General features: G+C 71.4%; 51 protein-coding genes and 1 pseudogene (1 of these 52 cut by a window edge). 24 read left to right on the top strand and 28 right to left on the bottom strand.

Going from position 1 to position 56,410, the window contains the following annotated elements; all coding sequences use genetic code 11:
• A protein-coding gene (gene glgX / locus ACFWBB_RS28530; RefSeq protein ID WP_385278022.1) for a glycogen debranching protein GlgX crosses the window boundary here: on the bottom strand, positions 1-517 show its beginning. The gene continues 1,592 nt to the left of window position 1, outside the view; the window shows 517 of its 2,109 coding nt (coding positions 1-517); it begins with the start codon at positions 515-517; its stop codon lies beyond the left edge, outside the window.
• Between the two features lie 197 nt (positions 518-714).
• Between glgX and ACFWBB_RS28525 the strand changes: the two genes are divergently transcribed.
• The 4 genes from ACFWBB_RS28525 to ACFWBB_RS28510 all read left to right on the top strand — a co-directional run bounded on the left by ACFWBB_RS28525 (position 715) and on the right by ACFWBB_RS28510 (position 5,140).
• Positions 715-1,545 (top strand): Tat pathway signal sequence domain protein, encoded by an 831-nt coding sequence (locus ACFWBB_RS28525; RefSeq protein WP_385278020.1) that lies wholly within the window; start codon positions 715-717, stop codon positions 1,543-1,545.
• 76 nt (positions 1,546-1,621) lie between these two features.
• Entirely contained in the window at positions 1,622-2,968 is a 1,347-nt protein-coding gene (locus ACFWBB_RS28520) for a copper amine oxidase (protein ID WP_385278018.1), read from the top strand.
• Positions 2,969-3,070: 102 nt separating this feature from the next.
• Positions 3,071-4,309 carry an SAV2148 family HEPN domain-containing protein gene (locus ACFWBB_RS28515; protein WP_385278016.1) on the top strand — a complete coding sequence of 413 codons (1,239 nt, stop codon included), beginning with the start codon at positions 3,071-3,073 and terminating at the stop codon, positions 4,307-4,309.
• A gap of 108 nt (positions 4,310-4,417) precedes the next feature.
• Positions 4,418-5,140, top strand: coding sequence for a 3'-5' exonuclease (locus tag ACFWBB_RS28510; protein ID WP_385278014.1), 723 nt, complete (start codon positions 4,418-4,420; stop codon positions 5,138-5,140).
• A gap of 127 nt (positions 5,141-5,267) precedes the next feature.
• Here the strand turns inward: ACFWBB_RS28510 and ACFWBB_RS28505 are convergent, their stop codons facing one another.
• Positions 5,268-5,393, bottom strand: coding sequence for a hypothetical protein (locus ACFWBB_RS28505; RefSeq protein WP_385278012.1), 126 nt, complete (start codon positions 5,391-5,393; stop codon positions 5,268-5,270).
• Positions 5,378-6,241, bottom strand: a complete 864-nt coding sequence (locus tag ACFWBB_RS28500) for a phosphotransferase enzyme family protein (protein WP_385278010.1) — start codon at positions 6,239-6,241, stop codon at positions 5,378-5,380. The genes ACFWBB_RS28505 and ACFWBB_RS28500 overlap by 16 nt, the downstream gene beginning before the upstream one ends.
• A 177-nt stretch (positions 6,242-6,418) precedes the next feature.
• Here ACFWBB_RS28500 and ACFWBB_RS28495 point away from each other — a divergent pair, with 177 nt between their 5' ends.
• From ACFWBB_RS28495 to ACFWBB_RS28485, 3 genes are read left to right on the top strand one after another with little or no spacing between them, the layout of a single operon-like run.
• Positions 6,419-7,354 carry a carbohydrate ABC transporter permease gene (locus ACFWBB_RS28495; protein ID WP_385278008.1) on the top strand — a complete coding sequence of 312 codons (936 nt, stop codon included), beginning with the start codon at positions 6,419-6,421 and terminating at the stop codon, positions 7,352-7,354.
• Entirely contained in the window at positions 7,351-8,184 is an 834-nt protein-coding gene (locus tag ACFWBB_RS28490; protein ID WP_385278006.1) for a carbohydrate ABC transporter permease, read from the top strand. Before ACFWBB_RS28495 ends, ACFWBB_RS28490 begins: the two co-directional genes overlap by 4 nt.
• Positions 8,184-9,458: an ABC transporter substrate-binding protein gene (locus tag ACFWBB_RS28485; protein ID WP_385278004.1), complete on the top strand. Its 1,275-nt coding sequence runs from the start codon at positions 8,184-8,186 to the stop codon at positions 9,456-9,458. Before ACFWBB_RS28490 ends, ACFWBB_RS28485 begins: the two co-directional genes overlap by 1 nt.
• Before the next feature lie 10 nt (positions 9,459-9,468).
• Here the strand turns inward: ACFWBB_RS28485 and ACFWBB_RS28480 are convergent, their stop codons facing one another.
• Positions 9,469-10,446, bottom strand: a complete 978-nt coding sequence (locus ACFWBB_RS28480; protein ID WP_385278002.1) for a DUF3152 domain-containing protein — start codon at positions 10,444-10,446, stop codon at positions 9,469-9,471.
• 140 nt (positions 10,447-10,586) lie between these two features.
• On the opposite strand from ACFWBB_RS28480, the gene ACFWBB_RS28475 reads away from it, so the two are divergent.
• The 4 genes and pseudogenes from ACFWBB_RS28475 (at position 10,587) to mgt (ending at position 14,616) form a co-directional block, all read left to right on the top strand.
• Entirely contained in the window at positions 10,587-11,279 is a 693-nt protein-coding gene (locus ACFWBB_RS28475; RefSeq protein WP_385278000.1) for a response regulator transcription factor, read from the top strand.
• 5 nt (positions 11,280-11,284) lie between these two features.
• Entirely contained in the window at positions 11,285-12,775 is a 1,491-nt protein-coding gene (locus tag ACFWBB_RS28470; protein WP_385278033.1) for a sensor histidine kinase, read from the top strand.
• Positions 12,772-13,344 (top strand): hypothetical protein, encoded by a 573-nt coding sequence (locus ACFWBB_RS28465; RefSeq protein ID WP_385278035.1) that lies wholly within the window; start codon positions 12,772-12,774, stop codon positions 13,342-13,344. The genes ACFWBB_RS28470 and ACFWBB_RS28465 overlap by 4 nt, the downstream gene beginning before the upstream one ends.
• Positions 13,341-14,616, top strand: a pseudogene (mgt, locus tag ACFWBB_RS28460) (macrolide-inactivating glycosyltransferase). The gene ACFWBB_RS28465 and the pseudogene mgt overlap by 4 nt, the downstream one beginning before the upstream one ends.
• 120 nt (positions 14,617-14,736) lie before the next feature.
• On the opposite strand, the gene ACFWBB_RS28455 reads toward mgt, so the two are convergent.
• Positions 14,737-17,004, bottom strand: coding sequence for an MMPL family transporter (locus ACFWBB_RS28455; RefSeq protein WP_385277998.1), 2,268 nt, complete (start codon positions 17,002-17,004; stop codon positions 14,737-14,739).
• A gap of 372 nt (positions 17,005-17,376) precedes the next feature.
• On the opposite strand from ACFWBB_RS28455, the gene ACFWBB_RS28450 reads away from it, so the two are divergent.
• The 3 genes from ACFWBB_RS28450 (at position 17,377) to ACFWBB_RS28440 (ending at position 19,633) form a co-directional block, all read left to right on the top strand.
• Positions 17,377-17,922 (top strand): DUF1697 domain-containing protein, encoded by a 546-nt coding sequence (locus ACFWBB_RS28450; RefSeq protein ID WP_385277996.1) that lies wholly within the window; start codon positions 17,377-17,379, stop codon positions 17,920-17,922.
• A gap of 63 nt (positions 17,923-17,985) precedes the next feature.
• Positions 17,986-19,023, top strand: coding sequence for a ketopantoate reductase family protein (locus ACFWBB_RS28445; RefSeq protein ID WP_385277994.1), 1,038 nt, complete (start codon positions 17,986-17,988; stop codon positions 19,021-19,023).
• A gap of 10 nt (positions 19,024-19,033) precedes the next feature.
• Positions 19,034-19,633 (top strand): TIGR03086 family metal-binding protein, encoded by a 600-nt coding sequence (locus ACFWBB_RS28440; RefSeq protein WP_385277992.1) that lies wholly within the window; start codon positions 19,034-19,036, stop codon positions 19,631-19,633.
• 56 nt (positions 19,634-19,689) lie between these two features.
• Here the strand turns inward: ACFWBB_RS28440 and ACFWBB_RS28435 are convergent, their stop codons facing one another.
• From ACFWBB_RS28435 to ACFWBB_RS28365, 15 genes are all read right to left on the bottom strand, one after another.
• Positions 19,690-20,451: a sirohydrochlorin chelatase gene (locus ACFWBB_RS28435; protein ID WP_385277990.1), complete on the bottom strand. Its 762-nt coding sequence runs from the start codon at positions 20,449-20,451 to the stop codon at positions 19,690-19,692.
• 6 nt (positions 20,452-20,457) lie between these two features.
• Positions 20,458-21,357: an ABC transporter permease gene (locus ACFWBB_RS28430; protein ID WP_385277988.1), complete on the bottom strand. Its 900-nt coding sequence runs from the start codon at positions 21,355-21,357 to the stop codon at positions 20,458-20,460.
• A complete protein-coding gene (locus ACFWBB_RS28425; protein ID WP_385278032.1) occupies positions 21,344-22,132 on the bottom strand; it encodes an ABC transporter ATP-binding protein in 789 nt (262 codons plus the stop codon). Before ACFWBB_RS28425 ends, ACFWBB_RS28430 begins: the two co-directional genes overlap by 14 nt.
• Positions 22,133-22,166: 34 nt before the next feature.
• Positions 22,167-23,279 (bottom strand): aliphatic sulfonate ABC transporter substrate-binding protein, encoded by a 1,113-nt coding sequence (locus ACFWBB_RS28420; protein WP_385277985.1) that lies wholly within the window; start codon positions 23,277-23,279, stop codon positions 22,167-22,169.
• Positions 23,280-23,512: 233 nt separating this feature from the next.
• Positions 23,513-24,847, bottom strand: coding sequence for a sulfate adenylyltransferase subunit 1 (locus ACFWBB_RS28415; RefSeq protein ID WP_385277983.1), 1,335 nt, complete (start codon positions 24,845-24,847; stop codon positions 23,513-23,515).
• A 2-nt stretch (positions 24,848-24,849) separates the two neighbouring features.
• Positions 24,850-25,788, bottom strand: a complete 939-nt coding sequence (gene cysD, locus ACFWBB_RS28410; protein WP_385277981.1) for a sulfate adenylyltransferase subunit CysD — start codon at positions 25,786-25,788, stop codon at positions 24,850-24,852.
• Positions 25,785-26,384, bottom strand: coding sequence for an adenylyl-sulfate kinase (gene cysC / locus ACFWBB_RS28405; RefSeq protein ID WP_385277979.1), 600 nt, complete (start codon positions 26,382-26,384; stop codon positions 25,785-25,787). The genes cysD and cysC overlap by 4 nt, the downstream gene beginning before the upstream one ends.
• A gap of 5 nt (positions 26,385-26,389) precedes the next feature.
• Positions 26,390-27,100 carry a phosphoadenylyl-sulfate reductase gene (locus ACFWBB_RS28400; protein WP_385277977.1) on the bottom strand — a complete coding sequence of 237 codons (711 nt, stop codon included), beginning with the start codon at positions 27,098-27,100 and terminating at the stop codon, positions 26,390-26,392.
• Positions 27,097-27,285: a hypothetical protein gene (locus ACFWBB_RS28395; RefSeq protein WP_385277975.1), complete on the bottom strand. Its 189-nt coding sequence runs from the start codon at positions 27,283-27,285 to the stop codon at positions 27,097-27,099. Before ACFWBB_RS28395 ends, ACFWBB_RS28400 begins: the two co-directional genes overlap by 4 nt.
• Positions 27,282-28,979, bottom strand: coding sequence for a nitrite/sulfite reductase (locus ACFWBB_RS28390; protein WP_385277973.1), 1,698 nt, complete (start codon positions 28,977-28,979; stop codon positions 27,282-27,284). Before ACFWBB_RS28390 ends, ACFWBB_RS28395 begins: the two co-directional genes overlap by 4 nt.
• 127 nt (positions 28,980-29,106) lie before the next feature.
• Entirely contained in the window at positions 29,107-29,190 is an 84-nt protein-coding gene (locus tag ACFWBB_RS28385) for a putative leader peptide (protein WP_316944184.1), read from the bottom strand.
• A gap of 150 nt (positions 29,191-29,340) precedes the next feature.
• Positions 29,341-29,913 carry a GNAT family N-acetyltransferase gene (locus ACFWBB_RS28380; RefSeq protein ID WP_385277971.1) on the bottom strand — a complete coding sequence of 191 codons (573 nt, stop codon included), beginning with the start codon at positions 29,911-29,913 and terminating at the stop codon, positions 29,341-29,343.
• A 17-nt stretch (positions 29,914-29,930) separates the two neighbouring features.
• The gene (locus tag ACFWBB_RS28375) at positions 29,931-31,259 is read right to left on the bottom strand and encodes a hypothetical protein (RefSeq protein ID WP_385277969.1); all 1,329 of its coding nucleotides are present in this window, start codon (positions 31,257-31,259) and stop codon (positions 29,931-29,933) included.
• A gap of 163 nt (positions 31,260-31,422) precedes the next feature.
• Entirely contained in the window at positions 31,423-32,703 is a 1,281-nt protein-coding gene (locus ACFWBB_RS28370; protein WP_385277967.1) for a GAF domain-containing protein, read from the bottom strand.
• A 310-nt stretch (positions 32,704-33,013) separates the two neighbouring features.
• A complete protein-coding gene (locus ACFWBB_RS28365) occupies positions 33,014-34,663 on the bottom strand; it encodes an acyl-CoA dehydrogenase family protein (protein ID WP_385277965.1) in 1,650 nt (549 codons plus the stop codon).
• A 124-nt stretch (positions 34,664-34,787) separates the two neighbouring features.
• On the opposite strand from ACFWBB_RS28365, the gene ACFWBB_RS28360 reads away from it, so the two are divergent.
• Positions 34,788-36,032, top strand: coding sequence for a YihY/virulence factor BrkB family protein (locus ACFWBB_RS28360; protein ID WP_385277963.1), 1,245 nt, complete (start codon positions 34,788-34,790; stop codon positions 36,030-36,032).
• A 123-nt stretch (positions 36,033-36,155) separates the two neighbouring features.
• The gene (locus ACFWBB_RS28355; protein WP_385277961.1) at positions 36,156-36,908 is read left to right on the top strand and encodes a helix-turn-helix domain-containing protein; all 753 of its coding nucleotides are present in this window, start codon (positions 36,156-36,158) and stop codon (positions 36,906-36,908) included.
• Here the strand turns inward: ACFWBB_RS28355 and ACFWBB_RS28350 are convergent.
• Positions 36,839-37,234, bottom strand: a complete 396-nt coding sequence (locus ACFWBB_RS28350) for a VOC family protein (RefSeq protein ID WP_385277959.1) — start codon at positions 37,232-37,234, stop codon at positions 36,839-36,841. The genes ACFWBB_RS28355 and ACFWBB_RS28350 overlap by 70 nt on opposite strands.
• Before the next feature lie 97 nt (positions 37,235-37,331).
• Positions 37,332-37,964 carry a VOC family protein gene (locus ACFWBB_RS28345; RefSeq protein ID WP_385277957.1) on the bottom strand — a complete coding sequence of 211 codons (633 nt, stop codon included), beginning with the start codon at positions 37,962-37,964 and terminating at the stop codon, positions 37,332-37,334.
• An 89-nt stretch (positions 37,965-38,053) separates the two neighbouring features.
• Here ACFWBB_RS28345 and ACFWBB_RS28340 point away from each other — a divergent pair, with 89 nt between their 5' ends.
• From ACFWBB_RS28340 to ACFWBB_RS28330, 3 genes are all read left to right on the top strand, one after another.
• The gene (locus tag ACFWBB_RS28340) at positions 38,054-38,707 is read left to right on the top strand and encodes a ThuA domain-containing protein (RefSeq protein WP_385277955.1); all 654 of its coding nucleotides are present in this window, start codon (positions 38,054-38,056) and stop codon (positions 38,705-38,707) included.
• 168 nt (positions 38,708-38,875) lie between these two features.
• Positions 38,876-39,739, top strand: coding sequence for an oxaloacetate decarboxylase (locus tag ACFWBB_RS28335; protein ID WP_385277953.1), 864 nt, complete (start codon positions 38,876-38,878; stop codon positions 39,737-39,739).
• The gene (locus ACFWBB_RS28330; RefSeq protein WP_385277951.1) at positions 39,736-39,993 is read left to right on the top strand and encodes a hypothetical protein; all 258 of its coding nucleotides are present in this window, start codon (positions 39,736-39,738) and stop codon (positions 39,991-39,993) included. Before ACFWBB_RS28335 ends, ACFWBB_RS28330 begins: the two co-directional genes overlap by 4 nt.
• 485 nt (positions 39,994-40,478) lie before the next feature.
• Here ACFWBB_RS28330 and ACFWBB_RS28325 read toward each other — a convergent pair whose 3' ends face one another.
• Positions 40,479-41,540, bottom strand: a complete 1,062-nt coding sequence (locus ACFWBB_RS28325; protein ID WP_385277949.1) for a LacI family DNA-binding transcriptional regulator — start codon at positions 41,538-41,540, stop codon at positions 40,479-40,481.
• 304 nt (positions 41,541-41,844) lie between these two features.
• Here ACFWBB_RS28325 and ACFWBB_RS28320 point away from each other — a divergent pair, with 304 nt between their 5' ends.
• Positions 41,845-43,590 (top strand): carboxylesterase/lipase family protein, encoded by a 1,746-nt coding sequence (locus tag ACFWBB_RS28320; RefSeq protein WP_385277947.1) that lies wholly within the window; start codon positions 41,845-41,847, stop codon positions 43,588-43,590.
• A 291-nt stretch (positions 43,591-43,881) separates the two neighbouring features.
• On the opposite strand, the gene mmuM is transcribed toward ACFWBB_RS28320, so the two are convergent.
• Positions 43,882-44,823, bottom strand: a complete 942-nt coding sequence (mmuM, locus tag ACFWBB_RS28315; RefSeq protein ID WP_385277945.1) for a homocysteine S-methyltransferase — start codon at positions 44,821-44,823, stop codon at positions 43,882-43,884.
• A gap of 93 nt (positions 44,824-44,916) precedes the next feature.
• Entirely contained in the window at positions 44,917-47,118 is a 2,202-nt protein-coding gene (locus ACFWBB_RS28310; RefSeq protein ID WP_385277943.1) for an autotransporter, read from the bottom strand.
• A 391-nt stretch (positions 47,119-47,509) separates the two neighbouring features.
• Here ACFWBB_RS28310 and ACFWBB_RS28305 point away from each other — a divergent pair, with 391 nt between their 5' ends.
• Positions 47,510-48,922 (top strand): RICIN domain-containing protein, encoded by a 1,413-nt coding sequence (locus tag ACFWBB_RS28305; protein ID WP_385277941.1) that lies wholly within the window; start codon positions 47,510-47,512, stop codon positions 48,920-48,922.
• Between the two features lie 7 nt (positions 48,923-48,929).
• Here the strand turns inward: ACFWBB_RS28305 and ACFWBB_RS28300 are convergent, their stop codons facing one another.
• Positions 48,930-50,612 (bottom strand): rhamnogalacturonan lyase B N-terminal domain-containing protein, encoded by a 1,683-nt coding sequence (locus tag ACFWBB_RS28300; protein ID WP_385277939.1) that lies wholly within the window; start codon positions 50,610-50,612, stop codon positions 48,930-48,932.
• Positions 50,613-50,802: 190 nt separating this feature from the next.
• Between ACFWBB_RS28300 and ACFWBB_RS28295 the strand changes: the two genes are divergently transcribed.
• Both ACFWBB_RS28295 and ACFWBB_RS28290 read left to right on the top strand, forming a co-directional pair.
• On the top strand, positions 50,803-51,849 hold the full coding sequence (locus ACFWBB_RS28295; protein WP_385277937.1) for a rhamnogalacturonan acetylesterase: 1,047 nt from the start codon (positions 50,803-50,805) through the stop codon (positions 51,847-51,849).
• A 90-nt stretch (positions 51,850-51,939) separates the two neighbouring features.
• Entirely contained in the window at positions 51,940-53,691 is a 1,752-nt protein-coding gene (locus ACFWBB_RS28290) for a DUF2264 domain-containing protein (RefSeq protein WP_385277935.1), read from the top strand.
• On the opposite strand, the gene ACFWBB_RS28285 is transcribed toward ACFWBB_RS28290, so the two are convergent.
• Positions 53,636-55,021 carry a hypothetical protein gene (locus tag ACFWBB_RS28285; RefSeq protein WP_385277933.1) on the bottom strand — a complete coding sequence of 462 codons (1,386 nt, stop codon included), beginning with the start codon at positions 55,019-55,021 and terminating at the stop codon, positions 53,636-53,638. The genes ACFWBB_RS28290 and ACFWBB_RS28285 overlap by 56 nt on opposite strands.
• Before the next feature lie 103 nt (positions 55,022-55,124).
• On the opposite strand from ACFWBB_RS28285, the gene ACFWBB_RS28280 reads away from it, so the two are divergent.
• Positions 55,125-55,496, top strand: coding sequence for a VOC family protein (locus ACFWBB_RS28280; protein ID WP_385277931.1), 372 nt, complete (start codon positions 55,125-55,127; stop codon positions 55,494-55,496).
• A gap of 48 nt (positions 55,497-55,544) precedes the next feature.
• Here ACFWBB_RS28280 and ACFWBB_RS28275 read toward each other — a convergent pair whose 3' ends face one another.
• On the bottom strand, positions 55,545-56,159 hold the full coding sequence (locus ACFWBB_RS28275; RefSeq protein WP_385277929.1) for a TetR/AcrR family transcriptional regulator: 615 nt from the start codon (positions 56,157-56,159) through the stop codon (positions 55,545-55,547).
• Between the last annotated feature and the right edge of the window lie 251 nt (positions 56,160-56,410).

Raw genomic sequence — 56,410 nt, 5'->3', positions numbered from 1 at the left:
CCGGCAGCCCCGGGTGGCGCATCGTCAGGCCCTTCACATGGGCCTCGTAGATCACCGTGTGGTGGTACTCGGTACGCGGCCTGCGGTCGTCGCCCCAGTCGAAATAGGGGTTGACCACGACCGAGGTCATCGTGTGGGGCGCCGAATCGAGGTCGTTGCGCCGTTCGGGGGCGTCGAAGTGGTAGCCGTACACCTCCTCGCCCCACCGGACCGAACCGCTGATCGCCTTCGCGTACGGGTCGAGCAGCAGCTTCGCCGAGTTGCAGCGCTGCCCGCGCGCGGGTTCGTAGGGACCGTGCATCCGGAATCCGTAACGCTGTCCGGGCATGACGCCCGGCAGATACGCATGCCGGACGAACGCGTCGCTCTCGCGCAGTTCCACCGCCGTCTCCGAGCCGTCGTCGTGCAGCAGACACAGCTCTACTCGGTCCGCGGCCTCCGTGAAGACCGCGAAGTTGGTGCCGGCGCCGTCGTACGTGGCACCGAGGGGATACGCCTCTCCAGGCCAGACCTGCATGGACTCGACTCTTTCAGGTGTCTCGCCCCTGCGGGGGCGCCTTGAGTCCGAGTCTCCAGGAAAGTGAGGGAACCACCTGTGACTTACGCCCCTCTTACCCGACGACCAGTGCACGGGACGACAGGCGACACACGCCCCGTGCCGAACCAGTGGGGCAGAAACGTACTCCCGGGCAATAGGGGGAGTAGGGGGAATTTGTGCGCACGACAGTGCGCCGCCACCTGGGCAAGGTGGTGGCGGGTACGGCCATCGCGGTGGCCGCGACGGCCGTGATGGTGGGGATCACCCTGCCGGGCACGGCGGGGGCGGACGACACGGGAGGCGGCAGGAGCGGGCAGGCCACCGGACAGGTGGCCGGACAGGTGACCGGACAGCAGCAGGGGGACCCGGCGGCGGTACGGCCCGGTGTCGTCGAGGAGGCGCCCGCCGAGGGCACGAAGGGCAAGGGCCGCGACCCGCTCACCGACGACGAGATCACCCGCGTCGAGAAGATCGCGCTCGACCGGCAGCAGTTCAACGCGAGCGAGGACGTGGACGGCGACCGCGGCCCGCAGCGCCTCGGCGTGGACCTCGCCGAGCCCGCGGCCGACGAGGTGGACGACCCCGACGCGCCCCGGCGCGCGGTGGTGTCGTTCTACGACTACAAGGACGACTCGCTCCTCACCAGGACCGTCAACCTCGACACCGGCAAGGTCGAGGACACCGGCACCCAGCACGGCGTCCAGCCGCCGCTCAGCGCCGCCGAGCAGAGCGAGGCCGCGAGCCTGCTCATCGCCGACCCGCTCGGCGCGGGCCTGAAGGCCGACTTCAAGGACGCCACCGGCAAGGAGCTCAGCTCCCCGGACCAGCTGCAGATCGCCGCCATGGTCTACCGGGCGGTGCCGGGCGCCGAGCCCGCCGTCCTCGACCAGTGCGGGCAACACCGCTGCGTACGGCTGCTGCCGAAGGTCAAGAACGGCCCGTGGATCGACGCCCGGTCCCTGGTGATCGACCTCAGCACCCGCAAGGTCGCCCGGCTCACCGGCTGAATCCGTAGCAGGCCCACCCCCACGTCCGTTTTCCGACTTGCTTCCCGGAGCGGGAGGCAAAGGGAGTCATGTCCTCATGCGTGTTCCGAATCTGATCGGCGGCCTCCGGCCGCGGGGCATCAGCCGTGCCCGCAAGGGGGCGGCCGCCGGGCTCTGTGTGGCCGCGCTGGCCGCCGGCGCGACCGCCGGGGCCGGCCCGGCCGCCGCCCAGCCGAAGGCGGCCCCCGCGGCCGCCGCCGACTGCAGCGCCGCCTACCGCATCGAACAGAAGCTCTCCACCGGTACCACCTGGCGCATGTGCTGGCGCTTCGAGGCCAAGTCCGGCCTGGTCCTGGAGAAGATCTCCTACCAGCCTCCCGGCGAGGCCAAGCCGATCAGGGTCCTCAACAGCGCCAAGATCGCGCAGATCCACGTGCCGTACGACGACGGCAAGAACGAGTACAACGACATCACCGACTACAACTTCGGCTCGGGGCTGGTCAACATGGCCCCCGCCGAGTGCCCCGGCGGCACCATCCGGACGGTGAAGGTGCCCGAGTCCTTCTCCGACAACCCGAACGTCAAGGGTCTGTGCACCACGACCCGCACGCGTGGTCACGCCTACCGGATGCAGGCCGACACGGGCAACAAGGTCTTCCAGACTCAGGGCAAGGACCTGCTGATCTACACCGTCAACAAGGTCGGCTGGTACGAGTACATCACCGAGTGGCGCTTCTCCGACGACGGCGCCATCAACATGAACGTCGGTGCCACCGGGAGTCTGTCGCCCTTCGACTACGACGCCGGTGACGGCCGCGGCTGGCCGATAGGCAAGGGCGCCAAGTCCTACGCCACCAGCCACAGCCACAACGTCTTCTGGCGGCTCGACTTCGGCCTCGACGGTTCCTCGGCCACCAAGGTGGAGCAGTACGACTCGGTGGTCAGCCCGCCCGCGGGCGGACAGCAGGGCCCGACGAGCAAGACCACCCGCACGCCCGTCACCAAGGAACTCGCGGGCGACGCCAAGAACATGCGCTGGTGGCGCATGGTCAGCGCGACCGGCAAGAACAAGGACGGCCACGCCCGCTCCTACGAGCTCGTCCCCGGCGCCACCACCAAGTACTCGGGGCGCCACTTCACCCAGCACGACGTCTACTTCACCCAGTACAACCGGTGCGAGCAGTACGCCAGCAACAACGTCCGCGACTGCGGCAGCCCCCTGCACGGCACCTCCGTCGACAAATGGGTGAACGGACAGACCCTCACCCACCCCGTGACCTGGGTGAACGTGGGCTTCCACCACATCGCCCGGGACGAGGACCAGCAGCCCATGCCGGTCCACTGGCAGGGCTTCTCGCTGGTCCCCAGGGACGTCACCGCTATGAATCCGCTCACTCCGTCCGCGCTCGCCGGACAGAACGGTCAGACGATCAACGGTAGTTGAGAAACGACCTGTCCATCCGGCTGCACCGCCGACCGCTCCCGGAGTACCCTTCCTTGATCGTTGGGACGGGGAGTGCTCGGGGGAGCGGAAGGCGGTGCGCGGGTGGGCTCGGGAGGGCTGGAGCTGCCCCCTGGTGACGAGGGTCACGAGGGGGGCTCCGCAGACGTCCCGCCCGGCACGGTGTCCCTGGCCCGGCCGATGGAGACGAACGCCATCGGACCGGAACTGGACTGGGACGCCGAGGCCTGGCGCGAGGTACGCACCCGCGCCCAGCGGGCCGGCCGGGCCTACATCTGGCTGAACCTCGTCGAACAGCGACTGCGCGCCGTCGTGGCCGCCGTGCTGCGGCCCATCTACGAACCCGTCCACGGCGACGAGTGGGTGGTCGCCGCGGCCGGACCCGCCGGACAGGAGTGGGTGCAGCGCGCGGTCGCCGTACGCGAAGTCAGCCGCCGCAAGGGCTACTTGCTCGACCCGGCCGACGACAACGTCATCTCCTTCCTCACGCTGCCGCAGCTGCGCGAGCTGATGGTGCAGCACTGGCCGTGCTTCGAGCCGTACTTCGACGACCGCCGGGACGTCGAACTCGCCCTGGACGAGCTGGAGGTGACCCGCAACGTCGTCTCCCGCAACCGGGCGCTGTCCGAGGCCGTCCTGAACCAGGCCGAACGGGCCTCCGCGCGCCTGCTGGAGATGCTCGGCACGAGTGGCGACGTGCCCTCGGCGCGCCGGCTGCCCGTCGACGCCGTCGAGGACCTCGTCGGTGACCGGTACGCGGACGTGGTCGCCGTCCACACCGACCGGGTGCGGCTGCTGCGCCAGTTCCCCGCCGAGGACATCTTCGACGGCGCCCGCCGGCTCGACGCCATCGGCATCGGCCTGAACCTGCTCGTGCAGAACTTCTCCGGCCGCCGCCTGGTGCGCCTCGCCGAGGCCGGCGCCCGCGTCCGGCTGCTGTTCCTCAACCCCGCCTCCAGCGCGGTCAAGCGCCGCGAGCGCGAACTCGGCATGAAACGCGGCGAGCTGAGCCGGGCCGTGGAGATGAACATCCTGCACATGCGCCGGGTCCGCGCCCGGCTGCGCGACCCGGGAGCCTTCCAGATCCAGGTGTACGACGAGACGCCCCGCTTCACCGCCTACCTCGTCGACGGCGACGGCACCGACGGCATCGCGGTGATCCAGTCCTATCTGCGTCGTATGCGCGGGATGGAGGCGCCGGTGCTGGTACTGCGCAACGGCAACCGGGTGGTCAAGCCGGGCGAGGTGGACGACGGCGGACTTTTCTCCGCATACCGCGAGGAGTTCGAGCTGGCCTGGGTGGACTCGCGGCCGGTGTCCTGAATCGTCCGCTTCCGTCCGAGGGGAAGCGGAACGCGGTCCTCTGATTGTCAGTGGCGCATGCGAGGGTGGAGACCACTGGGGGAAGCACCACCAAGAAGGGGGGCCACCATGGCCTGGTACCGGGAGCTGCTTGTCGGCTTCGACCTGGAGACGACCGGGACGGACCCGCGCGAGGCGCGCATCGTCACGGCAGCCGTGATCGAGGTCAGGGACGGGCAGGTCCTGGGACACCGCGAGTGGCTGGCGGACCCGGGCGTGGAGATCCCGCCGGAAGCGGTGGCGGTGCACGGGATCAGCAACGAGCGGGCCGCGGGCGAGGGCGCCCCCGCCGACCGGGTCGCGGACGCGATAGCCGACGTCCTCGTGGGCTACTGGCGCACCGGCGTCCCGGTCGCCGCCTACAACGCGGCCTTCGACCTGACCCTCCTCTCCGCCGAACTGCGACGCCACGGCCTGCCCTCCCTGAGCGACCGCCTGGGTGGCCTGGACCCGGCGCCGGTCGTCGACCCGTACACCATCGACCGCTCGGTGGACCGCTACCGGCGCGGCAAGCGCAACCTCGAGGCGGTCTGCGGCGAGTACGGCGTCCTGCTCGACTCCGCGCACGACGCCTCCGCCGACGCCCTCGCGGCGGCCCGTCTCGCCTGTGCGATAGCCGTCCGCCACCCCAAGGTCGCGGCCCTCGGCCCGGCGGAGCTGCACCGCCGTCAGATCGAGTGGTACGCCGAGTGGGCGGCGGACTTCCAGAGCTTCCTGCGCCGCAAGGGCGACACGGACGCGGTGGTGGACGGCGCCTGGCCGATGCGGGCGCCGGCGGAGAAGACCGTCTGAGGCTTTCGCCTGCGAGCGCGCCGGGGCGGGTGGGCGGCCGGCCCGCTCCGTGCCCGCGGCCGACCTCGTCGGCCTCCCGGCCGCCGTCACCGTCGGCCGACCACCGCTCCCGCGTCCCCGACCGCCATCACCCGCCGTACGACCGCCCGCGCCGGTCGGTGGACGAGGTGGACTCGGTGGACCCGCCGGTGTCCTTCCCGAGCCGGGCGGCGGCCCGCCACGCACGCAACAGCTGGGTCAGAACGGATACCACCGCACCGCCTCGTCCCCGTCCCGCAGCGAGGCCACCCGGCGCCGGAACTCCGTGAGGGCCTTGGGGCTGGTGGGCGCGTGCTGGGCTACCCAGGCACAGCTCGCCGTCTCGCGGGCGCCCCGCAGGACCGTGCAGCCCGCCCACTCCCGCACGTCCCAGCCGTAGGTCTCCGTGAAGGAGCCGTACGCCTCGGCGGGCAGCCCGTACCGGTCGCGGGACAGCGCCATCACCACCAGGTCGTGCTCGCGCAGATCGGCGGAGACGGTCTCCAGGTCGACCAGGACCGGTCCTTCGGGGCCGATGTGCACATTGCGGGGCAGCGCGTCGCCGTGGATCGGGCCGGGCGGCAACTCCGGGGTGAGCGCGGCGGCGGCCGTGGCGAAGCCGTCGCGGCGCTCGCGCAGATACGCCGCGTCCGCCGGGTCGACGGCGTCGCCCGCGAGCCGCAGCCAGCGTTCGACTCCCGACAGCAGATCACGCGCGGGCAGGCCGAAGGAGGGGGTGGGCAAGGCGTGCACGAGGCGCAGCAGTTCGGCCAGATCCCGTGGCCCGGCGGGCCGCACCGGGTCGGGCAGCCGGTGCCACAGGGTCACCGGATGCCCGTCGACGAGCAGCGGCTTCGGCTCGGCCGCCCGCACCGCCGGGACGCCCGCCCCGGCCAGCCAGGCCGCGACGTCCAGTTCGCGCCGGGCCCGGTCGAGGAGCTCGGCGTCGCGGCCCACCTTGACCACCAGGTCCCCGGCGGCGAACACCGCGTTCTCGCCCAGAGCGAGGAGCCGTGCGTCCGCCGCCGCGCCGGGCAGCACGTCCGCCGCGGCGAGTACGTCCCGCGCCCGTGCCTCGTCCATCGTCCGCCTCCGTGTGGTTCTCCAGCCCGGTCCTGCCGGACGGCGTCGGGTTCCGGCCATCCGACGGCCAGTGTCGCATTCGCACAGATCGGGGTGTGCGCACGGTGTCTTGACGGGGTACAGCACCTTCACGACCATGGCGGGGCCCGTCGGAGCCGCGGGAAGGGGGCCGGTCCGGTGTCGTTGGCGACCGAGAAGAGACGGACCGTGCGCCGCGCGCCCGGCACGGGCCCGCCGAACGCCACCACGGCCCACGGCGCGTGGTTTCTCGTCCTGCCCGCCCTGATCCCCGTCCTCGTGCTGAGCGTCGGTCCACTGCTGTACGGGATCCTGCTGGCGTTCACCGATGCCCAGTCGGGCCGCACCGCGCCCACCCGGTGGATCGGCGCCCTCAACTTCTCCGACCTGCTGCACGACACGCTCTTCTGGGAGTCGTTCCGGATCGGCCTGGTCTGGGCGGTCGGCGTGACCGTCCCGCAGTTCCTGCTCGCCCTCGGCCTCGCCCTGCTGCTCGACCAGGATCTGCGGCTGCGCCGGCTGGCCCGCGCCCTCGCGATCATCCCCTGGGCGATGCCCGAGGTCGTGGTGGGTGTCATGTGGCGGCTCGTCTACAACCCGGACGCCGGCATCCTCAACGAGACCCTGCGCGACTTGGGCCTGGGTGACGGGCGGGACTGGCTCAGCGGGCTGGCGACGGCCCTGCCCGCGGTGATCGTCGTGGGCGTGTGGGCGGGCATGCCGCAGACGACGGTCGCCCTGCTCGCCGGCCTCCAGAACACCCCGCGGGAACTGCACGAGGCGGCCGCGGTGGACGGCGCGGGCGCCTGGCGCCGCTTCCGGACGGTCACCTGGCCCGCCCTGCGGCCCATCGCCCTGGCCATCACGGCCCTCAACTTCGTCTGGAACTTCAACTCCTTCGCCCTGGTCTATGTGCTGACCAACGGCGGACCCGGCGGCCGCACCCGGCTGCCCATGCTCTTCGCCTACGAAGAGGCCTTCCGCTACGGCCAGTTCGGGTACGCGGCGGCGATGGGCTGTGTGATGGTCGCGGTGATCTCGGTGTGTCTGGCCCTGTTCCTGGTCGGCCGGATCAGGGGAGGCGACGACGCGTGAGGACCCGTCCCGCGGCCCGCGCAGGCCAGTACGCGGCCCTGCTCGCCTACCTCGTCTTCCTCGCCTTTCCCTTCCTCTGGCTCGTTTCCGTCGCGTTCAAGCCCGCGCGCGAACTGGGCAGCCTGCACCCCACCTGGATCCCGAAGAACCCGACCCTCGCCAACTTCCGCCAGGCGTTCGACGAACAGCCCCTGCTGCACGCCGCGTTCAACTCGCTGCTCGCCGCGGTGAGCGCCGCCGTGATCGCCGTCGTCCTCGCCACGCCGATGGCGTACGTCATGGCACGGCAGCGCACCCGGCTCGCGCGGGCCGCGTCCGGGTGGGTGGTGGTCAGCCAGGCGTTCCCGTTCGTGCTGGTCATCATCCCGCTGTTCCTGGTGCTGAAGAACCTGCGGCTGATCGACTCCGTGCCGGGGCTGGTGATGGTGTACGTGGTCTGGGCGCTGCCGTTCGCGCTGTGGATGCTCGTCGGATACGTCCGGGCCGTCCCCGTGGAACTGGAGGAGGCGGCGGCGATCGACGGGGCCGGGCGGCTGCGGACGCTGGTCTCGGTGACGGCGCCGCTGCTCGCTCCGGGCATCGTCGCGACCGGGCTGTTCGCGTTCGTCACGGCGTGGAACGAGTTCTTCTTCGCGCTGGTGCTGCTGAAGACCCCGGAGAAACAGACCCTGCCGGTCGTGCTGACCCACTTCATCGGCACGGAGGGCGTCGCCGACCTCGGGCCGCTGGCCGCCGCCGCCTCCCTGGCCACCCTCCCCTCGCTGGTCGTCTTCGCCCTCATCCAGCGACGGATCACGGGTGGCATGCTCGCCGGGGCGGTGAAGAGCTGATGCGGACCAGAGCGCTGATCGTGGTCGTCCTGCTGCTCCTCGCGGGCTGCTCCGGCGGGGGCGGGGGCGACGGCGGCCCCGTCACCCTGCGCTTCCAGTCCCTGGCCTGGCAGGAGGAGTCCGTCCGGGCCGGCAAGGAACTGGTGAAGGAGTGGAACGCCACTCATCCGGACGTCAAGGTCGACTACATTCAGGGGAGTTGGTCCAGCGTCCACGACCAGCTCCTCACCTCCTTCGAGGGCGGCGAGGCCCCCGACATCATCCATGACGCCTCCGACGACCTCGCCGACTTCGCCTACGGCGGCTACCTCGCCGATCTGAGCGACCTGCTGCCAGCGCGCCTCAAGTCGGACATCCGGCGGCGCAGTTGGGAGACGACGACCTTCGGCGACGGCGTCTACGGCGTGCCGTTCCTCCAGGAGCCGCGCGTTCTCGTCGCGAACGCGACCTGGCTGAAGCGCTCCGGCGTACGCATCCCGACCCCCGAACTGCCCTGGAGCTGGGCGGAGTTCCGCAAGATCACCGAGCAGCTCAGCGGTGACGGCAGGTACGGCGTGGCCTGGCCGCTGAAGGAGCCCGTCTCCGCCACTCTCAACCTCTCCCTGTCGGCGGGCGGGCAGCTGTTCCACCGGGCGGCGGACGGCGAGGTCACCGTCCGCTTCGAGGTCGGCGACGAGGTCGTGCCGCGCACCATCCACGACCAGGCCGGTACCGACCACAGTGCCTCGCCCACGACGCTGGGCAGCGGCGGCTCGGACACCCTGCCGGGGTTCTTCGGCGGCAGATACGCGATGGTCCCGCTCGGGTTCTCCTACCGTCAGCAGATCGTGCAGCAGGCACCCAAGGGGTTCGACTGGCAGGTGCTGCCCGCCCCGGCGGGCGCCGACGGACTCGCCCAGGGCGTCAGCCCGCAGACGCTGTCGGTCGCCGAGGACAGCCGTCACAAGAAGGAGGCCGCGGCCTTCATCGACTTCCTGCTCCGGCCGGAGAACATGGTGCGCCTCGCACTCGGCGACTGGATGCTGCCGACCGGCACGCAGGCGCTGGCCGACCCCGCCCTGCACACGACGAAGGACGACTGGGCGACCGGCACCGCCCTCGCCGCGCACCTGCGCCCGGCGCCCGCCCAGTCCGTCCGGGGCTACCCCGAGTGGAAGGACAAGGTCGCGACCCCCGCGTTCCAGGAGTACTACAGCGGGGCGATCGGGCTCGGTGAACTGCGCGAGCGGCTCGAGAAGGACGGCAATCTGGTGCTGGCGCGCTACCAGCGCTGAACGGCCGGGTTCAGGGCACGGCGGGGCCGGTGACGAGTTGCCCCCGGTCGTCGTACGGCCAGACATTGGGGACACAGCCGTTCATGCCCTTGATCTGCTGCATCATCGCCGGGGCGGGTTTGCCCGGGCCGGGACAGCCGACATGGTTGTGGCCGAGGAAGTGGCCGACCTCGTGGTTGACGATCAGCGCGCGGTAGGCCGTGACGTCCTTGGCGTAGACGGGGGTGGCCAGCAGCCAGCGCTTGAGGTTGACCATGACGCTGTCGGCCACGTTGCAGTTGACCTCGCCGCCCGTCTCCAGCCCGTACTCCCCGCAGATCTTGTCCACGGTGCCGGGCGTCGCGACCCGTACGACGAAGTCGACGGAGCCGTCGGCGACCCGTCGGAACGCCGAGTGACCGTCCGCCGTCCAGCCGCGCCGGTCGGCCAGGATGATCTCCACCTGCCGGGCGACGGTCGCGGCGGACAGACCGGTGCCGTCCTCGATGTCGACCCGGTAGCGCAGTGCCGTGCCCTTGCCCACCTTGGCGCTCGAGCCGGCCGCGGTGGTGAAGGTGCCGGGACCGGAGGCGGGGATGTCCGACTCGGACGTACCGCCGGACGTTCCGGCCGACGTACCGCCGGATGTTCCGGCCGACGTACCGCCGGATGTTCCGGCCGACGTACCGCCGGACGTCCCGGCCGACGGGCTGCCAGAGGTGCGCGCGGCGGAGCCGGCCGCCGGCCCGGTGGGTGCCGGGCCGGCGGGTGCGGAGCCGGACGCCCCGGATCCGCTCGGCTCGGCGGACGCGGTGGAGCCGGCTTCGGCCGTGGTCCCGCCCGAGTCGGCGGACGTCCAGCCCACGGCCGCCAGACCGGCGGCGCCCAGGAGGGCCAGCGCGGCCGTCCCACCCCACACGGAACCCCTGCGGACGCGTCGGCCGGCGGCGTGCGTGGGGCCGCTCCGACGACGACCGGTGGGGGAAGGAGTTTCTTTGTGCGCGGTCATGGTTGTTCAGATTGTGATCGCTATATGATCGGATCTGGCCCGAGCCATAACAAAATGGTAACGACCCGATCGGTTCCGTTTCATGTGATCATCCGGTAACAGAGTCCCGAACAGGCCGACCGCCTACGGATACTGAGCGCATGCCACGAGTTCTGCTGATCGAGGACGACCGAGCCGTGCGGGACGGCGTCGCCCTCGCGCTGCGCCGTCAGGGTCACGAGGTCGCCGCCGCCGGGACGGGCGAGGAGGGACTGACCCGGCTGCGGTCCTTCCGGCCCGACGTCGTGGTGCTGGACCTGATGCTGCCCGGCCTGCCCGGTCTGGACGTCTGCCGCAGGATGCGCGACCTGGACCAGACGCTGCCGATCATCATGGCGACCGCGCGGGGCGACGACGAGGACATCGTTGTCGGTCTCGAGGCGGGGGCCGACGACTACGTGGTCAAGCCCGTACCGGCGCGGGTTCTCCAGGCCCGGATCCGTGCCGTTCTGCGCCGGGCGGCCGGCGTGCCCGCCGACGGCGGCATACCGAAGATCGACACCTACGGCGACCTGGCCGTCGACCGGGCCGGACTGTCGGTCACCTGGCAGGGATCGCCGGTCCCCCTCGCCCCGTCCGAACTGCGGCTGCTGCTGACCCTGTCCGCCTCGCCCGGCCAGGTGTTCAGCCGGCAGCAACTCCTCGAGGCGGTCTGGCAGCACAGTTACCACGGCGACGCGCGCCTGGTGGACGCCTGCGTCAAACGACTGCGCGCCAAATTGGGCGAGCCCCCGCGCGAGCCGCGCCACATCCAGACCGTACGCGGCTTCGGCTACCGGTTCGCCGCCCGGTGAGGCCCCTGCGGACCCGGGTCGGGGCACATCGGCTGCGCGGTCTGCGCGTACGCCTGGTGGTGGCGTTCGCGCTGGTCGCCGCGCTCACCGCCACGACCACCGGCGCGCTCACCTTCCGGGAGGCGCGCACCGGGGTGCTCCAGCAGAGCCAGGACACGGTGATCGAGCGGCTGCGCACCCAGGTCACCCGGCTCGCCCCCGAACTCGTCCTGCCGCCCGGCCCGGTTGAACTGCGGGAATTCGCGGCCGAGGTGGCCGGCGCCGAGCCGTCGGGCGCCTGGCGTGTGCTGGTCGTCTACCGCGGGCTGAAGGCCACCTCCGCCCCCGACGACCCGTTCGGGGAACTGACGCCCGCCCTGCGCGAGGCCGTGAACTCCAGGTCGGCCACCGTCTTCCAGCGGGTGAACCACGCGGACCACACCGCGCTCGTCGTCGGCATGTCGGTCGCCTTCACCACCTCCGTGTCGGGCGGTTGGCCCCCCTCCGGCCTCCGAGTGTTCCTGACGGTGCCGCAGACCACCGAACAGGCCTATGTGGACGCCCTGGTCACTGCCGTGGAACGGGCCGCCGTGCCCGCCCTGGCCCTCGCCGTACTGCTCGCGCTGCTCGCCGCCCGCGGGGTGCTGCGGCCGGTACGCGCGCTGCGGGACGCCACCCGCAGCATCGCCGAGGGCCGGCTGGACACCCGTCTCGCCGTCGACGGCTCCGACGAACTCGCCGAACTGTCACACACGTTCAACGAGACAGCCGCCGCCCTGGAGGAGTCGGTGGCCGAGCTGCGCGGCATGGAGGCGCGGGCCCGGCGGTTCGCCGCCGACGTCTCGCACGAGCTGCGCACCCCGCTGGCCGCCATGTCGGCCGTCACCGACGTCCTCGACGAGGACGCGGCGGGTCTCGACCCCGACACCGCCATCGCGGTCCGGCTGATCAGCGAGGAGACCGTGAAACTGGCCCGGCTCGTGGACGACCTGATGGAGATCTCCCGCTTCGACGCGGGCGCGGTGGTGCTGCACCTGGACGAGATCGACCTCGCCGAGTCCCTCCGGCGCACCCTCGCCTCCCGCGGCTGGACCGACCTGGTGGACGCCCGTCTGCCGGAGCCGGACGCGCTGCGCGGACGCGTCGACCCGCGCCGCCTCGACGTCGTGGTCGCCAACCTGGTCGGCAACGCCCTGCGGCACGGCGCCCGTCCGGTGGGGCTGCGCCTGCACGAGGCCGTGGGGCCCGGCGCCGGGCGGCGGGCGGTCATCGAGGTGCTGGACAGCGGGCCCGGCATCCCCGAGGGCGTGCTGCCGCATGTCTTCGAACGCTTCTACAAGTCGGACGCCGCCCGGTCCCGGACCGAGGGCAGCGGTCTGGGGTTGGCGATCACCGAGGAGAACGTGCGGATGCACGGCGGGACCGTCCGGGCGGCGAACCGGCCGGAGGGCGGCGCCGTCTTCACCGTGGAACTCCCGCTGCGCCGGGACGAGCCGGCGGGGGAGGAGCGAGCGTGAGGGCCGTACGGAGAGCTGTGCTGCTGTGCGTTCCGGCGTGGTGCGCGCTGGTCTCCTGCGGCATCCCGGCGACCGGTGTGGTGGAGGCGGGCGGCCCGGCGCACGGGATCGTGCCGATGGTGCGGGTCTACCTCGTAAGGGCGGGCTCCCTGGTCGCCGTCCCCCGCAGACCGGTCACGGCGATCGACGCCGAGTCGGCCGTGTGGAGCCTCCTGGAGGGTCCGACGGAGGCGGAGCGGGCGAAGCGGCTGACCACGCTGCTGCCGCCGCTGACGCCCGTTCCGACTCTCGACCCGAGCGTTCCTCCCAGCAAGGGAGCCGACGTCGGTCCCACAGCCGTGGCTCCGACCTCGGCACCTATGTCGGTGGACAGACGCGACGATGGGGTGTCGATCCAACTGCACTACGCGACCGACGGGTTGGCCGACCTCGCGATGGCGCAGCTGATCTGTACGGCAGCCGAGGCGCAGCGCACCGCCGACTTCACCGCCGAGAGCGTGACGGTGACGGTGACGGACGGGCTCGGCCGGAGCGTGCGGGGAACCGACGAGCACTGCCCCGACGCCTGACCCGCGTTGTCCCGGTCGCGCGAACCCGATTGCACGAGACGTATCGTCTCGCTTACGGTCGACGCCATGACCAGTCGCCCCGCCCACATCGCCATGTTCTCCATCGCCGCCCACGGCCACGTGAACCCGAGCCTCGAGGTGATCCGCGAGCTCGTGGCGCGCGGGCACCGGGTGACGTACGCGGTTCCGCCCGTCTTCGCCGAGAAGGTCGCCGCCACCGGAGCCGAGGTCAGGCCGTGGCACTCGACGCTGCCTTCGCCCGACGACGACCCCTCCGCCTGGGGGAGCACCCCTCTCGACAACGTGGAGCCCTTCCTGGCCAACGCGATCCAGGCGCTGCCCCAGCTGATCGAGGCGTACGACGGGGACGAGCCGGACCTGGTGCTGCACGACATCACCGCCTACCCGGCCCGCGTCCTCGCCCACCGCTGGGGCGTCCCGGCGATCTCCCTCTCGCCCAACCTCGTGGCCTGGGAGGGTTACGAGGAGGAGATCGCCGAACCGATGTGGGCGGAGCCGAAGAAGACGGAACGCGGAAAGGCCTACTACGCGCGTTTCCACGCCTGGCTGGAGGAGAACGGGATCGGTGAGCACCCCGACTCCTTCGTCGGCCGCCCGGCCCGCTCCCTCGTGCTGATCCCCAGGGTGCTGCAACCCCACGCCGACCGGGTCGACGAGAGCGTGTACACGTTCGTCGGCGCCTGTCAGGGCGACCGCGTCGCCGAGGGCGGGTGGACCCGGCCCGCGCACGCCGAGAAGGTCGTCCTCGTCTCGCTGGGCTCGACCTTCACCGGCCGGCCGGACTTCTACCGGGAGTGCGTGCGCGCCTTCGGCGGGCTGCCCGGCTGGCACCTCGTGCTCCAGATCGGCAGGCATGTCGGCCCCGCCGAGCTGGGCACCGTACCGGACAACGTCGAAGTGGTCTCCTGGGTACCGCAGTTGGAAGTCCTGAAGCAGGCCGACCTGTTCGTCACGCACGCCGGCGCGGGCGGCAGCCAGGAGGGGCTGGCCACGGCCACGCCGATGATCGCCGTACCGCAGGCCGTCGACCAGTTCGGCAACGCGGACATGCTCCAGGGGCTCGGTGTGGCCCGGCGGATCCCCACCCGTGGGGCGACGGCCGAGACCCTGCGCGAGGCCGCCCTCGCGCTCGTCGACGATCCGGAGGTGGCCGGCCGGCTCGAGGGGATCCGGGCGGAGATGGCGCACGAGGGCGGCACCCACCGGGCGGCGGACCTCGTCGAGGCCGAGCTGGCCGGTGACCGGGGCTGAGCCCGGACCGGGTCGTGAGGCGGGCGCGCGTGAACCCGGCACGGGTGAGGGCCCGTTGACTCCCCCGGGAGGTCAACGGGCCCTCGGTTCAACCTGCTTCAGGGCGGACTCGCAGCGGTGTCAGACCTTCAGCGGCTCGCCCTCGTCGTCCCGGGTCACCGGCGCGACCGCCTCCGGCGACTCGTCGTGCGTGAGGTCGGGCAGCCAGCCCAGCCACTTCGGCAGATACCAGTTGCGCTCGCCGAGCAGCGCCATCACGGCCGGGAGCAGCACGCCCCGGATGATCGTCGCGTCGATCAGCACCGCGGCCGCCAGGCCCACGCCCATCTGCTTCATGGACTGCATGGACAGCGTGCCGAAGATCGCGAACACGGCGACCATGATGACGGCGGCACTGGTGACCACGCCGGCCGTGGTGACCACACCGTGTTTGATGGCCTCGTTCGTCGTACGGCCCCGCAGCCGGGCCTCGCGGATTCGCGAGACGACGAACACGTGGTAGTCCATCGACAGGCCGAACAGGATCACGAAGAGGAACAGCGGCAGCCAGGTGATGATGGCGCCGACGCCCTCGGCACCCACCAGTGAGGCGCCCCAGCCGTGCTGGAAGACGGCGACCAGGATGCCGTAGGCGGCGCCCACCGACAGCAGGTTGAGCACGATCGAGGTGATCGCGACGGTCAGCGAGCGGAACGACAGCAGCATCAGCAGGAAGGCGAAGACCACGACGAACGCGAAGACGGGAGCGACGGCTCCGGCGAGCTGGTCGTTGAAGTCCTTCGAACCGGCAACCTGTCCGGTGATCGGCGCCTGGACGCCGTCGATCCTGCCGAGCGTGGCGGGCCGCACCTCGTCGCGCAGTGTGTCCAGGCTGGCACCCGCCTTGTCCAGGTCGGAGCCGCCGACCAGCGGAACGTACACGTACGCGATGTTCTGCGCGTCGTGCAGCTTGATCTCGACCGGGCCGCGCGAGGCGCCCGAGCTGACCGCCTGCTCCTTGAACGCCGCGAGCGCCGTCTTCACCTCGGCGGCGTTGATGTCGTCCGCCTTGACGACCACCTCGGCCGGTTCGGAGCCGCCCGGGAAGGCGTCGTTGACCCGGTTGTAGGTCTGCACGATGGGCAGCGAGTCGCCGAACTCCTGGTCCAGGGTGAGGTTCTGGGTGTGCATGCCGACCGCCGGTGCGGCGATCGCGAGCAGTGCGCCGGCCGCCACGACCAGCGAGACGGCGGGCTTGGCGAGGACGACCTTCAGGACGGCGCTCCAGAACCGGCTGCCCTCGACGGCGCGGTCGCCCTTGCCGTTCCTGCGGCGCTTGTCGGGGTGCAGGAACGGGATCCGGCCCTTCTCCACCCGATGGCCGAGCAGCGAGAGCAGCGCGGGCAGCACGGTCACCGAACCGACCATGGCGACCGCGACCACCATCAGGGAGGCCAGGCCCATCGCCTGGAACGTGGCGAGCCCGGTGAACAGCATGCCCGCCATCGCCACGCACACGGTGACACCGGAGACGATCACGGCACGGCCACTGGTCGCCGCGGCGATCCGCAGAGCGGTTTCCGGATCGCGCCCGGCGGCCCGCTCCTCGCGCTCCCGGCGCAGATAGAACAGGCAGTAGTCGACGCCCACGGCCAGACCGACCAGCAGCATCACGGAGCTCGAGGAGTCGTCCATCGGCTGGAAGTGGCTGACGATGCCCATCAGGCCCATCGTCGCCATGATCGCCGTGACCGCGAGGGCCACCGGCAGCAGCGCCGCCACCAGCGCGCCGAACGCGATCAGCAGGATGCCCAGGGCCACCGGCACGGCGGAGTACTCCGCCTGCTGGAAGTCGTCACCGAAGGCGTCGTCGAACGTCTTCCGCATGCTGGCGCCGCCGATCTCCTCGATCCGCAGCGAGGAGTGGTCCTTCTGCACGCCCGCGACGGCATCGAGAACCGGCTCGACCCGCTCGCCCGCGGTGTCGGAGTCGCCGCGCATGTCGAACTGCACGAGCGCGCTGCGACCGTCCTTGGAGATCGTCTTCGTGTCGTACGGCGAGGTCACGTCGGTGACCTTGCCGGTCTTGTCGACGGCCGCGACGACCGCGGTGACGGCGGCCCTGAACTCCGCGTCCGTGGCCTTGACGGAGCCGTCCTTCGACTGGACGAGGACGGTCTCGCTGGCCGGCTCACTGATGCCGGCGTCCTCGACGATCTTGGCCGCCGTGTGGGTCTCGCCCCCGAGCTGGTCGCTGTCCTTGAGCTTGACCGTGCCCGCCGCCGAACCGATCCCCATGGCCAGGACGACGAACAGCACCCAGATGCCCACGGCGGCCCATCGGTGCCGGGCGCTCCAGCCGCCGGCCCGCGCGGCGATGCCCCGCACCCGTATATGTCCGTTCCCCATGACGGGCCTGCCCTCTTGTGATGCGGTGGAAGCCCCCTGCCGCCACCTTCCGATTCGAAGGTATGGGCTGGATAAGGCCATCTCCTCGTGCTGGCCGGTGAGGTGTGCGGCACGCGAGTCCTCCCGTCGGACCCCGCTCTCTCACCTCTGGGGAGGACAGAGGCCCCTTACATCTAGTCGGGGATCTCGGGGGCGGCGATCAGGGTGCCGGTCATTACGAAAGTTTGTTGAACAAGTCACGGGCCTGTGGAGATGTCCGGCAGCTGTTGCTCCACACCCCGCCGATCGGCCAGAGTTTCCACGGGACCTCCAGCCCGGCCGCGGCCGTCGTGCCCACCCCCACGGGGCACGACGGCCGCCTAAGGTGAGCGGATGACGACGACGTACGCGGCACTGCTGCGCGGCATCAACGTGGGCGGCAGCAGGAAGGTCCCCATGGCCCAACTGCGCACCCTGCTGGAGGAACTCGGCCTCGGGGACGTCCGCACCCACCTCCAGAGCGGCCAGGCCGTCTTCTCCTGCGGACACGGGGACGAGGAGAGCCTCGCCGCCGAGCTCGCGGCGGCGATCGAGAAGCACTTCGGCTTCGCCGTCGGCGTGATCGTGCGCGACCACGCCTATCTGAAGGCGGTCGCCGACGCCTGCCCCTTCCCGGCCGCCGAGCTGGAGGCCAAGCAGCTCCACGCCACGTACTTCTCCACCCCCGTCGAGGCGGAGCGCTACGCCGAAATCGACCGGGCCGCCCACCTGCCCGAGGAGTTCCGCCTCGGCGACCGCGTCCTGTACCTGTACGCCCCCGAGGGCCTCGGCCGGTCCAAGCTCGCCGAGCAACTGTCCAGGCCCCGCCTGAACAAGGGGCTGATCGCCACGACCCGGAACTGGAACACCGTCGTCAAACTGGTGGAGATGACGGAATGACAGGGGCGGATCTCTTCCCGCGCTTTTGACGACGCGAACACACGACTGTGCGAGGCTCGTCCCATGCGCTACGTCATCATCGGGGCAGGGGCAGTCGGCGCCACGGTCGGCGGACGACTGACGGAGGCCGGGCAGGAGGTCGTTCTGGTCGCGCGCGGCGCGCACCGGACGGCGCTCGCCGAGGACGGACTGCGGCTCAGGGTTCCGCAGGGCGAGCTGACGTACCGGCTGCCGGTCGTCGACGGGCCGGACGGGCTCGGCACCCTGCGCGCCGACGACGTCCTCCTCCTCGCCGTGAAGACGCAGGACACCGAGGCGGCGCTGCGGGTATGGGGCCCGGCCCCGGTCGAGGGCGGCGGCACGGCCGCCGAGAGGCTGCCCCTGGTCTGCGCGCAGAACGGGGTGGAGAGCCCGCGACTCGCCCTGCGCCGCTTCCGGCACGTCTACGGCGTGTGCGTCTGGCTCCCCGCCACCCATGTCGAACCCGGCGTCGTCTCCGCCGCCGGCACCCCGCTCACCGGGATCCTCCACCTCGGCCGGTACCCGCACGGCACCGACGACACGGTCCGCCGGATCGCCGCCGACCTGGAGAAGGCGTACTTCGAGGCACCGGTCGTACCCGACGTCTCCCGCTGGCAGTACGCGAAGCTGCTGGCCAACCTGGGGAACGCCCTGGAGGCGGTGAGCGGCCCGGTCGGCGACCCCGGGGCCGAGGCGCTGTACGCGAGGGTGCGGGCCGAGGGCGAGGCCGTGCTGCGGGCCGCCGGGATCGTGTGGACGAGCACCGAGGAACAGCGGGCCCTGCGCGGGGACAAGGTCACCCTCGTCCCGCTGGACGGCGTCCCCCGTGGCGGCGGTTCCTCCTGGCAGTCCCTCAGCCGTGGCGCCGGAACGATCGAGGCCGACCACCTCAACGGGGAGATCGCGCTCCTCGGGCGTCTGCACGGCGTACCGACCCCGCTGAACGAGCTGCTGCAACGGCTCGCCAACGAGTTCGCCAGGGAACACAGGGCCCCCGGATCCCTGCCGCTGCCGGAGCTGATCCGGCTGGCCGACGAAGCTGTCGCGTTTGTTCAAGAGCCCCGGGGCCCCGCTGCCTAGCGTGGGACCCATGAAGTACGACGAGACGCACCAGTACATGTCCGAATGCGCCGCCGAGGCGTCGCGGGTCGCCCGCGGTGTCCCGGCGGCCCGGTTGAGCGACCCGACGCACTGCCCCGGCTGGGACGTCCGGGCCCTGGTCGACCACTGGGTTCTCTACACCTCCCACGGCCTCGAGCACCGCGCCCTGCGCAAGCAGCTCCCCGACGAGCTGATCAGCCGTGACTTCGCCGCCGACCCGCAGTGGGCGAAGGCGTACGCCGACCAGCTGGAGCGCGCGGTCGCGGCGTGGGCGGACCCGGCCGTGTGGGAGGGCGAGGTCGACCTGGGCCCGGCCGCGATGCCCGCCGCCGAGCTGGCCTCGATGATCGTCAAGGAGATGGCGGTGCACGGCTGGGACGTGGCCGTCGCCACCGGCCAGGAGTTCCGCGTCTCGGACGACGCGGCCCGGTTCGTCCTCGACGTCGTCGAACGGCACGGCGACCTCTACCGCCGGTACGAGGGCTTCGCGGCGGCGGTACCGGTGCCGCAGGACGCGCCGCTCTTCGAGCGCGCGCTGGGAGCGAGTGGCCGGGACCCACGCCAGGGCGCGGCCCGCGCGGACCACTGAGGGGTCACCCCGTCGGTGGAGGGGCGGTCCCGCGTGGCCGGAGGCGTCCGTGACGGTCAGGCGCCGACCGCCGCCAGCGCCGGGGTTCGCGCCGCGTCGTACCGTTCCAGCAGCACCCGCGCCACCTCCGGGGCCGGGCCCAGCACGTCGGCCAGGACGTCCGCCCCGGCCGCGCCGCGCGCGATGCGGTCCGGCAGGAAGCCGGGGGCCAGGACGTACGGTGCGACGGCGACCCGGGAGCACCCCCGCGCCCGCAGTTCGCGGACGACGTCCTCGGTACGCGGGAACCCCGAGGGGGAACCGGCGGAGGCGAACGCAGGCCGCACGGCACACCAACCGGTGCGCCGCCACTCCCGCGCGATCTCTGCGATCACTGCGATCGCCTCCGGGTCGGTGGACCCCGCCGAGGCCAGTACGACCCCGGTCGATGACTTGTCGGCAGGCGTCAACCCCGCCTCGTACAACCGCCGTTCGAGGACGGCGAGCAGCAGCGGCGACGGGCCGAGCACCTCGGCCTGTCTGATCCGCAGCCGCGACGGAGCATCCCGCAGCACCGCCGGGATGTCCGCCTTGGCGTGGAACGCCCGGGTCAGCAGCAGCGGCAGCGCCACGACGTCACGGACGCCCTCCGCCGCCAGTGACTCCAGCACCCCGTGCACGGACGGGATGTTGAAGTCCAGGAAACCGGTCTCCACCCGCAGCCCCGGCCGCAGCGACCGCACCCGGCGCACCAGCGCGTGGACGGTCGCGGCGTGCCGCGGGTCGCGGCTGCCGTGGGCGATCACCGCGAGAACGGGAGGAACCAATTTCCTGTACATGGGACTTCAGCTCTTCACCAGCAGACCGCGGCTGCGCAGCACCCACCGCTCCAGCGGACTGAAGATCAGCAGGTCGATGGCGATACCGACGAACAGGATGAGCAGGATCGCCTCGAACACCATCGACATGTCACTGGCGTTGCGCCCGTTCTCCAGCAACTGGCCGAGCCCGACGCCGAGATCGGGGAAGGACGCGATGATCTCCGCCGCCATCAGCGAACGCCACGAGAACGCCCAGCCCTGCTTCAGCCCCGCCACATAGCCCGGCAACGCGGCCGGCAGCGTGATGTACACGGTCCCCTTCAGACCCGTCGCGCCCATCGTGCGACCCGCCCGCAGGAACAACGGCGGCACCTGGTCGACGCCGGACACCAGCCCGTTGGCGATGGACGGCACCGCGCCGAGCAGGATCACCGCGTACATCATCGAGTTGTTCAGACCCAGCCACAGCACGGCCGGCGGCACCCACGCCACCGACGGCAGCGACTGCAGACCGGACAGGATCGGGCCGATCGCCGCCCGCACGAACTTCACCCGCGCCACCAGCAGACCCAGCGGGGTGCCGATCGCCAGGGCGAAGAGGAAGCCGAGCAGACCGCGCGAGACACTGGTCCAGATGTAACCGAGCAGCTTGCCCTCGAGCCAGGCGTCCTGGAGGGTCCGCCAGACGTCCACCGGAGAGACCAGCTTGGTCGGGTCGTCGACGGCCTTGAAGGTGATCTGCCAGACGACCAGCAGCAGCACCGTCGCGATGACCGGCGGCAGGATCTTGTCGACGAAGGTCCGCCGGAAGGGCGTACGGCCGGTGGGCGTCACGACGTCCAGCGCGTCGAGCCCCGCCTCCACACCGGCGAGCTCCGTGGTGACCGGCTTCGTCACCGTCGTCTTCGTCTCAGTGCTGGCCATGACGGCGGATCTCCCCACGCAGGACTTCGGTGATCTCGATGGACAGTTCCGCCACCGGGGCGTCCTCGATCCGGCGCGGCTGCGGGATGTCGACCGTCCACTCGCGCGCCACCCGCCCGGGCCGGGACGAGAGCAGGACGACCCGCTGTGCGAGCCGCACCGCCTCGCGCACGTTGTGCGTGACGAAGAGGACGGACAGTCCCGTCTCCGCCCAGATCCGGGTCAGCTCGTCGTGCAGCACGTCCCGCGTGATGGCGTCCAGGGCCGCGAACGGCTCGTCCATCAGCAGGATGTTGCTCTCCTGCGCCAGCGCGCGGGCCAACGCCACGCGCTGCCGCATACCGCCGGAGAGTTCGTGGACCCGCTTTCCGTACGCGCCCTTCAACCGGACCAGCTCGAGCAGCTCCTCGGCCTTGCCGCGCCGCTCGGGCTTCGGGACCCCCCGGAGTTTCAGGGCGAGTTCGATGTTCTTGCCCGCGGTCAGCCACGGGAAGAGGGCGTGCTCCTGGAACATCAGCGCCGGACGGCCGTCCGTCGTGATGGAGCCGGCGGTGGGCTCGTCGAGGCCCGCCACCAGGTTCAGCAGCGTCGACTTGCCGCAGCCCGAAGCACCCAGGAGGGTGACGAACTCGCCGGGAGCGACATCGAGGGTGATGTCGTCCAGGACGAGCTGCTGCCCGCCCGGTCCCGCGAAGGACTTCGATACGTGCTCGAGACGTGCCGCGTACTCCACGGACTCCGCGGACTCGGCGGCCTTGGCGAGGGTCGTGGCCATGGTCGTCACCTCCTGGGAACTCATCGGACCTCGATCAGCTGACGCCGAGACCGGCGTCGTCGACCGTGGTTTCGCCCTCGGCCTTGAGGACCTTGTTCAGGATGCTCAGGTCGTAGATCCCCTTGAGGTCGGGCTTCTTCAGCAGGCCCGCCTTGACCGCGTGGTCCGCCTCGCTGTTGAGCGTGGAGGCCAGCGGGTCGTTGATGAACTGGATCGACGTCCACGCCGGGTCCAGGACGTTCGTCGGCAGCGCCTTGCCGGAGTCGGCCTCCAGCTGCTTGTTCGCCGCGGCCTTCGCCTCCGCCGGGTTGGCGTTGATCCACTTGTTGGAGTCGACCGAGCCCTTCAGTACGGCCTCGACGACCTTCGGGTGCTCCTTGAGGAACTTCTGCGACACGATGATGTTCGTGATCACGAACTTCTTGTCGGGCCACAGCGACGCCTCGTCGAGCAGCACCTTGCCGCCCTCGGCGACCAGCTTGGACGCGGTCGGCTCCGGCACCCAGGCGCCGTCGATCGAACCGGCCTTGAAGGCGTCCGGCGTCACCTTGTTGTCGCTGCGGACGACGGTGACGTCACCCTTGCCGCTCTGCGCGTCGACCTTCCAGCCCTGGTCCGCGATCCAGTTCAGGAACGCGACGTCCTGCGTGTTGCCGAGCTGAGGCGTCGCGATCTTCTTGCCCTTGACGTCCTTGAGGGACTTGACCTTGTCCGGGTTGACGACGAGCTTCACGCCGCCGGAGGCCGAACCGCCGATGATGCGCAGGCTCTTGCCCGCGGACTTGGTGAAGCCGTTGATCGCCGGGGAGGGGCCGATCCAGCCGATGTCGATGGAGCCGGCGTTCAGCGCCTCGATCTCGGACGGGCCCGCGTTGAAGGTCGCGTACGAGGCCTTGGTGGCGCCCAGCGCCTTCTGGAAGATGCCCTGCTGACGGCCGACCAGCGCGGTCGCGTGCGTCAGGTTGCCGAAGTAGCCGATCTTGACGGTGTCGAGCCCGTCGATCTTCTGCGACCCGGCGGCGACCTTCTCGTTGGCGTTGTCGTCCTTGGACTCGGAACCGTAACCGCAGGCGGCGAGGGTGAGCAGGGGAAGGGCCGCTACGGCGGCGAGGCCGCGGCGAAGAAGTACGGAGCGGTTGGCAGGCACGGGAGGGGTTCCTCTCGTTGGCCCGGCGGTCACGGTTTCAGGTCGTGGCCGGGAGGTCGGCAAAAGGTCTTCGTCGTTTCCGGGACGTCGGGTGGGGGGACAGGGCGCGCAGGCAGTGCGCGTACGTCAGAGCGCACATCGCGCCACTCCGCCCTGCCCGCTGCCGAGGGCGCCGCTGCCGACACGGCCGCCCTCCTTCGCGAACGTCGAGTAGAAATCGGTCGTGTTCATCCTCAGAAGTCCCAACCGTCGTCGTCGGGCTCGTCCTTGACCGGCTCCGGCGACGCGAAGGACTCGCCGACCATACCCGCGGTGAGCGTGGTGCCGTCGGACGGGTCGATCAGGATGAACGAGCCGGTGCGGCGGGAGTCGGCGTAGGAGTCCACCGGCAGCGGCTGCGCGGTGCGGATCTTCACGCGGCCGATGTCGTTGGCGACGAGCTGTCCCGGGTGCGGGTGCAGGGACAGGTCGTCGAGCGTGAGACGGGACGGGATGTCCTTGACGATCGCCTTGACCGTGCGGGTGCCGTGCTTGATCAGCACCCGGTGTCCGACGGTCAGCGGCTGGTCGGCCACATGGCACACCGTCGCCTCCACGTCCTGTGTGGTGGGCGGCGCGTCCTTGGTCGGCACGATCAGATCACCGCGCGAGATGTCGATGTCGTCCGTGAGCAGCACGGTCACCGACTGGGTCGTCCACGCCGCGTCCACCGGCTCGCCCAGCAGGTCGATGCCGGAGATCGTCGACGTACGGCCCGACGGCAGAACCGTCACCGCCTCGCCCACGTGGAACGTGCCGGCCGCGATCTGGCCCGCGTATCCCCGGTAGTCCGGGTGCTCGGCGGTCTGCGGACGGATCACGTACTGCACGGGCAGCCGCGCGTGGCAGTGCGCCAGGTCGTGACTGACCGGAACGGTCTCCAGGTGCTCCAGGAAGGTCGGCCCGCCGTACCAGTCCATGTTCGCCGACGGATCCACCACGTTGTCCCCGGCGAGCGCCGAGATCGGGATCGCGGTGACCTCGGGAACGCCCAGCTCGCTCGCGTACGCCGTGAACTCCTCGGCGATCTCCGCGAAGACGGCCTCCCGGTACTCGACCAGGTCCATCTTGTTGACGGCGAGGACGACGTGCGGGACCCGGAGCAGGGCCGCGATCGCAGCGTGCCTGCGGGTCTGCTCCACGACGCCGTTGCGGGCGTCGACCAGGATCACCGTCAGCTCGGCCGTGGAGGCACCCGTCACCATGTTGCGGGTGTACTGCACATGGCCGGGGGTGTCGGCGAGGATGAACCGGCGCCGGGGCGTGGCGAAGTAGCGGTAGGCCACGTCGATGGTGATGCCCTGCTCACGCTCGGCGCGCAGCCCGTCGGTGAGGAGCGCCAGATCGGGGGCGTCCTGGCCGCGGCTGGCCGAGGCACGCTCCACGGCCTCCAGCTGATCGCTGAGGATCGACTTGGAGTCGTGCAGGAGCCGGCCCACGAGCGTGGACTTGCCGTCGTCGACGGAACCGGCGGTGGCGAACCGCAGCAGTGTCGTGGCCGAGAGTCCCTCGGAGATGATGGTGCTCATGCTTAGAAGTACCCCTCGCGCTTGCGGTCTTCCATCGCGGCCTCGGACATCTTGTCGTCGGCGCGGGTGGCGCCGCGCTCGGTGAGCCGGGAGGCGGCGATCTCGGCGATGACGTCGTCGAGCGTCACCGCGTCGGAGTCGACCGCCCCGGTGCAGGACATGTCGCCGACGGTCCGGTAGCGCACGAGGCGCTTCTCCACGCTCTCACCGTCCTTCGGTCCGCCCCACTCACCGGCGGTCAGCCACATCCCGCCGCGCCGGAAGACCTCCCGGTCGTGCGCGAAGTAGATCTCGGGCAGCTCGATGCCCTCACGGGCGATGTACTGCCAGACGTCGAGCTCGGTCCAGTTGGACAGCGGGAACACCCGGACGTGCTCACCGGGGGCGTGCCGGCCGTTGTAGAGGTTCCACAGCTCCGGGCGCTGGCGGCGGGGATCCCACTGGGAGAACTCGTCGCGCAGGGAGAACACCCGCTCCTTGGCCCGGGCCTTCTCCTCGTCGCGGCGACCGCCGCCGAAGACGGCGTCGAACTTCTCGGACTGGATCTTCTCCGTCAGCGGCAGCGTCTGCAGCGGGTTGCGCGTGCCGTCGGGGCGTTCGCGCAGCACACCGCGGTCGATGTAGTCCTGGACGGACGCCACATGGAGACGCAGCCCGTGCCCGTCGACGACCCGGTCGCGGTACTCGAGGACCTCGGGGAAGTTGTGCCCGGTGTCGACGTGCAGGAGCGCGAAGGGCACCGGCGCCGGCGCGAAGGCCTTCAGCGCCAGGTGCAGCATGACGATGGAGTCCTTGCCGCCGGAGAACAGGATCACCGGATTCTCGAACTCGCCCGCCACCTCGCGGAAGATGTGCACGGCCTCGGACTCCAGCGAGTCCAGGTGGCTGAGGGCGTACGGGCCGGCCGTGCCCTCCTCGGCCTCGGCGACGGTCGTCGTCATGCCAGTCCCCTCTCGGTGAGCAGGGCGTACACCGACGCCGCGGACTCCTGCACGGTCTGGTCCTGGGACTGGATCCGCAGGTCGGGCGATTCGGGGACCTCGTAGGGGTCGTCGACCCCGGTGAGGCCGGTCAGCTCGCCCGCCGCCTGCTTGGCGTACAGACCCTTCACGTCCCGGACCGAGCACACCTCGACCGGGGTCGCCACGTGCACCTCCAGGTAGCCGGTCCCGCTCTCCTGATGACGCTTGCGCACTGCCTCACGGCTGTCGGCGTAGGGCGCGATCACCGGGACGAGGGCCTTGACGCCGTTGCGGGCGAGCAGCTCGGCCAGGAAACCGATGCGCTGCACGTTGGTGTGCCGGTCATCGCGGCTGAAGCCGAGGCCCGCGGAGATGAACTCCCGGATCTCGTCGCCGTCGAGCACCTCGACGCGGTGGCCCTCCTCGCGCAGCCGGCCGGCCAGCTCGTACGCGATGGTGGTCTTGCCGGCGCTCGGCAGACCCGTGAGCCAGACGGTGGCTCCGGTCGTCACGTGGTTCTCCCGGTTCGTAGAAGTGGGGGTGGGTGCTGGGGTGTTCGTGGCGGTCGCGGTCATCGTGGTCAGCCGTGCAGCCCGCACTCGGTCTTCGCGCTTCCTGCCCAGCGGCCGGCGCGCGCGTCCTCGCCCTCCAGGACGCGGCGGGTGCACGGGGCGCACCCGACGGACGCGTAACCGTCCATCAGCAGGGGGTTGGTCAGGACGCCGTGCTCGGTGACGTACGCGTCGACGTCGTCCTGGGTCCAGCGGGCGATGGGCGAGATCTTGACCTTCTGCCGCTTCTCGTCCCAGCCGACGACCGGAGTGCCCGCGCGGGTCGGGGACTCGTCGCGCCGCAGGCCGGTGGCCCAGGCCCGGTAGCTCTTGAGTCCCTCTTCCAGCGGCTGCACCTTGCGCAGCTTGCAGCACAGGTCCGGGTCGCGGTCGTGCAGTTTCGGCCCGTACTCGGCGTCCTGCTCGGCGACGGTCTGCCGCGGCGTGAGCGTGATGACGTTGACGTCCATCACGGCCTCCACCGCGTCCCGGGTGCCGATGGTCTCGGGGAAGTGGTAGCCGGTGTCGAGGAACACCACGTCCACGCCCTTCAGGACGCGGGACGCCAGGTGCGCGACCACGGCGTCCTCCATGGAGGACGTCACGCAGAACCGCTTGCCGAAGGTGTCCACCGCCCACTGGAGGATCTCCAGCGCGGAGGCCTCCTCCAGGTCGCGGCCGGCCTGCTCGGCCAGTGCCTTCAACTCGTCGGTGGTACGGCCTTCCTGAACCGTCGTCATATCCGGTCCCCTCCCGGTTCGGTGCGCTGAACGCCCCGGGCGAGCAGCCCGAGGAACTTCAGCTGGAATGCGCGGTTGCACGCCGCGCATTCCCAGGCGCCGTGACCGCCTTGCGCGGCTTCGCTCGGACGCAGGTCCTCGTCGCCGCAGTAGGGGCAGTGGAAAGGGGCCGCCCGCTCACTCATGAGAGGGCCTCCTCGTCGGCGCGCGTGACCCAGGCGGCGAACCGCTCGCCGTCCTCGCGCTGGTCCTCGAACCGCTTCAGGACGCGCTCCACGTAGTCCGGCAGCTCCTCCGAAGTGACCTTCAGACCACGGACCTTGCGGCCGAAGCCGGCCTCCAGCCCGAGCGCGCCGCCCAGGTGCACCTGGAAGCCCTCGACCTGCTCGCCCCGCTCGTCGAGGACCAGCTGGCCCTTCAGGCCGATGTCCGCGACCTGGATACGGGCACAGGCGTTCGGGCAGCCGTTGATGTTGATGGTGATCGGCTCGTCGAACTCCGGGAGACGGCGCTCCAGTTCGTCGATCAGCGCGGAGCCGCGCTGCTTGGTCTCGACGATGGCGAGCTTGCAGTACTCGATGCCGGTGCAGGCCATGGTGCCGCGCCGGAACGGGGAGGGCCTGGCGGTCAGGTCCAGCGCCTCCAGCGCCTCGACCAGCGACTCGACCTGCGCTTCCTCGACGTCGAGGACGATCATCTTCTGCTCGACGGTGGTCCGTACCCGGCCCGAGCCGTGCGCCTCGGCGAGCTCCGCGATCTTCGTCAGGGTGGCGCCGTCCACGCGGCCGACGCGCGGGGCGAAACCGACGTAGAAACGGCCGTCCCGCTGGCGGTGCACACCGACGTGGTCGCGCCAGCGCTCGACGGGGGCGGTGGGCGCGGGGCCGTCGACGAGCGCGCGCTCGAGGTACTCGTCCTGCAGAACCTGGCGGAACTTCTCCGGGCCCCAGTCGGCGACCAGGAACTTCAGGCGCGCCCGGTTGCGCAGGCGCCGGTAGCCGTAGTCGCGGAAGATGCCGATCACACCCGCCCAGACGTCCGGGACCTCGTCCAGCGGGACCCAGGCGCCGAGCCGGACGCCGATCTTCGGGTTGGTGGAGAGGCCACCGCCGACCCACAGGTCGAAACCGGGGCCGTGTTCGGGGTGCTCGACACCGACGAACGCCACGTCGTTGATCTCGTGGGCGACGTCCAGGAGCGGGGAGCCGGAGATCGCCGTCTTGAACTTGCGCGGCAGGTTGGAGAATTCCTTGCTGCCGATGAACCGGCGGCTGATCTCCTCCACGGCCGGGCTGCCGTCGATGATCTCGTCCTCGGCGATGCCGGCCACGGGTGAGCCGAGGATCGTCCGGGGCGTGTCACCGCAGGCCTCGGTGGTGGACAGGCCGACCGCCTCGAGGCGGTTCCAGATCTCGGGCACGTCCTCGATGCGGATCCAGTGGTACTGGACGTTCTGCCGGTCGGTGAGGTCGGCGGTGCCCCGGGCGAACTCCTGCGAGATCTCGCCGATCACCCTCAGCTGCTCGGTGGTGAGCGCGCCGCCGTCGATGCGGACGCGCAGCATGAAGAACTTGTCGTCCAGCTCCTCCGGCTCCAGGATCGCGGTCTTGCCGCCGTCGATCCCGGGCTTGCGCTGGGTGTAAAGGCCCCACCAGCGCATCCGGCCACGCAGGTCGTTGGGGTCGATCGAGTCGAACCCGCGCTTGGAGTAGATCGTCTCAATGCGTGTCCGCACATTGAGACCGTCGTCGTCCTTCTTGAACTGCTCGTTGCCGTTGAGCGGGGTGAAGTGGCCCGCGGCCCACTGGCCCTCGCCGCGGTGACGGCTCACCTTGCGGCGGGGAGTCGCGGCAGCAGGGTTCTGCGGGGTGGCGGCCATGGTTGTATACGTCCTTCGGGACAGGCGGGAAGCTACTCTGACCTGCGCGTACGGGCGCATGGGAGTATCTGCGCGTCATTGCGCGAGCGGGAGGCTGGTGCGGAGACGTCGGCGGTGCTGCGGCTCGTCAGCTCGCCGGACAGATGGCGCTGGACATGCGGCAAAGGTCGACGTGTCGCCGACTCACCAAGGCAATTCCAGTTCCGGACATGACGAAAGCGTGTCACGGCGATCTGGACACAGTCCAGCTTCGTCCGCGATGCGGACACCTTGGTCCCGAAATGCGAGACAGGGGTGGCGTCGATCACATGACCTGCGAGGACTCTTGTCGACGCAGGTCACAGGCGGTATGAGCGGGCGGTCAGATCGGGAACGCGCCCGGCCAGGGGCCCGGCGTGGACACCTCGGGCTGCTCCTCGACCCTGGTGTCGAACAGCTTGAAACCCCGGCGCCGGTAGTTGTCCATGGCGTGCTCGCCGTCCAGGCTGCAGGTGTGCAGCCACACCCGCTTGGTCCCCGGCAGTGCCGGCCAGCGGTCCGTGAGGTCCCAGGCGCGCGCGGCGCCGTACGACAACAGGTGCCCGCCGATGCTCCGTCCCCGGAAGGCCGGGATCAGACCGAAGTAGACGATCTCCACGACCCCGTCGTCCTGCGGCTCCAGCTCCACGTATCCGGCCGGGGTGCCCCGGTCGAGGGCGACCCAGGTCTCCACCCCCGGACGCGCCAGATGCTCCTGCCACTGCGCGTACGTCCAGCGCAGCCGGTCGGTCCAGCGGATGTCCCCGCCGACGGACGCGTACAGGAAACGGCTGAACTCGGGGGAGGGGACCTCGGAGCGGACGATCCGGACGTCCCCCTCGGGCGCGGCGGCCGGGAGGACGTCGGTCGGATCGGTCTGCTCCAGGGACCAGGTGGTCACGGGGATGTTGGTCATGCCCGCCAGGGAATCATCTACCCGGTTGTTCTGTCGATCGAGGTCAGCGGCAGTGCGAAGAGCGCTCGCCCGGACTGCGTCCAGACCTCGCCGGTCGCCTCCCAGTAGGAAAGGGACTCGGTCCGCGGGCTCCAGCAGTCGTGCGTCTCCTTGGCGCCGCACACGGCGGCCTGCGCCTTGCCCTTCTTGCCGTCCGCCTGGCCGTCCGTCTTGCCGGCGTCCTGGCGCCACAGCGTCCCGTGTTCGTCCTGCTGGCCGGCCGCCCGGGTCACGTACCACCGCGCCCCGTACGACAGCACGCCCCGGACGCCGGTCACCTTCGTCTCGTACGCCTCCGAGGCCCGTACCCGGCCGGTGGCGTCCGTGGCGAGCAGACCCTCGTGGCCGGGGGCGGTGCTGAAGGGGTAACGCCACAGGCGGGCGCTGCGGTCACCGTCGTCGAGGGTCCACTCCCCGGCGACCAGGCTGTCCGGCGCGGTGCTGCGGTCCAGGGAGACGGTCGCGGGGTGCGGGGCGTCGGAGCCGCCGCTCAGCTCGTAGGAACCGATGGCCGGCAGCACGAAGCGGGATCCGTTCGCGGACCAGCCGCCCGGCACCCTGCCGACCGCGTCCCCGGTGACGGTGGCGCGCTGGACGCGGTTCATGTCGTACACGTAGAGCGCGGTCCGGTTACCGGCGTCCGCGGTGACCAGCAGCTTGTCCTGGTACCAGACCATCCCGGAGACATGGGAGACCAGCCCGCGGTAGTCCCGTCCGTCGTCGACCGGGACGGCGAGCAGCGCCCAGGTGTAGGAGAGGTGGTTCAGGTCGCCCGCGTTCACGAAGCCGACCCGGGCCAGACCCCGGCCGTCCGCCGTGCCGCCGGTGCGCGACCAGCCGGAGAGGATGACCCGGTTCGCGCCCCAGGTGCCGTCGTCGTCCGCGTCGCCCGACGTGGTGACCGCGCCCGGCTGCCAGCCCTCGGTGTCGTCCGTGTTCCAGCAGTACGCGCGTGAGGCCGCGGGGGAGACCGGCAGTGCCCTGCGCTCGGCGGCCGAGCAGTCGATGGCGTCCCGCAGACCGCGGTCGGCGCCGGCCAGCACCGCGCCGACACCGACCGGCCGGCCCATCCCGGCGGCGAGCCGGTCCAGGGAGGCCTGCGGTACCCGGTGTTCGGTGAGCCGCAGATTCGCGGTATCGGCCGAGGCCGTGAGCGGTTTCAGATCCCCGGGACCATGGTCCGGGACCGTCGCCTGGGAGACGCTGATCATGGTGGCGGCAGCGGTGAGCGCGAGAGCGGTTCCGGACAGGAACGCCCGCAGTGCCCTGCCTCGTCTGCGCCGGCGGTGTCGGCCGCGTTGCTTCATTTGCCCTCCCGAGGCGGGCCAACTGCGCCTGATGATCAGTATGTTGACCGAGGAGCAGGTGGGGTGACCCGTAGAGGGATGCTACGGCAGTCGGTCGTCGTAGGGGGCGAAGACTCCGCAAATATGCGGAAGACACCACCGTAAGGACTCGGGTGAACCATTGTCACCGGGGTGCGGCCGCCCGGTTTCTCAGCACCGCGGGCGCGGTGGAGTGCGGCAGCAGAGCCCTCGTGTCCGCCGGAAGGAGCACCTTGACCTCGGCGTCCTCGCAGAAACGATACGGCCGATGTTCCAGAAATCCCCCGAGATACCGCCGCACCCGGGACAGCTCGGCCCGCACCGTCACCGTACGGCCCGGGTCGCCGAACATGTCCTCGGCCAGGCCCGCCGCGCTGCGGCCGCCGCGGTGCGCCGCCAGCAGGTACAGCAACTCGGCGTGCCGGGGACTCAGTTCGTGGGTCCACGAACCCGCGCCCTCCGACACCGTCACCGACCAGCGTCGGGGCCGGCTCAGGTCCAGCACGATCCGGGTCGTGCCGCGCGGCGCGGGCTCGGCGGTCTCGTCCACCGACCGCACCAGCCAGCCCCCGGCCAGCGGCTCGATCGAGCACAGCCCGAGCGCGGGCAGCAGGCGGCGGCCCGGGGACGGCGACTTGGGCAGCGCGATCCGGTTCGCGTACGGCATCCCGGTCACCGCGGCCGTCCAGCCGTCCGCGTCCACCACCGCCGCCCGGCCGCCCAGCCGGGCCAGCACCGGCGCCGCCACCGCCCGCAGCCGCTCCAGTGAACCCAGGTGCCTCTCGCGCAGCCTGGACTCGGCGAGTTTCGCCACCGAGTCGACCCAGGCGAGCGTCGCCGGATGCATCGTCTCCAGCGGCCCGCTGACATCGACCACCCCGAGCAGCCGGCCGTTGCGCGGGTCGGTGATCGGGGCGCCCGCGCAGGTCCAGGCCGCGTGCGAGCGCACGAAGTGCTCGGCGGCGAACACCTGCACCGGCCGGCGCACCACCGCGGGGGTGCCCACGCCGTTGGTGCCGACCACGGCCTCGCCCCAGTCCGCGCCCAGTTCGAAGCCGAGCCCGTCGGCCTTGCGCAGGACGGGGCCGCAGCCCTCGCGCCACAGCACCCGGCCCTCCTCGTCGGCGACGACCATGATGTGGTGGGCGACGTCCGCGACCGACAGCAGCCCCTCGCGCAGCACCGGCAGCACCTCCCGCAACGGCGACTCCTCCCGCCGCCGCCGCACCTCGTCGGCGCTGAGGAGCCCGGCCCGGAAATCGTGGTCGGGATCGACACCGCTGCGCAGCATCCGGTCCCAGGACTGCTCGATCACCGGGCGCGGGGCGACCCGCGCCCGCTGGCCGGCCAGCCGGGCGTCACGCACCTCGTTGAGCACCCGCGCCGCCCGCGCGGCGTCGACGGCCGCGAGCTGCGGCACGTTCATCGGTGGCGTCACCACTGGGCCTCCCGGGAGTGCACGACGGACGACCGGATGTCAAGTTCCTGCGCCGACTGTTTCCGGTCTTACTGCGGGCACCCATCCTGCCGTCCGGCGGTGACGGAGGGGCACAGTCCGGTCACAACCACCGGCAAGTTGCAACCCCCTGCAACCCTGGTGAACATCCACAGGGTGTTTGAAACTTGAGCCACGCCGTCCCGAGCGGCGATCCTGGCCTCGCAGGGCCATTGCGGCGGGGGTGGTGCCGTGTCGGCGCAGCACCACCCCCGCTTCCTGTTCACGCAGGTCGGCACCGTCAGTGCCGGGGCTCGGCCCGCTCCACGACCGACGCCAGGTCCAGGCTGTGCGGCAGCGTCCCGAAGGCCGCGCCCCCGTCTCCGCCCAGCCGTGCGGCGCAGAACGCGTCGGCGACCTCCGGCGGCGCGAATCGCACGAGCAGCGCCCCCTGAAGCACCAGAGCGAACCGCTCCGCCAGTCGGCGGGCGCGTCCCTCGACGCCGTCCAGATCGGCCAGTTCCGTCAGCAGGTCCTTGATGGCCCTGTCCAGCCGGTGATCGGCCCCGCGCGCCTGCCCCACCTCCTGGAGATAGGCGTTCAGCGCCTGCGGCTCCCGTCGCAGCGCCCGCAGCACGTCCAGTGCCTGCACATTGCCCGCGCCCTCCCAGACCGAGTTCAGCGGCGACTCGCGTACCAGCCGGGGCATCCCCGACTCCTCCACGTAACCGTTCCCGCCGAGGCACTCCGACGCCTCCACCGCCAGTGGCGCACAGCGCTTGGTCACCCAGTACTTGGCCGCCGGAACCGCGATCCTCAGCAGCGCCCGCTCCTGCTCGCCCCCGTCGTCGTAGGCCGCCGCCAGCCGCAGGGCGAGCGTGGTCGCCGCCTCCGACTCCAGCGCGAGGTCGGCCAGCACATTGCGCATCAGAGGTTTGTCGACGAGCTTCCCGCCGAACGCCTCACGGTGGGTGCAGTGGTGGATCGCCTGTGCCACCGCCTGCCGCATCAGCCCCGCCGAGCCCAGCACGCAGTCCAGCCGGGTCGCCGCCACCATGTCGATGACGGTGCGCACCCCGCGCCCCTCCTCGCCGACCCGGCGGGCCCACGTCCCGTCGAACTCGACCTCGGCGGACGCGTTGGAGCGGTTTCCCAGCTTGTCCTTGAGCCGCTGGAGCCGGAAGACGTTGCGGGCGCCGTCCTCCAGCACGCGCGGCACGAGGAAACAGGTGAGCCCGCCCTCGCCTCGGAAGGGTGCCGCCTGCGCCAGCACCAGGAAGCCGTCCGACATGGGCGCCGAACAGAACCACTTGTGCCCAGTCAGTTCGTACGTCCCGTCCTCGGCGAGCGGGGTGGCGAGCGTCGTGTTCGCCCGGACGTCGCTCCCGCCCTGCTTCTCTGTCATGCCCATGCCGAACAGGGCGCCGGCCTTGAGATGGGCCGGCCGCAGCTCACGGTCGTAGATCGTGGACGTCAGCCGGGGCTCCCACTCGGCAGCCAGCTTCGGATCCGCGCGCAGCGCGGGCACGGCCGCGTGGGTCATCGACAGCGGACAGCCGTTGCCCGCCTCCACCTGCGTCCACACCATGAAGGCCGCCGCCCGGCGCACATGCCCGCCCGGCCGCACCCAGGCATCCGTCAGATGGGCCCCGACCCCCTTGCCGAGCAGCCGGTGCCACGCCGGATGGAAGTCGACCTCGTCGACGCGATGCCCGTATCGATCGTGTGTGCGTAGTTTCGGTGGATTCTCGTTGGCCTGCACCGCCCACTCCTGCAACTGCGCCGATCCGGCCGCCCGGCCGAGCGCCGACAACTCGCCGCGCGTCTCGTCGAGCAGATCCGGATCCAGATGCCGTTCCACGGCCGCCACCAGCGCCTGATCGGTGCCGTAGACGTCGTACCCGGTCAGGGGCGGGGGCTGGTTGGTCACGGTGTGCGTGGTGCCTGCCATAGCCCGAACCTACCCCCGGGTACGACGGTCATGGCCGTGGGTGACCCCGCGTGCCGTTCCCCGACCCGGTGAAGTGGCCTCGCCGGAGGTGAGTGCAGCCCCGAACGGCGGATACCTTTAGGGCGTGCAGCCAGGAAGTCAGTCACCCGAGCAACCCGGGAGCCCCGTCGGGCGTCTCCACCGGGCGCGTGCCCTTTACCGCAACGTCTCCAAGCGGCGGACAGCCTGGCTGCTGTTGAAGGACACCGTCAACTCCTGCGTCGAGTACCGCATCCTAGGTCTCGCCGCCGAAGCCGCCTTCTTCACGCTGCTGTCCGTGCCGCCGCTGCTGCTCAGCCTCATCGGTCTGCTCGGCTACGTCGACGACTGGACCGGTACCGACACCATCACCAGTCTGGAGGCCAACCTCCTCGACGCCTCGCGCACGGTCCTCTCGGACAAGGGTGTCCGGGAGATCGCGCAGCCGATGCTCGACGACGTGATGAAGGGCGGCCGCCCCGACGTCATCTCCATCGGCTTCCTGTTCGCACTGTGGTCGGGCTCGCGCGCGGTGAACGTCTTCATCGACACGATCACCGTGATGTACGGCCTCGACGGCGTGCGCGGGATCGTCAAGACCCGCCTGGTGGCGTTCCTGCTGTTCGTCGGGGCCCTGCTGATCGGCTCGGTCGCGCTGCCGCTGATGGTCGCCGGGCCGGACGCGGTGGTGCGGATCGTCCCCTGGTCGACGACCGTGGTGCAGGTTCTGTACTGGCCGGTCGTGATCGTCCTGTCCGTGGCGTTCCTGACCACGCTCTACCACGTCTCCGTACCCGTGCGCTCACCCTGGATCGAGGACGTCCCCGGCGCGCTCGTCGCCCTCGCCATGTGGGTCCTCGGCAGTTTCCTGCTGCGGATCTACCTGACGAGCACGATCGAGGGCGCCACCATCTACGGCTCCCTCGCCGCCGCCGTCGCCGTCATGCTGTGGATCGGTGTGTCCGCCTTCGCCGTGCTGGTCGGGGCCGCCGTCAACGCCGCGATCGACCGGGTCTGGCCGGCCGCCGCGACGGCCGCGGCCCGCGCCGCCAACGAGCGGATCCGGCAGGAGGAGGCCGCGGAGTACGTGGCCCGGATGGCGGCGATCCGCTCCCACGAGGAGGACGACCCCGACGACCCCGACATGCCGTCCGAGTTCCCCGAGCGGTGGTCCCGGTTCCTTCCCCCGGAGGACGTGACGGGACGCTTCCGCACGCACGTGAGGAGTTCCCCGAAGGCCAACGGGGCCAACGGGGCGAACGGCGCCAACGGGGCGAACGGCGGCACCGGCAGTGAAGGCGGCCACGGCGGCAACCGCGGTAACGGGGAAGAACAGCCCCCGGAGAGGTGAGACCCCGCGGCGGACCCCTTCGGCACCGCACGGTGCACCGGCCCCGTCGGGGCGGAGGACGGTGCGGGCGGCGGTGCGGATCTGCGGCTGAGCCCCGGATCCCGGCGGCGTAGCCTGGTGCACATGTACGAGGAGCGGGCCTCCCGGCTGGCCGGGGCGGTGGTGTGGACGAACACGCCGTCGGCGGCGCCCGGCGCGCTTCCCGTGCTCCCCGACGGCTGTATGGACCTGCTGTGGAGCGGGGGCAGACTGCTGGTCGCCGGGCCGGACACCCGCGCTCACCTCCTCGGCGGCCCGCCCGTGTCCTGGGCGGGTATCCGCCTGTTCCCCGGCACCGCGCCCGCGCTGCTCGGCGTACCGGCCCACGAACTGCGCGACCGGCGAGTGGAGTTGGCCGATCTGTGGCCTGCGGCGGAAGTGCGTCGCCTGAGCGGCCGGATCGCCGCGGCCGCTCACCCGGCGGCGGCACTGGAGGAGCTGGCGCTGGAACGGGCGGCCCCGCCCGACCGGGCACTGCGCCGACTGGTCACCGCCCTCGCCGCGGGACGTGCGGTGGCCGGCACGGCCGACGAACTCGGCCTCGGCGCGCGCCAGCTGCACCGCCGTTCGCTGGCCGCCTTCGGCTACGGCCCCAAGACGCTGGCCCGGATCCTGCGCCTGCAGCGAGCTCTCGCCCTGGCCCGGCAGGGCATCCCGTACGCGGACACGGCGGACCGGGCCGGATACGCCGACCAGTCTCATCTCTCCCGGGACATAAGGGAGTTCACGGGACTCACCCTGGGCGCTCTGGTGCGTCGGCGGCCGGGCTACCGGGCGAGCGGCGCGAACAGGTCGACGCCGTTGCCGTCGGGGTCGAGCACGACGGCGTACCGCTGACCCCAGAAGGCGTCCCACGGCTTCAGCTCGCCCTGGTGACCGGCGCCCAGCAGCTCCTCGTACACCGTGTCGACCTCGCCCGGTGTGTCACAGCGCAGCGCGAGTGAGGCCCGGCCACCCCTGGACGGCGCCTGCCACTGCGGGTGGAACGAGCGAACGGTGTCCTCGGTGTCCAGCATCAGCCGCAGGCCACCGGGGAGTTCGGCCTCGGTGTGCGGCTCGCGCTCGGCCCCGTCGGGGAAGGTGAAGCCGAGCAGACGGTAGAAGGAGACGGAGGCGGCCATGTCGGAGACGACCAGGCCGATGGCATCGAATCGTGGACTCATAGGGCAACGGTAGACAGCGGCGCCGTCACCGGTCTTGAACGAAACGGACAGGCCGGGACCGGACGCACGCGCCTGCCGGGGACGAGGGCTCCCCGGGTCAGCCGAAGGTCACCGGCCCGTTGGGCGTGTCCACGGTGAACGAGAATCCCGCCGGGCCCTCGGTCAGGGCGAGGCCGGTGCCGAGAGCGGTCAGCAGGGGGCGGACCTCCTCGGGGTCGGGGACGGTGGCGGTCAGCTCCAGCAGGGGGCTGACCGGCAGGCCGGAGGCGGAGGGGTGGGGAGTACCGCCCCAGTCGATGAGGAAGGGCACCAGGCCGGACGGATGCGGGGAGCCGCCGTCGGTCAGCCGCCACCGCAGCAGAGTGCCGTCGGGGTGACGCCGGCTCATCTCCCGTACGTCGCCGGTGTCGTAGCCGCGGCTGCGGGCGGCCGCGACCGTCGCGTCCAGGTCGGGCGGGCTGATGGCCCAGGTGACCGTCCGAGCCGAGGCGAGCGCGTCCACACCGAAGGGGCGCGGGCTGGACGGCGTGGGCTGTTCCGGATCCGGGCCGATGATCTCCAGATACGCGCGACGGCCGAGGCCCACGAGATGGTTGCGGGTGCCGAGCCCGACATGCACCCCGCCCGGCGCCGGGACCACTCCCGTGCGCCGGGTGAACTCGGCGACCGTCGCCGCCAGATCGGGCGTTGCGAGGACGATGTGATCGAGGCGTGCGGGAATGGTGTTCATCCCGCCCGAGCGTACGCGCCCGGCCTCCGGATCGGCCCTGCTCAAGAACCGCCGCGGGGCCCGGACTTCCGCCGCCTACGCTCGTCCCCATGACCGCCCGCCTGCTCGTGTACACCCGCACCACCGACTACCGTCACGACTCCATCCCGGACGCCGTCGCCGCCGTACGCGGCTTTGGCGGGTTCACCGTCGACCACACCGAGGAGCCGGCGGCCCTGGAGGCCTCCCTGGACGGGTACGCGGCCGTGGTCTTCCTCTCCACCAGCGGCGAGGTGCTGACCCCGGCCGGGCAGGCACGTCTCGCCGCGTACATCGAGGCGGGCGGCGGTTTCGCCGGGGTGCACGCGGCGGCCTGCACCGAGTACGACTGGCCGTACTACGGCGAACTCCTCGGCGCCCGCTTCGCCCGCCACCCCGAGTACCAGCCCGGCCAGGTGGTGATCGAGGACCACGGCCACCCCGCCACCCGTACACTGCCGGCCCGCTGGGACTTCACCGACGAGTGGTACGACTTCCGCGCCAACCCACGCGGGCGGGTGCGGGTTCTCGCCGTAGCCGACGAGTCGTCGTACACCGGCGGCGGGATGGGAGCCGACCACCCGCTGGTGTGGTGCCGTGAGCAGGGGCGGGGACGGGTCTTCTACACGGCCCTCGGGCACGCCTGCGAGGCCTACGCCGACCCCGGCTTCCGGGCCCATCTGAGCGGTGGCATCGCCTGGGCGGCACGGCTGCGGGACCAGTGACGTTTCTCCGGTGAACCGGTTGCGCCATTGGGGTGAGCAAAGCCTTCATACCGGGAAAGTCGTACATCGACATAGAGATCCTTTTGTCTTGGCAAAGGGCTGTCGTGTCGCGACCGCTCGCTTGCGTCTGGCGTGTTGACCCCTCGACTCCATTGGAGGAGCCGGCCGGTGACTTACGGGAACAAACTGCGGGAGCAGATCGCCGCACCCGGAACGACCCCCCTGATCGGCGTGTACGACATGTACTCGGCGTCGATCGCGGCGGACCACTACGACGGGATGTTCGTCTCCGGCTTCGGATTCGCGGCCTCGCACTACGGGCTGCCGGACATCGGTTTCATCGCCTGGCCGGACATGCTGGCATTCGTCCAGCGGCTGCGGGGCGCGTTCCCGCAGCAGCACCTGCTGGTGGACATCGACGACGGCTACGTCGATCCGGAGGTCGCCTGTCACGTGGTGGAGGCCCTGGAGCGGATCGGGGCCTCGGGGGTGATCCTGGAGGACCAGAAACGGCCACGCCGGTGCGGCCACGCCGACGGCAAGCAGGTGCTGCCGCTGGACGAGTACCTGGCGAAACTGGAGATGGTGCTGGCCACCCGGCGCGACCTGGTCGTGGTCGCCCGTACGGACGCCACCGACGAGCACGACATCCTGCGGCGGGCCGGGACGCTGGCCGCCACGGACGCGGACGTGATCCTGGTCGACGGCGTCCGCACCGTGGAGTGGATCCGCCGGATCCGTGACGTGGTGGGGAACAAGCCGCTGCTGTTCAACCAGATCGCCGGCGGCAAGTCCCCGAGACTCTCCCTGGGCGAGCTGTCCGACCTGGGCGTGGACGTCGCCATCTACAGCACGCCGTGTCTCTTCGCCGCCCACGCGGCGATGGACTCCGCGCTCGCCGACCTCAAGCGGACCGACGGCCGGCTGCCCGAGGTGGACGCGGCGAGCGGCATCGGTGTGCGGGCCTCGACAGAACTGCTGGAGCGGAACATCGCCCGTCTGCGTACCGCGCCCGAGAGCGTGAACGCGTGATCCCGGTCCCGCGCGGGCTTCGGACGGCGACGGTCCTGGCGGCCGCCTTGCTGGGCGCCACCGCGGGGCCCGCGGTCGCCGAAGGAAGCCTGATCACCGTCGTCGACAACTCGCACGCCGACTCGATCCTCGAGGTCGACCGGGCGGCCAACGTCCAGCAGGGCAGCAGCGGCACCGCGGGCAGCGACCACGACGGAAGCGCCGTCGACCTGATGGAGGCGCTGGTCGGCACACCGGAGCGGGGGGCGGACTGAGGCGAGGACCGAGGCGGGGGGGCGGAGGGAAGGCCCACGCGAGCGCCGGAGCGGGGGGCCGAGGCAAGGGGCGACGAGAGGGCCGAGGGGGAAAACACCGGCCGGGCGTCACCGCGATGATGGCCCCCGGCCGCCTGCGGGCTCCCCTCACGCTTCACGCCGTCGCGCTCGCGGCCGGCTTCCGTGCCGCCGCGCTTGCGGCTTCCGTGCCGTCGCCCGTCGCCCGTCGCGCTTGCGGCTTCCGTGCCGTCGCCCGTCGCCCGTCGCGCTTGCGGCTTCCGTGCCGTCGCGCTGCCGCCTGCACGCTCGCGGCACCCGTGGTGTCGCGCTTTCGCCGTCGCGCTCCTCGCTGTCCGGCGCGCGCCCATCCGGCCCGTCGCGTCGGACGAGTGCGGGTGCGCGGGGTCCGGGGTGTGGGGTGCACGGATGCTTGGGTGTGTGGGACGCTTCGGCCGACCGGGGCCGGCATGGGGCCCGGCACCGTGTCACGTCCCCGCGCGCCGACGCGGCGGCGCCGTGCTCGACCGCTCCACGAGCCGCGTCGACAACTCGGTCCTGGTCCCCTCCGGGTGTTCGCCGTCCATCATCCGCAGCAGCAGCCGTAACCCGGTCGCCGCCATCTCGGCCAGCGGCTGACGCACGGTGGTGAGCGCGGGAGTGGTCCACCGGGACTCCGGCAGGTCGTCGAAACCGACCACGCTGACGTCGTGGGGGATCCTCAACCCCCGTTCCGCGAGGGCCAGACAGACCCCGAGGGCCATGCGGTCGGAACAGACGAAGACGGCGGTCGGCGGTTCGGGCAGGTCGAGCAGCTCGCGCATGCGCCGTTGGGCGACGGCCTCGTCGAAGCCGCCGTTGCGCACGTACTCGGGGCGGTGCGCGAGCCCCGCCGAGGCCAGGGCCGAGCGGTAACCGGCGACCCGGGCGCTGCTGCACATCCTGCGGCGCGGGCCCGAGATCACGGCGATGCGGTCATGGCCGAGCGCCAGCAGGTGTTCGGTCGCCGTCACCCCGCCCTGCCAGTTCGCCGCGCCCACCGACACCACCCCCGGCGGGGGCTCGACCACCGGGTCGATCATCACGAACGGGGTGCGGTGGTGCTCCAGCCAGGCGTACTGGGAAGCCGTCAACTCGGCCAGGTCGAACAGCACTCCGGCAGATCCGCGCACGCTCAGCTTGTCCAGCCAACCGCGCTGCGGGCGACCGACGCGGGTGCGGGACAGGGCGGCCGAGACGACCACGTCCAGGCCCGCGTCGTGGGCCGCCTCCTCCACACCGTGCAGCACCGCGCCCGACCAGGAGCTGTCCAACGAGGGCACGACGAGGTCGATGAGCCTCGGCGGCTTGGTCGCGTCGAAGCGCGGCCTGCGCACATAGCCCAACCGGTCCAGTGCCTCCGTCACCCGGCGTCTGGTCTCCGGGGCGACGTCCTCCCGGCCGTTGACGACCTTGGACGCCGTCGGCACGGACACACCCGCCTCGCGGGCCACGACCGCCAGGGTCGGCCCGGCCGTCACGCTCGTACTCGCACTCGCCGTGCGCACCATCGGGAACCACCTCTCCGGCCCGCCCGAGGGCCAGTGAAAGTTCGACCAGCGCCCTTACGGAGCCGATCCGGAATCAGGCGGCTCACAGAAAGCGCTTGCTATCCTAGGGGCGCCGGGGCGTGACGTGAAGACTCCGGAAAACGCGGGATCTTGACGCTGATCGGCCCGCCGGGCGTCGACGCGCCGGCCGCCCCCCGAGCTACGCCGAATGGCCCTGCCGTGAGCACGTGCGCCGGAATACCGCACGCTGTTGTGATGCTCTGGTCATACCGGTGCGTGAGCGCGGCGAAGGGCAGGTGAGCAGATGGCGGCAGACCCGACGGACTCCCGGGACGAGACCCCGGCGGACCCCGACCCCGATCCCGTCGTCACGACCCCCTACGGGGCCGTACGCGGGAGGCACGAGAACGGCATCGCGGTCTTCCGCGGGATCCCGTACGCGGCACCCCCCTTCGGGGCCCGCAGGTTCCGGCCGCCCGTGCCGCCCGAGCCCTGGGACGGGGTGCGCGACGCGGGTGCCTTCGGTCCGACGCCGCCGAAACCGCCGTACTCCGAAGCCTTCGCCCGGTATCTGTCCGACCCCGTCGTGCCGGGCGACGACTGTCTCAACCTCAACGTATGGACGCCCGAGCCCGGCCCGGCCGCTCGGCTGCCCGTCCTGGTGTGGCTGCACGGCGGCGCTTTGACCAGGGGTTCTTCGACCGTGCCGGTGTACGACGGGCGGAACTTCGCCCGTGACGGGATCGTTTTCGTCTCGATCAGCTACCGGCTGGGGGTGGAGGGCTACGGCCTGTTTCCGGACGCCCCGGCCAACCCCGGTCTGCGCGACCAGCTCGCCGCGCTTGAATGGGTCCATCGCTCGATCAGGGCCTTCGGCGGCGACCCCGACAGGGTCACCCTGGCGGGACAGTCCGCAGGAGCCATCAGCGCCGGAGTCCTGATCGCGGCCCCGCAGGCGCGGGGCCTGTTCCGGCGGGCCGTCCTGCAGAGCGGCCCGCCGGAGGCCTTCGAGCGGGACAAGGTCCGGCGCATGGTGCGCCGGATGGCGACCCGGCTGAAGATCCCCGCCACCGCCGAGGCCTTCGCCGCCGTCGACCGGGATCTGCTGCTGCGTACCCAGGCCGACGTCGGCAGGCTCAGCAGCCCGGTCCTGGGCGGGCCCGCCTTCGGCATCGTCGTCGACGGCGACCTCGTTCCGCGCGACCCCCTCCAGGCCCTGATCGACGGGGACGCGGCCCCCGGCGTCGACCTGCTCCTCGGCTGGACCCGGGACGAATACCGGCTGTGGCTGGTCCCGGGCGGTCTGACGGAGCGCGTCGACCGGCTGGGGCCCGTCGCCCTCGCCGGCGCGATGGCCCGCTGCCGCTGCGGGCACGAGGTGCCGCGCGGTTACCGGGTCCTGCACCCCGGGGCCGGCACCGCCGAGATCGTCGGCCAGATGGTCACGGACCGCCTGCTGCGCCTGCCCCTGCACCAGCTGGCCGAGGCCCGACCCGGTGCGTCGTACGTGTACGAGTTCGCCTGGCCCTCGCTGCGGCCCGGGCTCGGTGCCTGCCACGCCCTCGAGCTCGGCTTCGTCTTCGACACCGGCGAGACGGCCGAGTCCGCGAAGCTCGCCGGGGGCGGCGCGCCACAGGAACTCGCCGACGCGATGCACGGGGCGTGGACGCGGTTCGTGGCCACGGGCGACCCCGGATGGGAGGCCTGGAGCGCGGCGCATCCGGTGCGGATCTTCGGCGGCGTCGACAGTGGGCGGTACGCGGGAGACGGTGTCGCGCACGAGGCCGACGGAGTCCCGCGCGAGGCCGATGCCGTCGCGCGAGAAGTCGACACTGTCGCGTGCGAGGTCGACGGTATGTCGTATACCGCGTACGGCCCGCGAGACCGTGAGCTGGCCCTGTGGCCGGCGGAGGCCGCGGTCGCTGCGAGGGGAGAGCCGGTCGACGAGACGGCCGTGCCCTCGGTGCTGCCCGGCAAGGTCCCGCGCAGCACCGAGCTGAGATCGGCGGTACGCCGGCTGCGCCGGCCCGGGGAAGTGAAGGGACGCTGACCGCTCGCCCCCTGGACGCCGTCCTTACGAGGCTCCGCCCCCGGCATCGGCGGGGGAGTGCGGCGGGGCTCCACGACGGGTCCGGTGGGAGGGCGCTTGCGTCGCCGGGCTCTACCGCGGACCCCGCTTCCGGGAGCTACCGTCGCGGGGCTCCACGACGGACCCGGTGGGGAGAGGGCTTCCGGCGGGATTCCGCCCCGGGCCCAGGCGGGACTCCGCCCCGGGCCCAGGTGCCCGGGCCCAGGCGGGGACCGCGCCCCCGCGCCCTCGTGGTGGGCGAGGGGCGGAGGTCTACGCCGGGGTCAGTGTCCGGGCGATCGACGTGACCGCCTTCGGACCGACCCGGCAGCAGCCGCCGATCAACCGTGCCCCCGACTCCCGCCATCCCAGGACCTGTTCGGCAGTGAAGGTGGAGCGGCCGGTCCAGGCGCGGGCCTCCGCGTCCCAGGCCTCACCGCTGTTCGGGTAGACGACGACCGGCTTGCCCGTCACCCGGGCCGCGGTCGCCACGGCGGCTTCGACGTCTTCCGGCGCACAGCAGTTCACCCCCACGGCGATCACCTCGTCCGAGTCGGCGGCCAGGGCGAACGCCTCGTCCAACGGCTGCCCGGCGCGCGTACGGTCACCGGCGATCGAGTACGACAGCCAGGCCGGCACCCCGAGCCCGCGCACCGCGCGCAGCAGCGCCTCGGCCTCTTCGGCGTCGGGAACCGTCTCCAGCGCCAGCACGTCCGGCGCCGCGGCGGCCAGGACCTCCAGCCGGGGACGGTGGAAACGCTCGAGTTCGTCGATGCTCAGCCCGTAGCGGCCCCGGTACTCGGAGCCGTCCGCGAGCATCGCCCCGTACGGCCCCACCGACGCGGCCACCCACAACGGGCGGGCGACGCCCCCGTCCCGGGCCTGCCGGGCCGCCTGCCGGGCCAGTTCCACGCTCAGCGTGAGCAGCCGGGCCGCCTCGTCGTGGTCGATGCCGCGTCTGGCGAAACCCTCGAACGTGGCCTGGTAGCTGGAGGTGATCGCCACGTCCGCGCCGGCCTCGAAATAGGTGAGGTGCGCCCGGGTGATCGCCTCGGGGTGTTCGGCGAGCAGCCGCGCCGACCAGAGTTCGTCGCTCAGGTCGTGTCCGGCGGATTCCAGCTGGTTGGACATACCGCCGTCAAGGACGACGGCTCCGGTGGCGAGAGCCGTGGCGAGGGAGGTCTCGGCGAGGGAAGCGGGGAGGTCGCTGGTCATGCCACGACGCTAGCCGAAGGGACGGCGGGCGGCCGTATCCGTCCGCTGAGTGAACAAAATGACCGCATCATGGGATGTGACCCGTCCGGCGGTTCATCGCCCGGGCGCCGAGTGCCGTCCACCCCGGCGCGCACCGGCCCGCGTCCGCTTGCTCGCCGGGACCAGCAGGCCGCCGAGCAGCCCGGCCGCCAGGATGTACGGCCACCAGCCGAACGCGCCGCTCTCGGTCGCGCCCACGCTGCGTGTCTTCGCCGTCCCCGCACCCGACGAGGCTTGATCGTGCGCGCGCGTCGAAGGACTCGCGGCCGTCGCCGTCGCTGTGAGGACGACGTCATTGCCGTCTCCGCCCCGGTAGCTGATCCGGTAGACGGTGTCGGCAAGTTTCACCTCGGCTCCCTCGCGCAGTTCGTCGAAGGTGCCGGTCGTGGAGGTGTCACCGGTGTGGTCCACAACGGTGATCTCCCGGACGGGGGCGCTGCCCGCCGGGGCGGAACCCCTGGCGGAGGCGGTGCCGGTCGGGGCGGAGCCCTTGCCGGAGGCCGGGGCCTTCCCGGCCGCCGCGGTGGCCTTACCTGCCGCGGACAGGTCGAGCCCGCCGCCCAGGGTGACCTTGCCGCCCACCTCCAGGGGCCGGTCCGCCAGTACCAGTTGTCCCTTGTCGTTCTGCGTGTAGGCGCCGGTCACCGTCAGCCCGCCCGTGACCACGCCCTCGTTCGTCACGGACCCGTTCACGGTGCCCCGGCCGCTGAGCGCGCTCGTCACCCGCAGCGCCGCGCCGCCGGTGTCCAGACGCGCTCCCGCCGATGTCAACCGGACCGCCCGGCTGTTGGCGAGGGTCGCCCCGTCCCTGAGAGCGAGGATTCCCTGCTTGACCGTCGTCGCCCCGGTGTACGTCACCGCGGAACCCGTGAGAGTCGTGGTCGCCGCTCCGGACTGGACGAGCGAGCCGCTGCCGCCGAGCCGGGACAGGGAGAGCGCGGTCTTCGTGTTGCGGACGACGAGAGTGCCGTCGTTGACGATCCGGCGCCGTTCGGTACCGGTGAGCAGGGAACCGTCTCCCTGTGCCGAGCCCAGCCGCAGGACCGCCCCCTTGCGCACGGTGGTCGAGCCGTCGTAGTACTGCGCGGCCGCGAAGGTGACGTCGTTGCCCTTGGTTCCGGCGATGACGACGTCACCGGCGCCGGGCGCGGCCAGCGTGTCGTGGTACCTGCCGCCACCGATCGGCGCACCGAGGGTGACCGGCCCGTCGTAGGCGAACGTCAGCAGCGACCGCCGCCCACTGGCCTCGTGCAGGTTGATGTAGACGGTGTCCTTTGTTCCCGGCATGAAGATCTGGTGCGTCGTGCCGTCGCCCCACTGCACGTCGGCGCCCTCGATGTTGGTGCCTCGCTTGTTCAACTGGTGCGGTACCGCACGCCAGTTGATGTCCGGGTCGCTGAGTGAGGGGTCGGTGTCGCCGCCCCGGTCGCTGTAGCTGTACTGCCCCGTGAGGACGACCTTGCTGCCGGGCCGCGTGTGGACGTTGACGTCGCTGCCGTACTCCCGCTGGTAGAAGTCCTGCCGCAGCGTGACCGTCTGGTTCAGCGGGGTGTCGATGATCCAGGAGCCCTGGTTGAGGATCGCCCGGGCGTTGGGCAGTGACACCGGGTACTCGGGGCGGCCGACCGCCATCCCGGTGCCGTTGTCGATGACCCCGGAGAAGGGGTGGCTGCCCGCCAGGTCGAGGGTGCCCCACATGTTGCGGGGCTGCGTGACCAGGCCGCTGCCGCTGATCGTGCCGATGTTGAAGGTGCGGGTCAGCGACAGCCGGAGCGTGCCGTCGACCCGGACGTTGAGCTGATTGAGCCGGTAGCCGGGAGTGTCGTAGGGGAAGTGCCCGATCAGACCCGTGCCCCCGCCGGTGCCGTACTGCAGGGTCGTCCCGCGCTCGACGGTGATCGCGGGCGGGTCGGGGTTGCCGACCGTGGTGTAGGGATGGTTTCCGCCCAGCGTGCGGACCACCTGCCGCTGTCGCGCCCTGGGCAGCGTGAAGTCGCTGTCCCTGCTCAGGACGAGCGTTCCGCCGCCGCGCACGGTGAGTGTTCCCGCGCCGCGGAAGACACCGTCGTAGGTGGTGGTTCCGGAGGGCACGGTGATCACGGTGTCGCCGGAGAGCGTCACGTCCCGGCCGGCGAGGACGTCGGCGGTGACGTCCCGGGCGCCGGCGGCCGCGGCCGGGGGAGCGAGGGCCACGAGGGCGGCGACGGTCGCGAGGGCGCCGGTGACCGCTGCTGAGGTGTGGAGAGGGCTGCGCACGCATCGGAGACGCGTCGGGGCGGCGCCGATAACAGAAATTCGCTGCCGTCGTGGGGCGACCCAGTGTCCACCGGAGCTCGCCCGCCCCGGAAAACCACCATCCCGCCGGAAAACTCCGGAAAGGGCTTTCCATCAAGTCCCGTCCGACCCGTTGACCTGCTCGTAACACACCCTTACCTTTTCGGCGTTCGCCATTCCATATGTTGTTCGCGATTCCGAACGCCCCTCTCCGAGGGGCAGCCGCGTGGACCCCGCAAGGGGATCGACGGCGACCCGCCGAACGACCTCGACCGCCACACCCGGAGCCGGGCCCTCGGACGGCATCCGGACGGCACCCCCGACCTCGACTTCGGCGTCCCCTTCGCCGACACCGTGAAGGAGAGTGCGTGCGATGAGACGTGCGTACACGACCCTGTTCGCCCTCTGTCTGATGCTGATCGGCGCCCTCGCGACCGCCGGACCCGCTCAGGCGGCGCCCGTGACGATCGCCAACGGCACGCAGTTCACCGACAGTTCCGGCAGCCCAGTGCACGCCCATGGTGGCGGGGTGCTCAAAGTCGGCTCCTACTACTACTGGTTCGGCGAGGACCGCAACGCCGACAACACGTTCCGGTACGTGGACGCCTACCGTTCCACCGACCTGAAGAACTGGGAATTCCGCAACCACGTCCTGACCCAGTCGAGCGACTCCGAGCTGGCCACCGCCAACATCGAGCGCCCCAAGGTCATGTACAACGCCTCCACCGGCAAGTTCGTGATGTGGATGCACAAGGAGAACGGCACCGACTACAGCGAGGCCCGGGCCGCCGTCGCCGTGTCGGACACCGTCGACGGGAACTACACCTGGCAGGGCAGCTTCCGTCCGCTCGACCAGCACATGTCCCGTGACATCACGGTCTTCGTGGACAGCGACGGCGCCGGGTACATGGTCTCGGCCGCGCGCGAGAACTACGACCTGCAGATCTACCGGCTGACGGCCGACTACACCGGTATCGCGAGCCTGGTCGCCGACCCCTGGCACGGCGGCCACCGAGAGGCGCCGGCGCTGTTCAAGCGGGGCGGCGTCTACTTCATGCTCACCTCGGCCGCGACCGGCTGGAGCCCCAACCAGCAGCAGTACGCCACGGCCACCTCGCCGGCCGGCCCCTGGACGGCCATGACCAACGTCGGCGACTCGACGTCGTACGGCTCGCAGACCGCGTACGTCCTTCCCGTCCAGGGGACTTCGGGCACGTCGTACCTCTACCTGGGTGACCGCTGGGGCAACTCCTTCGGCGGGACCGTCAACGACTCCCGTTACGTCTGGCTGCCGCTGACGTTCCCCACGACCACCTCGCTGTCGATGTCCTGGTCCCCCGAGATCACCGTGGACACGGCGGCCGGAACGGTCACCGGCACGAGCGCCACGTACAACACGCTCGTCGCCCGGCACAGCGGCAGGTGCGCGGACGTCACGAGCCAGTCCCTGTGGGCGGGCGCCCAGATCAAGCAGTACGACTGCAACGGCGGTGACAACCAGAGGTACTGGTTCAGGTCCGTCGGCGCCGGCTACTACCAGTTGGTCGTCAGGAACAGCTCCCTGTGCCTGCGGGAGAACGCGAACACGGTGAGCCAGGAGAACTGCGACGCGACGGCCACCACTCAGCAGTGGTCGCTGACGACTTCGGGCAGCTACGTCAACATCAAGGCGCGCGCGAGCGGCGAGTGCCTCGACGTGAACGGCGCGTCCACCGCCAACTCGGCCGCCGTCATCACATACACGTGCAACGGAGGGGCCAACCAGCAGTGGACGCGCGGCACCTGATGCAACGTCAGGTCAGCAGGTCGATCGCGTCGATCGATGTGCCCGCGCTGAGGTAGGAGGTCGTTCCCGAACCGCTCACCACGTTGATCTTCAGCACGTTGTACTGGCCGGTGTCCGTGAGCCACGCGCTCGCCGGCACGCTGTAGGTGAACGTGTTGTTGTTGCCCCGGTAGGACCCGTTGGTCAGGGACCGGGTGCTCGGCTGGGTGGGCGGGGAGGGGATCGACGAGGTCCAGGTGTCGTTCACCACGACCTGCGGCCGGCCGTTCGCGTAGGCCGTCGTCACACCGATCCGCAGGGTGTGCGCGGCGGCGGCCTGGGCCGCGGTCAGCTTGAAGTACACGAGCAGACCGCTGTTGACGTCCTTCCACAGGTAGCAGGGGAACGCCGAGGTCTCGCTGCCGCTGCCGATCACCACGTTGCCGGTCCAGGCGGCGGCCCGGACGTCCGAGGGGTGCGCGTACGTCATCAGGTCGGCGTTCTTGAAACCGCTCGGCGTACCGGTCCAGTCGTTGATCCGCCAGATCGCGCTCGCGTTGCCCGGGTCGTTCGAGGACGGGATCGCGATCGAGTTGAGTGTGGTCGTCCCGCCCGCGGACACGGTCACCTGCGTACTGTATACAGCCAGTTCGCTCTTGTGGACGGTCAGCGTGTACGTCCCCGGGAGCACCCCCGTGATCGAGAAGTAACCGTCGGAGGACCGCGCCGGACCCCAGTACTGCGCCGCCGAGTTGGCCAGCCCGACCGTGTACGGGTACGCCGTGTTGCGCCCGGTGATCCCGACCCCCGCGACCCGGCCGCGGCCGCTCGCCCCCACGTATCCGGAGATGCCGAGCGAGTCCGCCCACGAGGTGGTCAGGGTGCCGGGGAACAGTGCCGAGGAGGGCGCGCCGCCGTCCGTGAAGGCGATGACGTACGGGCCCTGGAGGCCGAAGCGCTGCTCCTCGGTCTGGTTCTGGCCGTAGTACAGGATCTCGTACAGGCCGCCGCCGTCGGCGCTCTGGTGGCGCAGGAGGGAGCGGTAGAAGGGGCCGCCCGATGCCTTCTCGTGGTTGCTGCGCACGATCCAGAGACCGACGCTGCCGGTCGTCCAGCCGATGTGGTCGTAGTCGATGACGCGCAGCTTGGAGTAGTGCTTGGAGCGGGTCTGGCCGTCAGACTTCGCGAAGACGTCGGAGGCCTCGACGGTGCTGGTCGTGTAGGTGTAGGAGTCGGGCTCGTCGTTGAGGAACAGGCCCGCCCTGACGCGCACGATGTAGCGGGTCGCGGAGACGGACGTGTCGGCCTTGTTGGTCCACAGGTAGACGTTGTTCTCGCCGCTGCGGGCCGCGTAGTAGTGCTTCAGAGTGCCGTGCGTGACCGAGATCAGGATCGTCGAGCCGGACTGCGCGATCGTCACGGTGGAGCTGCCCAGGCCCGACTCGATGTGCGAGTTCATGCCGCCGTAGCCCTGGTACTCGGTGCCCCGGTAGGCCAGCGAGGTGAGGTCGCCGGTGCTCTTGCTGACCTTGAAGACCAGGTTGGCACCGGTGTCGACGACGTAGTTCGAGCCGTCGTCGGTGTAGCCGAAGGCCGCCGCGGCGGCCGGTACGGCGAGCGGTCCGGCCAGGGCGGCCGAGCCTGCGGCGGCCGCGGTGCCGAGGACGAAGGTGCGGCGTCGGACCGGCCTGTGGCTCTCGGATCCGGACATGGGGGTGCCTCCTTCGGGAGATGTGGGGGTGCGGGTGACTGAGAGATTGACAGTTGAATCGATTTCGCGAAAGGGCTTTCGCTTGCTGGAGGTTGGCAATCTTGTGAAATCGGTCCCAGCCCTAGAAAGCGCTTGCCAGAGACGGTACGGTCCAGCCGCCAGCCCTGTTCCCGTGCCGGAGGAGCCGCAAGTGAGACGTTTCAACATCGCCGTACTGGCGGCACTGACCCTGGCCATCGGCCTGACGACCGGACCCGCCGCGCAGGCCCACGGCGGTCGCGCACCGCTCGGCATCGACAACTGCGCCGCGACCGCCTGCCACTTCGACGTCCCGCCCGGCACCTACGACGTCGAGGTCGTCCTCGGTGGCGACACCGGGTCGAGCACCGCCATCAGCGGAGAGACCCGGCGCGCCCTGCTCCCCGAGACCGCCGCCCCCGCCGGCGGACACGTCGTCCGCAGCTTCACGGTCGACGTCCGTACCCCGGAGGGAGAGCCGACGGGCGTGGCCGGAACCGCCGGTCTCGACCTGACGGTCGGCGGCTCGGCGCCGGCCCTCGCCGACATCCGGGTCACCCGTGCCTCGCACGCCCGGCAGATCTTCCTCGTCGGTGACTCCACGGTCTGCGACCAGCCGGCGGACCCGTACACCGGCTGGGGCCAGCAGTTGCCGCAGTACCTGCGCAAGGGAGTGTCGGTCGCCAACTACGCCGATTCCGGGGAGAGTACGGTCACGTATCTGGGGAACCCGCTGCTCTGGGCCACGGTCCAGCCGCTGATCCGCGCCGGCGATCTCGTGCTGGTCCAACTCGCCCACAACGACAAGACGACCGACGAGGCGACGTACCGGGCGAATCTCGAGACACTGGTGGCGGGAGTGCGGGAGAAGGGCGGACGGCCGGTCCTGGTGACCCCCATCGTGCGCCGCTGGTTCAATGCCGACGGCACGCTGAACAACGGAACGGCTCTGCTGGTCAACGGACTTGGCGTCGACCACCCGGCGGTGATCCGCTCGGTCGCCGCCGCGCAGGACGTTCCGCTGATCGATCTCACCGCCAGGACCAAGGAACTGGTGGAGTCCCTGGGCGTCGAGGGCTCCAAGGCGCTCTACCTGTACAACGAGAAGCGCGACAACACGCACACCTCCGTGCACGGAGCGACGGTCTACGCGGGCCTGGTCCGTGACGAACTCGCCGCCCGGCATCTGGTGCCGAGGGGCACCGTGCGGGTGGGATGAACGCCTGGGGGCGTCCCGACCGGAACCGGGACGCTCCCAGGTCCTGGCCCCACCGGGCCCCGCCCCGGCCGCGAAGGAAAGAAACAGCAGATGCGCCTGCCCCCGCCCGATTCCGCCCGTAGCCCCCGCACCGGTTACACCCGCGCCCACTGGGAGGCGGCCGCCGACGCCCTGCTCGCCGCGGTGGAGCCCTACGCCACCGAGGACCGCGCTCTGTACCACTTTCCGGGCGACCGGCAGAGCTGGTCGGGCCGCCTCTCCGACGGCCTGGAGGGGTACGCCCGCACCCTGTTGCTGGCCGCCTTCCGCCGCGACGAGACGGCGCTCGAGCGCTACGCGTGTGGTCTCGCGGCCGGTGTCGGCGGGGTCTGGCCCCGCATCGAGGACCGCGGCCAGCCGCTCGTCGAGGCCGCGTCGATCGCCCTCGCGCTGCGGCTGACCCGTCCGCTGCTCTGGGACCGCCTCGACGACGGCGTCCGGCAGCGCGCGGCGCGATGGCTCGGCGACGCGCTGACCGCCGAGGCCTGGCCCTGCAACTGGGAACTGTTCCCGGTGACGGTGGGCGGCTTCCTGGAGTCGGTCGGCCATGAGCCGGAGGCCTCCCGCAAGGCGATCGACCGCGGTCTCGAGCGCATCGAGCAGTGGTACGTCGCCGACGGCTGGTACAGCGACGGTCCCGGCCGCGCCTTCGACTACTACAACGGCTGGGCCATGCACCTCTACCCAGTCCTGCACGCCTGGCTGGCCGACGATCCCGAGCTGCTCACCCTCTACGGTGGCCGGCTCAGGACCCATCTCGCCGACTACGCCCGCCTGTTCGGCAGCGACGGCGCCCCCCTGCACCAGGGCCGCTCCCTCACCTACCGCTTCGCCACCACCGCCCCCCTGTGGCTGGGCGCCCTGACCGGCCACACCCCGCTGCTCCCCGGCGAGACCCGCCGCCTGGCCTCGGGCGCGCTGAAGTACTTCCTGGAACGGGACGCGGTCGACGAACACGGGCTGCTGACGCTCGGCTGGCACGGCCCCGACGGGTCGGTCCTCCAGGGCTACTCGGGGCCGGCCTCCCCGTACTGGGCGAGCAAGGGCTTCCTCGGTCTGCTGATCCCGCCGGAACACGAGGTGTGGACGGCGCGGGAGGAGGCGGGTCCGGCGGAACGGGAGAACACGGTCACCCCGGTCGCCGCCCCCAACTGGCTCCTGCAGTCGACGAGTTCGGACGGACTGGTGCGCCTGCACAACCACGGCAGCGAGGACGTCCGCTACGACCCGCACTACACACGGTTCGCGTACTCCACGGTCACCCGCCCCGTGGACTCGCCGGCCGACAACGCCGTCACGGTCGGCGGCGACCCGCACCGCGAGGGCATCGTCCCGCTCGGCGTGGGGGAGGACTGGGCGGCCTCCCGGTACGCGCTGAGCTCCGGCGCCGAGGTCACCAGCCTGGTGGTGGCCCGGGGCGCGGTGGAGGTACGGGCCCATCTGGTGACCGGCGCGGAACCGGGCACGGAAGTACGCGTCACGGGTTGGGCGCCGGAGGAGGGCGGGGAGCGGCGGGCGGATCTGGTGCCCCTGCACGGGCTGTCGGGCACGGCCCCCCTGTCGGGTGTGCTGGGAGAGGGTCCGGCCACCCTCTTCGTGGCGCTGGCCCGCCTCACCGCCGAGCCCGACCCCCTGCCCCTGTCGGAACTGGTGTCCGTGGAGGTGCGGAGGGCCGGCGCCGACCACGCTCACGGGGCGTACGACCTGAGCGTCCGGTGGCCGACGGGCGCGGAGCGCCACTTCCGTTTCACGGCTTCAGCCGAGCCACCCGCAGTGTCGTCGTGGTCGGTGAGGCCCCGGTGAGCGCCTTCGCATAGGACGGCGTCACGGGGGCGTACGCCCAGGTCAGCGTCCCGTCCCTGAGGACCGCGAGGTCGCCGGTGATACGGGTGCTCACCACCTTGTCCGGGCTCTGGAACGTGCCGTTCCAGTCGACGAGACGCAGGTGGGTGCCCGTGAAGGTTCCGGTGCAGGTGCCGCTCGCGCACTTGGCGCCCTTGAGGGACTCCCAGGAGACGAGAAGGCGGTCCTTCCCGTACGGCGCGACATGCACGTCGACGTTCTCCGTGCCGGCGGCGCTGGTGAGGTAGACCGCCTTGCCCGGGCCGGAGTTGCGGTTCTTCAGGAACGCCAGCGCGACCTGATGGGTGCTCGTCCTCGGCTTCACGGTCCAGCCACGGCCGCTGGCGTCGTCCGGGTTCTTCTTGGCCGAGAGGGCGCCACGGGAGGCGAAGGCGGTCACGTAACGGCCGGTGGACGACTTCACGAGATCGCCGGTGCGGCCGGGGAAGGTGCCGCCGCAGTAACCGGCCCAGCACTGCTCGCGCTGCACCACCGGGGCGGTGTCCGGGGCCCCGATACCGGTCGAGACGAACAGCCCCGAGCGCCAGTCGTCGAAGCACAGGGAGGTGAAGGCGCCGGACGTCTCGGCGTGCAGGGCGATGCCCTCGTTGTGGCTGCAGCCCCAGCTCCAACCGCCGCCGAGCTTCGCCCCCTTGGCGCTGAGGTACGTCATCTTGTCCCCGTAGTGCCCGTCGGCGAAGCCGCCGGCTCCGTGCACGACGAAGTAGGCGCCGTACTTCGTGCCGTTCCAGGTGAGCTGCCCGTCGAGCAGCGGGGCGGTGTCGTGCGAGGCGGTCCCGGTGAGCTTCGTGACGAAGGTCCGCTTGCCGCCTGTGTAGCGGACGATCGCGGCGGCCGTCTCCTTCCACTTGTTCGTGTCGGCGACCCGGGTGAGCAGGGCGAAGCCGTTGTTGTGCGCGACCAGACCGCCGACCTCCTTGGCGCCCCTGACGACCGTGTCGGCGCCCGAGCGTTTCCCCGCGGCGGTGAGCGGCGTGACGTGGACGCCGTCCGCCGCCGGCCAGCCGACGCGCAGTGTGCCGTCGGGGGCCACCGCGGTCGCCGTCCGCGTCCACTCCCGGGTGTTGTTGTAACCGGCCGACAGGTAGGGGAACTTGGCGGCGAGCGTGACCGCAGTGGTGGTGGGGGAGAGGTTCGGGGAGGTCGTCGCGGCCCCGGCGGTGGCCCACCAGGCGCCGGCGAGTACCCCGGCGGCCGCGAGGACGCCGATCGCGGGCCTGCGGGCCGCGCGCATCCGGCGGTGGCGCGTCGTGTGTCGTGCAGATGTCATGGCCAGTGGTTGCCGCCGAGGCGGAATAGGTTGCCCGGCGGGTACGACGTGGGGGCGGGAATCCGCGTTGCCGTGTGCGATCGATGTGCAGAAGAATCCGGCCATGACTTCTGCCATCCGTCACGTGACGATCGACAGCTCTGACGCCTACGCCCTCGGCAGCTTCTGGTCCGAGGTGCTCGGGCTGCCCCTCCACGAGGACGACAAGCCGGGCGACGAGGAGGCGCTGATCGAGGGTGCGGGGCTGCTCTTCGTCACCGTCCCGGAGGGCAAGAGCCGGAAGAACCGGATCCACTTCGACCTCCAGCCGCAGGACCGCACCCGCGAGGAGGAGGTCGAGCGTCTGCTCGCCCTCGGCGCCACGCTGGCCGGCGACCGCCGCAGGCCCGACGGCACGGGGTGGGCGGTTCTCACCGACCCGGAGGGGAACGAGTTCTGCGTGGAGCGCAGCGCGGGGGAGCGGGCGGTGGACTGAGGCGGCGGGCTCAAGGCGGCGGTGGCCGCCCGGCGGTCTCGGTCCGGGTCAGCCGGCCGTGTCGCCGATGTCGCCCGTGTCGGTCTCCCGTGGCCAGTGGGTCAGGGCCATGTGCAGGGCGTCGATCGCCTTGTCCCACGACCGCTGCACATCCCGGGGCGCACCGAAGCCGCCGCCCGCCTCCAGCGCGCAGTACCCGTGAAAGGTGCTGCGCAGCAGGCGGACGGCGTCGGTGAGATCGGGTTCGTCGAGATCGTAGGCGCGGAGCATCCCGTAGGTGATCTCGGCGGTGCGGCGCGGAGCGGGGGAGCCGGCGGTCAGCTCCCCGTCGGTCTCCGGGTCGATACGGATCTGGGTGGCCGCGTACCGGCCCGGGTGGCGCAGGGCGTACTCCCGATACGCCCCCGCGAAGGCGACCAGCGCCTCTTTGCCGGCGAGTCCGACGACGGCCACGGCGATCCTGTCGATCATCTCGCCGCCGACCAGCAGCGCGAGCCTCGTCCGCAGTTCGCGAAGGTTTTTGACGTGCGAGTACAGGCTCGCGTCCTTGACCCCGAACCGCCGGGCCAGCGCCGAGATGCTGACGTTGTCGAAGCCGGCCTCGTCGGCCAGTTCCGCGGCGGCCTCGACGAGGCGGTCGGTGGTGAGGCCGACTCGTGGCATGGGGACCGCCTTGTGTGCGCTGCGCTCGGACCTGGAGGTAACAGGCAGGATCCTAAGGGTTCCGCAGGCAGGGGGATCGGACGGCGGGGTGGGGACTCCACCGTCCGGTCCGGACCGATCCGGTTTCGGTCCGGTTTCGGTCCGGCCGGCCCGGGACGGAGCCCACCGGACCACGGAGGCAGGGGCCGCGCACCTCGATGCTGCCGATCACTCGTCAACCTCCTCAGCAGCGCGGCCGGCCGGCTGGGAGC

It is taken from the genome of Streptomyces sp. NPDC060000 (assembly GCF_042737375.1).
Taxonomy (GTDB): domain Bacteria; phylum Actinomycetota; class Actinomycetes; order Streptomycetales; family Streptomycetaceae; genus Streptomyces.
Note: the sequence above shows the minus strand (reverse complement) of the source record. Positions and strands in the feature narration are given on the sequence as shown.

Bases quoted from the DNA above. Each gene is read 5' to 3' on its own strand.
- cysC (WP_385277979.1), bottom strand. From the start codon at position 26,384: ATGACCGCGACCGCCACGAACACCCCAGCACCCACCCCCACTTCTACG.
- ACFWBB_RS28415 (WP_385277983.1), bottom strand. From the start codon at position 24,847: ATGAGCACCATCATCTCCGAGGGACTCTCGGCCACGACACTGCTGCGG.
- ACFWBB_RS28375 (WP_385277969.1), bottom strand. From the start codon at position 31,259: ATGAAGCAACGCGGCCGACACCGCCGGCGCAGACGAGGCAGGGCACTG.
- ACFWBB_RS28365 (WP_385277965.1), bottom strand. From the start codon at position 34,663: ATGGCAGGCACCACGCACACCGTGACCAACCAGCCCCCGCCCCTGACC.
- ACFWBB_RS28520 (WP_385278018.1), top strand. From the start codon at position 1,622: ATGCGTGTTCCGAATCTGATCGGCGGCCTCCGGCCGCGGGGCATCAGC.
- ACFWBB_RS28300 (WP_385277939.1), bottom strand. From the start codon at position 50,612: ATGTCCGGATCCGAGAGCCACAGGCCGGTCCGACGCCGCACCTTCGTC.
- ACFWBB_RS28440 (WP_385277992.1), top strand. From the start codon at position 19,034: ATGAAGTACGACGAGACGCACCAGTACATGTCCGAATGCGCCGCCGAG.
- ACFWBB_RS28480 (WP_385278002.1), bottom strand. From the start codon at position 10,446: ATGACCGCGCACAAAGAAACTCCTTCCCCCACCGGTCGTCGTCGGAGC.
- ACFWBB_RS28385 (WP_316944184.1), bottom strand. From the start codon at position 29,190: ATGTCCGGAACTGGAATTGCCTTGGTGAGTCGGCGACACGTCGACCTT.
- ACFWBB_RS28425 (WP_385278032.1), bottom strand. From the start codon at position 22,132: ATGGCCACGACCCTCGCCAAGGCCGCCGAGTCCGCGGAGTCCGTGGAG.
- ACFWBB_RS28485 (WP_385278004.1), top strand. From the start codon at position 8,184: ATGCGGACCAGAGCGCTGATCGTGGTCGTCCTGCTGCTCCTCGCGGGC.
- ACFWBB_RS28500 (WP_385278010.1), bottom strand. From the start codon at position 6,241: ATGGACGAGGCACGGGCGCGGGACGTACTCGCCGCGGCGGACGTGCTG.
- ACFWBB_RS28510 (WP_385278014.1), top strand. From the start codon at position 4,418: ATGGCCTGGTACCGGGAGCTGCTTGTCGGCTTCGACCTGGAGACGACC.
- ACFWBB_RS28445 (WP_385277994.1), top strand. From the start codon at position 17,986: ATGCGCTACGTCATCATCGGGGCAGGGGCAGTCGGCGCCACGGTCGGC.
- ACFWBB_RS28390 (WP_385277973.1), bottom strand. From the start codon at position 28,979: ATGGCCGCCACCCCGCAGAACCCTGCTGCCGCGACTCCCCGCCGCAAG.
- ACFWBB_RS28345 (WP_385277957.1), bottom strand. From the start codon at position 37,964: ATGAACACCATTCCCGCACGCCTCGATCACATCGTCCTCGCAACGCCC.
- ACFWBB_RS28350 (WP_385277959.1), bottom strand. From the start codon at position 37,234: ATGAGTCCACGATTCGATGCCATCGGCCTGGTCGTCTCCGACATGGCC.
- ACFWBB_RS28400 (WP_385277977.1), bottom strand. From the start codon at position 27,100: ATGACGACGGTTCAGGAAGGCCGTACCACCGACGAGTTGAAGGCACTG.
- ACFWBB_RS28380 (WP_385277971.1), bottom strand. From the start codon at position 29,913: ATGACCAACATCCCCGTGACCACCTGGTCCCTGGAGCAGACCGATCCG.
- ACFWBB_RS28435 (WP_385277990.1), bottom strand. From the start codon at position 20,451: ATGTACAGGAAATTGGTTCCTCCCGTTCTCGCGGTGATCGCCCACGGC.
- ACFWBB_RS28475 (WP_385278000.1), top strand. From the start codon at position 10,587: ATGCCACGAGTTCTGCTGATCGAGGACGACCGAGCCGTGCGGGACGGC.
- ACFWBB_RS28305 (WP_385277941.1), top strand. From the start codon at position 47,510: ATGAGACGTGCGTACACGACCCTGTTCGCCCTCTGTCTGATGCTGATC.
- ACFWBB_RS28455 (WP_385277998.1), bottom strand. From the start codon at position 17,004: ATGGGGAACGGACATATACGGGTGCGGGGCATCGCCGCGCGGGCCGGC.
- ACFWBB_RS28355 (WP_385277961.1), top strand. From the start codon at position 36,156: ATGTACGAGGAGCGGGCCTCCCGGCTGGCCGGGGCGGTGGTGTGGACG.
- ACFWBB_RS28280 (WP_385277931.1), top strand. From the start codon at position 55,125: ATGACTTCTGCCATCCGTCACGTGACGATCGACAGCTCTGACGCCTAC.
- ACFWBB_RS28370 (WP_385277967.1), bottom strand. From the start codon at position 32,703: ATGAACGTGCCGCAGCTCGCGGCCGTCGACGCCGCGCGGGCGGCGCGG.
- ACFWBB_RS28285 (WP_385277933.1), bottom strand. From the start codon at position 55,021: ATGACATCTGCACGACACACGACGCGCCACCGCCGGATGCGCGCGGCC.
- ACFWBB_RS28340 (WP_385277955.1), top strand. From the start codon at position 38,054: ATGACCGCCCGCCTGCTCGTGTACACCCGCACCACCGACTACCGTCAC.
- mmuM (WP_385277945.1), bottom strand. From the start codon at position 44,823: ATGACCAGCGACCTCCCCGCTTCCCTCGCCGAGACCTCCCTCGCCACG.
- ACFWBB_RS28320 (WP_385277947.1), top strand. From the start codon at position 41,845: ATGGCGGCAGACCCGACGGACTCCCGGGACGAGACCCCGGCGGACCCC.
- ACFWBB_RS28395 (WP_385277975.1), bottom strand. From the start codon at position 27,285: ATGAGTGAGCGGGCGGCCCCTTTCCACTGCCCCTACTGCGGCGACGAG.
- ACFWBB_RS28430 (WP_385277988.1), bottom strand. From the start codon at position 21,357: ATGGCCAGCACTGAGACGAAGACGACGGTGACGAAGCCGGTCACCACG.
- ACFWBB_RS28275 (WP_385277929.1), bottom strand. From the start codon at position 56,159: ATGCCACGAGTCGGCCTCACCACCGACCGCCTCGTCGAGGCCGCCGCG.
- cysD (WP_385277981.1), bottom strand. From the start codon at position 25,788: ATGACGACGACCGTCGCCGAGGCCGAGGAGGGCACGGCCGGCCCGTAC.
- ACFWBB_RS28325 (WP_385277949.1), bottom strand. From the start codon at position 41,540: ATGGTGCGCACGGCGAGTGCGAGTACGAGCGTGACGGCCGGGCCGACC.
- ACFWBB_RS28450 (WP_385277996.1), top strand. From the start codon at position 17,377: ATGACGACGACGTACGCGGCACTGCTGCGCGGCATCAACGTGGGCGGC.
- ACFWBB_RS28290 (WP_385277935.1), top strand. From the start codon at position 51,940: ATGCGCCTGCCCCCGCCCGATTCCGCCCGTAGCCCCCGCACCGGTTAC.